We start from the raw sequence: 57671 nt of genomic DNA, 5'->3' as shown, positions 1-57671 counted from the left end.
TACGGGCCCAACGGGACGCCCTGGCAAGCCGTTTCGGCGTGTCGCGAGGGCCGGTGAACTGACGCCGGGGGCGCTTCTCCTATCGTCATCCGAATGCGCCAGTACTCTCCGGACCTGACCCCGCCGTGGAAGAAGCCCAAGCCCGTACCGCAGGTCCCGGCGGACCCGGGCCTGGTGGTCGAGGAGCCGGGGACGGGCTTCTGCGGCGCGGTGATCCGCTGCGAGGCGGGCACAGTCACCCTGGAGGACCGCTTCGGCAAACACCGCGTGTTCCCGCTGGAGCCGGGCGGCTTCCTGCTGGAGGGCAGGGTGGTGACCCTCGTACGCCCCACCGGGTCACCGTCGACGTCATCGTCGTCGGTACGTCCGTCCCGTACCGCTTCCGGTTCGGTGGCGGTTCCCGGGGCCCGGGCACGGGTGGCCCGGGCGGGGCGGATCTATGTCGAGGGCCGTCACGATGCCGAACTGGTCGAGAAGGTGTGGGGAGACGACCTGCGGGTCGAGGGCGTGGTCGTCGAGTATCTGGAGGGCATCGACGACCTACCCGCGATCGTGACCGAGTTCGCCCCGGGCCCGGACGCCCGCCTGGGCATCCTGGTGGACCACCTGGTGCCGGGTACGAAGGAGTTCCGGATCGCGCAGTCGGTGACGAGCGAACACGCGCTGGTGGTCGGGCACCCGTACATCGACGTGTGGGAGGCGGTGAAGCCGGCGTCGCTGGGCATCCCGGGCTGGCCCCGGATCCCGCACGGGCAGGACTGGAAGACGGGGGTGTGCCGGGAGCTGGGGTGGCCGGAGAACACGGGGGCGGTGTGGCGGGCGATTCTGGCGCGGGTGGGCTCGTACAGGGACCTGGAGCCGGAGTTGCTGGGCCGCGTGGAGGAACTGATCGATTTCGTGACGGCACCGGAACCCAGCCCGTCCGGCGCTTGAGGACGAGGCCCGTTCAGGGCCGAAGCGGGGGTCTGGGGGCGCAGCCCCCAGGGATGGGACGGGTAAGGGCGGCGGGGGCGAAACCCTCAGTCCACCAGATCCCGCACCACCGCATCCGCCAGCAACCGCCCCCGCAACGTCAGCACCGCCCGCCCCTCCCCATAGGGCCCCGCCTCCAGCAGCCCGTCCCCCAACGCACGCCCCGCAGCCACCAGCCCCGCCTCTCGCAGCAGCCCCAACGGCACCCCCTCCCGCAACCTCAGCTCCAGCAGAACCCGCTCCACCCGCCGGTCCTCCTCCGACAGCACCTCACGGCCCGCCCCCGGCGACCGCCCCGCCGCCAGCGCCCCCGCATACGCCCCCGGATGCTTCACGTTCCACCACCGCACGCCCCCCACATGGCTGTGGGCCCCTGGCCCCGCGCCCCACCAGTCGGCGCCGCGCCAGTACAGCTCGTTGTGGAGGCACCGGCCGGCCACCGAAGTCGCCCAGTTCGACACCTCGTACCACTCATAACCCGCCGCGCCCAGCACCTCATCGGCGATCAGATACCGATCCGCGTGGACGTCGTCGTCGGTCATCGGAACCTCGCCCCGGCGGATACGCCGAGCCAGCTGCGTACCCTCCTCCACGATCAGGGCGTACGCGCTCACGTGATCCGGCCCGGCCCCGAGCACGGCGTCCAGCGAGGCCCGCCAGTCATCGTCCGACTCCCCGGGGGTGCCGTAGATCAAGTCGAGGTTCACGTGCTCGAACCCCACAGCCCGCGCCTCCGCGACGCACGCCTCGGGCCGCCCGGGCGTGTGCGTACGGTCCAGCACCTTCAGTACGTGCTGCTGCGCGCTCTGCATCCCGAAGGAGATCCGGTTGAATCCGCCCTCCCGCAACGTGGCCAGATATCGCTCGTCCACCGACTCCGGATTCGCCTCCGTCGTCACCTCGGCGTCCGCCGCGAGGCCGAACTCGTCACGGATCGCCCCCAGCATCCGTACGAGATCGTCGGCGGCCAGCAGCGTGGGTGTGCCGCCTCCGACGAACACCGTGCGGACCTCGCGCGGATCGTCGCCCAGCACCTTCCGCGCCAGCCGGACCTCGTCGATCAGGGTGTCCGCGTAGTTGTCGCGGGAGGCGAGGACACCGCCTGTGCCACGCAGCTCGGTCGCCGTGTAGGTGTTGAAGTCGCAGTAACCGCAGCGGGTCGCGCAGTACGGGACATGGAGGTAGAACCCGAGGGGACGGTCCGCGGCCCCGTCGAGCGCGGGGGCGGGGAGGGCGCCGTCGTCGGGGACGGGTTCGCCGTCGGGAAGTGCGGAGGGCATGCCTTCCATTGTCCAGCACCGCCGGGACAACCCGCCCCACCCGGACAACCGGCCCGATGACGCCGCCCCCGTCACTCGGTCTGCAGCACCAGCAGCGCCAGATCGTCCTCCGGCGGCTTCTCCCCGAACTCGTGCACGAGTCGGCGGATACGTTCCGCGATCAGCTGCGCGTTCAGCCCCGCGCAACCCGCGAGGGCGCTCGCCAGGCCGTCGCCGTCGTCGAACTGGCGGGGCCCGCACCGCCGCTCGGTGACTCCGTCGGTGACGCACAGCAGGCTGTCTCCGGGCCACAGCTCGAAGCTGCCGCTCGTGTACGTCTCGTCCTCGACGACCCCGAGCAGCGTCTGCGGTTCGGCGGCCGTAAGGACCTCACCGCCCGCCCGGAGCACCAGGGGCAGCGGATGCCCGGCCGAGGCGAGGGTGCAGCGCACGCCTCCGTCGAAGGGCACGAGTTCGCCGTAGAGAAGGGAGAGGAACCGGGTCTGCGGCCCCTCGCCCGGCCGTACCGAAGCCAGGACGCCAGGGACGGCCGAAGCGACCGAACCCACCCCCATCGCCCCCACCGGAACAGCGGCTCGCCCGTCCGCCGCGACCAGCGCGCGGGCCGCCGCGTCCGCCGTCTCCGTGGCATCGTCGAGGAGCAGCTGGTTGAGGCGGTCGAGGACGTCGGCGACGCGGTAGCCCTCGCGGGCGAGCAGCCGCAGCCAGGGCCGGGCGAGGCCGATCACCACGGCGGCCTCCGGCCCCTTGCCCTGGACGTCGCCGACGGCGAAGCACCAGCGGCCGTCGCCGGCCGGGAAGAGGTCGTAGAAGTCGCCGCTGGGCCCGCCCTTGTCGCAGGGTTCGTAGACGAGGGCGCTGCTGACGCCGGGGATCTCGGCGACGGCACCGGGCAGCAGCCCGCGCTGGAGGATCCGGCTGATGGTGGCCTGGCGGGCGTACTGGCGGGCAGCGCCGACGGCGAGCGCGACGCGGCGGCTGAGATCCTCGACCAGGCCGGTGACCTCGTCGGGGAAGCGGATCATTCCGGCCCGCCCGATGACCAGCGTGCCGAGCGGCCGGCCGCCCGCGACCAGCCGGTAGGCGAGCGCGGCGCCGATGTCCCCGTGCCCTTGCCCGCCGAGCGCCTCGCCGGGCCAGGGCACGGGGACCGGCCCCGTTCTGGTGGTGTCGGGCGGGCGCGGCGGATCCTTCTCCAGGGCGCGGCGCAGCTCCTCGATACGGTCCTCGCTGCCGTGCCAGACCCGGGCGAGCCTCGGTCCGGGCCCGGTGTACCCGCTGCCCCCGCTCCGCCTGCCGTTCCCGCCTCCGCCCCCGTCGCTCCAGCCGCCCCCGCGCCCCATGGACTCGTCCTCCAGCCACACCGCGCACCAGTCGGCGAGGCGCGGCACGAGGAGCTGTCCGGTGAGCGCGGCGACGAGGTCCTCGTCGAGTTGTCCGGCGAGCAGGTCGGAGGCCTCGGCGAGGAAGGAGAGGGCGCCGTGATTGAGCCACTCCTGGTCATGTGGGTGGCGCGGCGGCTCGGGGGCGAAGATCTCGCCGACCCGTGACCCGTGCCCGAGGGCATGTGTGCCGGCGTACGCCTCGATGCCGTCGTCGGCCGTCGTTCCTTCGGCGGGGAGCCGCGCCCAGACGGTCTTGATGCCGGTGCGGTAGGTGACGCCCCAGGCCTCGGACAGTACGGAGACGAGGCGGAGGCCGCGCCCATACTCCGGTATGTCGTACGAGGGTTCGGCGCCCCCGTCCCGGGGCGCGCGGGAGGGATGGTGATCGGACACCTCGACGACGAGCACGACGTCCCTTGTCTCTGCCCCTGCTTCCTCCCCCTCTCCCTCCTCCGGCTCCCCCGACGTCTCCAGGCGGCACGCCAGCTCCACGTCCGTCCCCGCGTGGACGACGGCGTTGGTGACGAGTTCGCTGACGACCACCATGGCGTCGTCGATGAGCCGCTCGGGCAGTGATTCGGCGCCGGGCAGGCCGAGTTGGGCCCATTCGGCGAGGGCCGCGCGTACGAGGCCACGGGCGGCGCCGGGTGCGAGGGGGCCGCCACCGAGCGTGGCGTGCGCGACCGCGCGCCGGTCCGCGCCCTGCCGCTCGGGCGGGCCCGGCGCACGGGACGGCGCCCAGGACACGGTCTCCCGTTGCGTCGGAATGGCCCCCATGGGCAGCTCCCCGAGCAGTTCGTACGAATACACCTCAGCGGACGCGGACAGAGTGACAGACTGGCCACGCCCATAAGCGCCGAGTTACCGAAGTGGGCCGCCATGAGTGAGAACAGTGCTACGCAAGTGCTCGAAGACGGACAGATTCGGGCATCCGATCTGCGTCCGCTGCTCGCCGCGATGACAGCGGCCCGGGACGGCGACTTCGCGAAGGTGCCGGAAACCGGCCATGGCCTGGTCGCCGAACTGAGCTCCGCGTTCAACCAGATCATGGACCGCAATCTGCACTTCAACTCCGAGGTGCAGCGCGTACGACGGGACATGGTCCGGCACGGCCGACTCGACGAGCGCCTCTCCGCGAGCCCCGGTCAGGGTCACTGGACCTCCCGAGTCAACGACGTGAACGGGCTCCTTGACGCCCTGGTGGCCCCGGCGGCGAACGCGACGCGGGTACTGGACGCGGTGGCCGGCGGCGATCTGACCCAGCGGGTCGATCTGCACGACGGGAACCGGGAGTTGCGCGGTGATCTGCGCCGGCTGGGCCGGACCGTGAACAAGATGGTCGACCAGTTGTCGTTGTTCACCGGCGAGGTGACCCGGGTCGCGCGCGAGGTCGGTACGGAGGGACGGCTCGGTGGACGCGCCAAGGTGCAGGGCCTGTCGGGGAGTTGGCGGGATGTGACCGAGGCGGTCAACACGATGGCGTCCCGGCTGACCGCCCAGGTCCGTGACATCGCCCTGGTGACCACGTCGGTGGCCCGGGGCGATCTGACCCGCACGGTCACGGTCGAGGCGACCGGCGAGCTCCTCGAACTGAAGCTGACCGTCAACACGATGGTCGACCAGCTCTCCGCCTTCGCCGACGAGGTGACGCGGGTGGCCCGCGAGGTGGGCACGGAGGGCCAGTTGGGCGGCCGGGCGCAGGTGCGGGGCGTGTCGGGCGTCTGGAAGGACCTGACCGACAACGTCAACTTCATGGCGTCGAACCTGACTTCGCAGGTCCGCAACATCGCCCAGGTGACGACGGCCGTCGCGAACGGCGACCTGAGCCAGAAGATCACGGTCGACGCGCAGGGCGAGATCCTGGAGCTCAAGTCGACGATCAACACCATGGTCGACCAGCTCTCCGCCTTCGCCGACGAGGTCACCCGAGTCGCCCGCGAGGTCGGCACCGAAGGCAACCTCGGTGGCCGGGCCCAGGTGCGAGGCGTGTCCGGCGTCTGGAAGGACCTGACCGACAACGTCAACTTCATGGCGGACAACCTGACTTCGCAGGTCCGCAACATCGCCCTTGTGTCCACGGCCGTGGCTCAGGGCGACCTCGGCAAGAAGATCACGGTGGAGGCGAAGGGCGAGATCCTCGAACTCAAGTCGACCATCAACACGATGGTCGACCAACTCTCCGCCTTCGCCGACGAGGTCACCCGGGTCGCCCGCGAGGTCGGCACCGAAGGCAACCTCGGCGGCCAGGCCCAGGTACGGGGTGTCTCGGGGGTCTGGAAAGACCTCACCGACAACGTCAACTTCATGGCCCTGAACCTGACTTCACAGGTACGGAACATCGCGCAGGTCACGACAGCGGTCGCGAACGGCAATCTGTCGAAGAAGATCACGGTGGACGCCCGCGGCGAGATCCTCGAACTGAAGGACACCGTCAACACGATGGTGGAACAGCTGCGCGCCTTCGCCGACGAGGTGACGCGGGTGGCCCGCGAGGTCGGCACCGACGGCCGACTCGGCGGGCGCGCCCAGGTGTTGGGCGTCTCGGGCGTCTGGCGGGACCTGACCGACAACGTCAACTACATGGCGGACAACCTGACTTCTCAGGTCCGCAACATCGCCCAGGTGGCGACGGCGGTGGCACAGGGCGACCTCTCGAAGAAGATCGACGTGGACGCCCGGGGCGAGATCCTGGAGCTGAAGACCACCATCAACACGATGGTGGACACGCTCTCCTCCTTCTCCTCCGAGGTGACGCGGGTGGCCCGCGAGGTCGGCATCGACGGCCAACTCGGCGGCCAGGCAAGGGTCGAGGGCGTGTACGGCACCTGGAAGCGCCTCACGACCAACGTGAACGAACTCGCCCTGAACCTGACCACCCAGGTCCGTGCGATCGCCGAGGTCGCCTCGGCGGTGGCCCAGGGAGACATGTCCCGTTCCATCTCGGTGGAGACCCGCGGTGAGGTCGCCGAGCTGAAGGACAACATCAACCTGATGGTGGCCAACCTCCGTGAGACGACCCGCGCCAAGGACTGGCTGGAGTCGAACCTCGCCCGCCTGGCCGCCCTGATGCAGGGCCACCGCGACCTGATGGAGGTCGCCGACCTGATCCTGCGCGAGCTGACCCCGCTGGTGAACGCGCAGTACGGGGCGTTCTTCCTGGCCGACCCGGACGAGGAGAGCGCCACCCTGCGCGCGCCGGTGCCCGCCAAGGGGCTGGCGTTCATCGCGGGATACGGGTCGGCGCAGGGGGCGACGGTCGACACGGGCGGGATGCCGGTGCACGGGCTGGTGCGGCAGGCGGCGCGCGAGAAGAAGCGGATCCTGGTGGAGGAGGCCCCGCCGGACTACATCAAGATCAACAGTGGCCTCGGGGAAGCCGCCCCGGCCAGCGTCGTGATCATCCCGATCCTCTTCGAGGACAAACTGCTCGGCGTGATCGAACTCGCCTCGTTCTCCCGCTTCTCCGACGTCCACCTGGCGTTCTTCGACCAGTTCGTGAACACGATCGGCGTCGCGATCAACACGATCATCGCCAACTCCCGTACGGAGTCCCTGCTCGGCGAGTCGCAGCGCCTCGCCATCCAGCTCCAGGAACGCTCGGACGAACTCCAAAAGCAGCAGGCGGAGTTGCAGCGCTCGAACGCCGAACTGGAGGACAAGGCCGCCCTGTTGGCGACCAGCTCCCAGTACAAGTCGGAGTTCCTGGCGAACATGTCCCACGAGCTGCGCACCCCACTGAACTCCCTCCTCATCCTGGCCCGCCTGCTCTCGGACAACCCGGACGGCCATCTCTCCGACCAGGAGGTCCAGTTCGCGACGACGATCCACCGCTCGGGCTCGGACCTCCTCCAGCTCATCAACGACATCCTCGACCTGTCGAAGATCGAGGCCGGCCGGATGGACGTACGACCGAAGAAGCTGCCGCTGATCAAGCTCCTTGACTACGTCCACGCGACCTTCCGCCCGCTCACCCTCGACCGGGGGCTCGCGTTCGAGGTGGCGGTCGGTGCCGACGTACCGCGCGAGATGTACTCCGACGAGCAGCGCCTCCAGCAGATTCTGCGCAACCTTCTCTCCAACGCGATCAAGTTCACCGCGGCCGGCCGGGTCGAGCTGCGCGTCAACCGGATCACCGATCCCGATCACCTCTACACCCGCGAGAACAGCGACGACGTGATCGCCTTCGCCGTCTCCGACACGGGCATCGGTATCGCCGCCGAGAAACTCCCGGTGATCTTCGAGGCTTTCCAGCAGGCGGACGGCACAACGAACCGCAAGTACGGCGGCACGGGCCTCGGTCTGTCCATCAGCCGGGAGATCGCCGGCCTGCTGGGCGGCAGGATCATCGCCGAGAGCGTGCCGGGCAAGGGCTCGACCTTCACCCTGTACGTCCCTGTCGTAAGCCCCGGCCACCCGGCGACGGGTCCGACGTCCGGCGCCGAGTCCGAGGACCTTCAACTGCCGCTGCCCGAGCGGCTGTCCACCGAGCCCTACGCGGCCCACGACATGGACGACTCCTGGCCCGCACCCACCAAGCTGGAGGCGTGGAAGGTGGGCCGGGCCGGGCAAGTACTGCCCGGACGCCGGGTGTTGATCGTCGACGACGACATCCGCAACGTCTTCGCGCTCACCCATGTCCTGGGGCGGGTGGGGATGCCGGTGCTGTACGCGGAGAACGGCCGCGAAGGCATCGAGACGCTGGAACGCAACCCGGACGTCGAACTCGTACTGATGGACATCATGATGCCGGAGATGGACGGCTACGAGACGATCTCCGCCGTCCGCCGCACCCCGCGCTGGGCAGACCTGCCCATCGTCGCCCTCACCGCCAAGGCGATGCCCGGCGACCGGGAGAAGTCGATCGCCCGCGGCGCCAACGACTACGTACCCAAGCCCGTCGACGTCGACCAGCTGCTGACCGTGGTCTGCGCGCTCCTGGACCCCGAGCGCCCCAACGACGAGGCACTGGACGAGACGGCACGCACGACGAGCGGGTCGACGGTACCGGGACCGCGTACACCTGGGGAGCCCGCGATCCCGCCGACGGCCGAGTGAGGCACAGCCACCATGAGCGCTGAGGAAACGACCGACGAGCGCGCGAGCATCCTCCTGGTGGACGACATGGAGGACAACCTGATCGCGCTGGAGGCCGTCCTGCGGTCCCTCAACGAGCCGCTGGTACGGGCGCGTTCGGGCGAGGAGGCGATGAAGGCGCTGCTCCGCCGGCGCTTCGCGGTCGTCCTCCTGGACATCCGGATGCCGGGCATGGACGGCTTCGAGACCGCCGCGAACATCAAACGGCTCGACCAGACCAAGGACGTCCCCATCATCTTCCTGACGGGCACGGACTCCGACGCGGGCTACGCCTTCCGCGGCTACGCGACCGGCGCGGCCGACTACCTGACGAAGCCGTTCGACCCCTGGGTACTACGCGCGAAGGTCACGGTCTTCCTGGACCTGCACAGAAAAAACCAGCAACTGGAACGACTACTGACCCGCGAACACGCGGCCGACAGCGAACTCAGCGCCCGCTTGGCGGACCTGGAACGTCAGCTGTCCGGGGAGACCCCTCCGGACACGACGACGCTGATCGACCAGGTGCGCGCACTACGTCAACTGGTGGACAGGGGCCGCCTGTCCTGACGGAAGGGGCGCGGGGAACTGCGCGACCAGCCACAGCGGCGCTGCAGCCGCCATCACTCCCCCGCCACCCCTCCGCGACCGCGCTACGCCTCCCGCGACCCCGCATACATCTCATCGATCAGGTACTTGTACTCCCGCTCAACAACCGGCCGCTTCAACTTCAGACTCGGCGTGATCTCCCCATGCTCAACATCGAGATCCCGCGGCAGCAACCGGAACTTCTTGATGGTCTGCCACCGCTGAAGCCCACCGTTGAGCTCCTTGACATACCCCTCGATGAGAGCAACCGTCGCCGGCGCGGCCACCACCTCCGCGTACGACTTCCCGTCAAGCCCGTTGTCCTTCGCCCAGCCCAGGATGGACGGTTCGTCGAGCGCGATGAGCGCCGTGCAGAAGTTCCGGTCGGCACCGTGCACGAGGATGTTGGAGACGTACGGGCAGACCCCCTTGAACTGACCCTCGACCTCGGCCGGCGCGATGTACTTGCCGCCGGACGTCTTGATGAGGTCCTTCTTGCGGTCGGTGATCCTCAGATACCCGTCCGGGGACAACTCACCGATGTCGCCGGTGTGGAACCACCCGTCGCTCTCCAACACCTCGGCGGTCTTCTCGGGCAGACCGTGGTACCCCTCCATGATCCCGGGCCCGCGCAGCAGGATCTCCCCGTCATCCGCGATGCGGACTTCCGTGCCGGGCAGCGGCTTGCCGACCGTGCCGGTGCGGTAGGCCTCGCCGGGGTTGACGAAGGAGGCGGCGGAGGACTCGGTGAGGCCGTAGCCCTCCAGGATGTGGATGCCTGCGCCGGAGAAGAAGAAGCCGATGTCAGGTGCGAGGGCGGCCGATCCGGAGACACAGGCGCGCAGGTTGCCGCCGAAGGCCTCGCGGATCTTGGAGAAGACGAGTGCGTCGGCGACCTTGTGCTTCGCGGAGAGACCGAAGGGCGCGGAGGCGGTGCCGGTGCGCCGGAAGTTGTCCTGGGTGACCTTGGCGTACTCGCGGGCGACCTCGGAGGCCCACTGGAAGATCTTGTACTTGGCGCCACCACCGGCCCGCGCCTTGGCCGCGACCCCGTTGTAGACCTTCTCGAAGATGCGCGGCACGGCGGCCATGTACGTCGGCTCGACCACCGGCAGGTTCTCGATGATCTTGTCGACACGGCCGTCGACGGCGGTGACGTGCCCGACCTCGATCTGGCCGGAGGTGAGCACCTTGCCGAAGACGTGTGCGAGCGGGAGCCACAGATACTGCACGTCTTCGGCGCTGATCAGCCCGGTCGCCGCGGTCGCCTTCGCCATGTACGACCAGTTGTCGTGCGGCAGACGGACACCCTTGGGCCGGCCGGTGGTGCCGGAGGTGTAGATAAGGGTCGCGAGCTGGTCTTTCGTAATGGCCCCGACCCGCTCCTTGATCAGGTCCGGGTTCTTCTCCAGGTACGCGGCACCGCGCTGCTCCAGCTCGGCGAGGGTGAGCACCCCGTCGCCACTCTCGACGCCGGCCGGGTCGATGACCACGACATGGGTGAGTTCGGGCAGCTCGGCGCGCTTCTCCTGCGCCTTGGCGAGCTGGGTCGCGTCCTCGGCGATCAGCACCTTGCTGGCGGAGTCGGCGAGGATGAAGGCCGACTCCTCGGCGTTGGTCTGCGGATACACCGTGGTCGTGGCGGCGCCGGCGCACATGATGCCCAGGTCGCCGAGGATCCACTCGACGCGGGTGGCGGAGGCGAGCGCGACGCGCTGCTCCGGCTGTACGCCCAGTTCGATGAGGCCTGCCGCGATGGCGTAGACCCGCTCGGCGGCCTGTGCCCAGGTCAGCGACTTCCAGTCGTCCGGGCCCTCACCAGCGGCCGGGGGCACCGGGTAGCGGTAGGCCTCGGCGTCCGGCGTTGCGGCCACGCGGTCCAGGAAAAGACCGGCGACGGACGGCGGACGGTTCTCGATCAAGGTCTGTGTGTCGCTCACGACATCCTCCGGGGCCCGCGGCAATGCGGCGGCTGGCTCATTTGCGGCTGTTGTTTAACTCGCGAGTAACTACCGAGCAGAGATCAGAGTAAGGCGCGACCGCCCGGCGCGTAAGGGGCGACGGCCTGTCACTTCGTGCGGAGAGCGACTGTTCGCTTCCTGCAGGCCCGACGGTACGCACACGAAGGGGGCCCGCCGCGTTCTCACACGACGAGCCCCCGATCTCCCGATTCCCGCGGGCCGGCGTCGGCTACTTCTTGCCCTTGCCCGACCCGGCGTTCTCATCGCTGGACAAGACGGCGATGAAGGCATCCTGCGGAACCTCCACAGAGCCCACCATCTTCATCCGCTTCTTGCCCTCCTTCTGCTTCTCCAGCAGCTTCCGCTTACGCGAGATGTCACCGCCGTAGCACTTGGCGAGAACGTCCTTGCGGATCGCGCGGATGGTCTCGCGGGCGATGACCCGCGACCCGATGGCCGCCTGGATGGGGATCTCGAAGGCCTGGCGCGGGATCAGCTCGCGCAGCTTGGCGACAAGCCGTACGCCGTACGCGTAAGCCGCGTCCCGGTGGGTGACGGCGGAGAAGGCGTCGACGCGGTCGCCGTGCAGCAGGATGTCGACCTTCACCAGCGAGGCGTCCTGCTCGCCGGTGGGCTCGTAGTCCAGGGAGGCGTAGCCGCGGGTCTTGGACTTCAGGTTGTCGAAGAAGTCGAAGACGATCTCGGCGAGGGGGAGCGTGTAACGGATCTCGACGCGGTCCTCGGAGAGGTAGTCCATGCCGAGAAGGGTGCCCCGGCGGGTCTGGCAGAGCTCCATGATCGAGCCGATGAACTCGCTGGGAGCGAGGATCGTGGCCCGGACGACCGGCTCGAAGACCTTGTCGATCTTGCCCTCGGGGAACTCGCTCGGGTTGGTGACCGTGTGCTCCTTCCCGTCCTCCATGATCACGCGGTAGACCACGTTGGGCGCGGTGGCGATGAGTTCGAGGTTGAACTCGCGCTCCAGGCGCTCACGGATGACGTCGAGGTGCAGCAGGCCGAGGAAGCCGACGCGGAAGCCGAAACCGAGGGCCGCGGAGGTCTCCGGCTCGTAGACCAGGGCGGCGTCATTGAGCTGGAGCTTGTCCAGCGCCTCGCGGAGGTCGGGGTAGTCCGAGCCGTCCAGCGGGTAGAGGCCCGAGAAGACCATCGGCTTGGGGTCCTTGTACCCGCCGAGGGCCTCGGTAGCGCCCTTCTCCTTGCTGGTGATCGTGTCACCGACCTTGGACTGACGGACGTCCTTCACGCCGGTGATGATGTAGCCCACCTCGCCGACGCCGATGCCGTCGGCCGAGGTCATCTCAGGGGACGAGACGCCGATCTCGAGGAGCTCGTGGGTGGCGCCGGTCGACATCATCTTGATGCGCTCGCGCTTGTTGAGCTGGCCGTCGATGACACGGACGTACGTGACCACGCCCCGGTAGGAGTCGTAGACCGAGTCGAAGATCATCGCGCGGGCGGGGGCGTCCTTGACGCCGACCGGGGCCGGGACGTCGCGGACGACGCGGTTCAGGAGCGCGTCCACACCGATGCCGGTCTTCGCCGAGACCTTGAGCACGTCCTCGGGCTGGCAGCCGATGAGGTTGGCGAGTTCCTCAGAGAACTTCTCCGGCTGGGCGGCCGGCAGGTCGATCTTGTTCAGCACCGGGACAATGGTGAGCTCGTTCTCCATCGCCAGGTACAGGTTGGCGAGGGTCTGGGCCTCGATGCCCTGGGCGGCGTCGACCAGGAGAACGGTCCCCTCACAGGCCGCGAGCGACCGCGAGACCTCGTATGTGAAGTCGACGTGTCCCGGGGTGTCGATCATGTTCAGGATATGAGTCCTGCCCTGACCGCCCCCGTCCCCGTCGGTCGGCGCCCACGGCAGACGCACCGCCTGGGACTTGATCGTGATGCCGCGCTCCCGCTCGATGTCCATGCGGTCGAGGTACTGGGCGCGCATCTGCCGCTGGTCGACCACTCCGGTCAGCTGGAGCATCCGGTCGGCGAGCGTGGACTTGCCGTGGTCGATGTGCGCGATGATGCAGAAATTGCGGATCAGCGCCGGGTCGGTACGGCTCGGCTCGGGCACATGGCTAGGGATCGCGGGCACGCAGGGTCCTGATTCTTGAGGCGTCCGCAGTGTCTGCGGTCTCGGGTCGGATCGATACGTAGGCTCCATGGTCCCACGGGCGGGGAGCGGTGACCGGTTTGGGCGGTTTCGCACATGCCGAGCCGGAGACCGCCCTGGACCCGGGCGACCGGATTGGGCTGTCCGGGGGGCGACTGGTAGCCTGGTTCGTTGTGTCTCATGCCCTCTCAGCAGGAGACACAGGTGCAGTAAAACCAAGAAGCAATCAAACGGTGCATGAGGCGTGCCCTCGTGTACCTGAACCTGAAAAGGCTCATTCGTGGCGAACATCAAGTCCCAGATCAAGCGGATCAAGACCAACGAGAAGGCCCGGCTGCGCAACAAGGCCGTCAAGTCCTCCCTGAAGACCGCGATCCGCAAGGCCCGCGAGGCCGCTGCCGCGGGTGACGTCGCGAAGGCCACCGAGGCTCAGCGCGCTGCCGCGCGTCAGCTCGACAAGGCCGTCTCGAAGGGCGTCATCCACAAGAACCAGGCCGCCAACAAGAAGTCGGCGCTTGCTTCCAAGGTCGCCACCCTCAAGGGCTGAACCTCTCTTTCCTTGATCTGATCCAACCGCCGGAAGGACCCAGCGGGCCCTCTCTCCCGCTCCCACCCGGCACCCCGGCTCCACGCACGATCTGCGTTCGCCACGCGGGCGTGAAGCCACCAGCAACACCAGCAGAAGCTTCCCCCGAAGGCCCCGGCACCTGTCCACCCCAGGACAGAGACCGGGGCCTTCGGCATGAACGCCGACGCCGCCTCTACAGCAGGAGCACCGGCCCGCATTTCCAGCCCGTCCGGCGATTGAGGGCTAGGCCCGTTCAGGGCCGGAGCGGGGGTCTGGGGGCGCAGCCCCCCAGGAACAGGATGGGACGTGTAAGGGCGGCGGGGGCGCCCCCCTACCCCCGCCCCCGAGACCGAGCCGCCCGGGCAATCACCACAACAGCCTTCTCCAACGCGTACTCCGGATCATCCCCGCCCCCCTTCACCCCCGCATCAGCCTCAGCCACGGCCCGCAACGCCTCAGCAACTCCATCCGGAGTCCATCCCCGCATCTGCTGCCGCACCCGATCGATCTTCCACGGCGGCATCCCCAGCTCCCGAGCAAGATCCGCCGGCCGCCCACCCCTCGCGGAGGACAACTTCCCGATGGCCCGCACCCCCTGCGCCAACGCACTGGTGATCAACACAGGCGCCACCCCGGTCGACAACGACCACCGCAACGCCTCCAGCGCCTCCGCCGCCCGCCCCTCGACGGCCCGGTCGGCGACCTCGAAGCTCGACGCCTCTGCCCGCCCCGTGTAGTACCGCCCGACCACAGCCCCGTCGATCGTCCCCTCGACATCCGCGACGAGCTGGGTCACCGCGGACGCCAGCTCCCGCAGGTCACTCCCGATCGAGTCGACGAGCGCCTGACACGCCTCAGGTGTGGCGGATCTACCCGTGGCCCGGAACTCCGACCGCACGAACGCCAGCCGATCCGCCGGCTTCGTCATCTTGGGACACGCCACCTCCCGCGCCCCCGCCTTGCGCGCCGCGTCGAGCAGCCCCTTGCCCTTGACTCCGCCCGCGTGCAGCAGCACGAGGGTGATCTCCTCCGCGGGCGCCCCGAAGTACGCCTTCACGTCCTTGATCGTGTCGGCCGACAGATCATGCGCGTTGCGTACGACCACGACTTTCCGCTCCGCGAAGAGCGACGGACTGGTCAGCTCGGCCAGCGTGCCCGGCTGCAACTGGTCCGAGGTCAGGTCTCGTACGTCCGTGTCGGCGTCGGCGGCCCGGGCGGCGGCCACCACCTCCCGCACTGCACGGTCGAGCAGGAGGTCCTCCTGGCCCACGGCAAGCGTGACGGGGGCGAGAGGGTCGTCATGTGCGGTCTTCTTGGCCATCCCCGAAAGCATCCCACGAGCCACTGACAACGCCGCCGCCCACCAGACCCACCGGAGGCTCCAGCAGACGCCCGGGACTATCGCTACGGCTCCTCACGCCATCCCTCCCACTCCCCCACGAACTCGTCCAGCTCCGTCGCATCCAGCCGCCCCGCCTCGTCCCGCAGCACCACGAGCCACTGCGCATCCTCCGCATCGTCCTCACCGGCCAGCGCATCCCGTACGAGCTGGGGCTCCTCACCAAGGCCGAACCGTTCACGCAGCGCCTCGACCACCTCCTCGGCGGCATCACGGTCGGGCAGCACCAGTACATGTCTCACGTCGCTCACGGAGACATTTTCCGCTACGCCGAGCACCCCCGGCTCGCCACCACAGAACAGCTCACGAAGCCCATGGCAAGGCAAGCGGCCGATCCAGCCGCCTCAGTTGCCCCCACCCGGCTTCCGAACACTCGGCACACCCGACAGCTCGACCCCGAACCGCTCCCGGTACACGGAGAGCACCTCGCTGTCCGCCCCCAGTTCTCTCGCCTCCCTTTCCCCACCCGGCGCTGTCACCGTGAGACTTCGGCCGCTGAGCGTGATCCTCCCTCCGTCCTCCGTGACCCTCGAACAGACCAGCGACCGCGTGAAGTGTGACTCCGGGGAGGTGCTGTGCCACCAGGCCCCGGCCACGAAGTCACCCAGCGCTCGGGGCCGCAGTTCCAGCCGGTACCGGCGACTGCCGTCCTGGACCACGTCCAGGTCGGCCGAGTCCGCGTCCGCCCCGCCGCCCCGTGCTCCAGCCGCGTCCGGCCCCGCCTCGACGACCAGGAACGTACCTCCGGGATCCTCCTGCTCGCGCCGCTGCCCGATCGCCAGCGGACAGTGACTGTGCGCCCCGAAGCCCACGTCGACCAGCCAGTCACCGCCGTCCACCGTCCGCACCCGCAGCGCGAGATGGTCGTACGGGATCCCGAGCCGCTCCTCGTCGCCGTACACCCGCGCCGCCAGCAGCGTGACGTCGAAGCCCAGCGCGGTCAGCAACGCCCCGAAGAGACCGTTGAGTTCGTAGCAGAACCCGCCCCGACGGGCGCCCACCACCTTGTCGAACAGCCGGTTCTCCTCCAGGACGATGTCCTCGCCGAGATGGATCGACAGGTTCTCGAAGGGCACCGACACCAGATGCCGCAGTTGCAGCTCGCGCAGCGCGTCGAGGGTGGGCGACACCGGGCGTTCGACGCTCAGCCGACGGAGGTAGGCCTCAGCCTGTGCGGAGTTCATGGCCTCAGTTTCTCGCCACCCGCAGCTCCCGGCCCGCACCGCCGACCGCCAATGCCCCGTCCTCGTCCGTCCGCAGCACCACGGCGCCCCCGTCCCTGAGCGCCGCCACCGTGCTGGGAGCGGGATGCCCGTACGTGTTGTCCGCGCCGCAGGAGATGAGCGCCAGCCTCGGAGCCGCCGCCCGTATGAGGTCCGGGTCCTGATAGGCCGACCCGTGGTGGGCGACCTTCAGGACGTCGACAGCACGTACTTCCGTAGCGGCCGGCGAGCTCAACAGCGCGCGCTGGGCCGGGGGTTCCAGATCCCCGAGGAGCAGCAGGCGCAGCCCCGCCGACCGTACGAGCAGGGTGACACTGGCGTCGTTGGCGCCCTCCGGCTCGGGTGCGGGGGCCGGCTGCGGCCACAGCACCTCCCAGTCGAGGTCACCCGTCCGACGCCGCTCACCGGCGACGGCGCGCGTCACCGGGATACGCCGGGCCGCCGCCTCCCTCAGCACGAACTCGGCCTGGTCCTCGGGCTCCTCGAACCCCGTCGTCTCGATCGCGCCCACCGAGCGCCCGCGCAGTACGCCGGGCAGCCCGGCGACGTGGTCCGCGTGGAAGTGGGTGAGGATCACGAGGGGCACCTTGGTGATGCCGAGTTCGCGCAGACAGTGGTCGACCAGTGCCGGTTCGGGGCCCGCGTCCACGACCACACCGGTGCCCTCGCCCGCCGCGAGGACGGTCGCGTCCCCCTGCCCCACATCGCACATCGCGAACCGCCAACCCGGCGGCGGCCACCCCGTGATCACCCTGGTCAGCGGCGCCGGCCGCACCACCACGAGGAGCAACAGCACCCCGCAGGCCGCGCACCACCATGGATGCCTGAGCAGACGCGCGCCGGCGAACACGACGAGCACCATGCACAGCCCCAGCAGCAGCGCGCCCGTCCAGCTGCCCGGCCAGTCCACTCCCCCGCCGGGCAGCGCCGCTCCCGTACGGGCGATGTCCACGATCCACCCGGCGGGCCAACTCGCGCCCCAGGCCAGCGCTTTCGCCACCGGCATGGCCACCGGCGCCGTGGCCAGTGCCGCGAAGCCCAGCACGGTGGCCGGGGCGACCGCGAACTCCGCGAGCAGGTTGCACGGCACCGCCACCAGGCTCACCCGCGCCGACAGCACCGCCACGACCGGCGCGCACACGGCCTGCGCGGCGCCGGCTGCGGCCAGCGCCTCGGCCAGCCGCGGCGGCACCCCTCGCCTGCGCAACGCCGGGCTCCAGCGGGGCGCGAGGGTGAGAAGTGCACCGGTGGCGAGGACGGAGAGCAGGAAGCCGTAACTCCGCGCCAGCCACGGGTCGTACAGCACCAGGAGCAGAACCGCTGTCGCGAGCGCCGGGATCAGTGACCGGCGACGCCCGGTCGCGAGGGCGAGCAGCGCGACGGAGCCGCAGGCCGCGGCCCGCAGCACACTCGGGTCGGGTCTGCACACAATGACGAATCCCAGGGTGAGCACGCTGCCGAACAGTGCGGTCGTCCGGAGGGAAATGCCCAGGCGGGGTGCGAGGCCACGCCGTTCGACCTGCTGGGCGAGGGCGGGCGGGCCGATGAGCAGGGCGAGGAGAATAGTGAAATTCGCCCCGCTGACGGCCATCAGATGCGTGAGGTCGGTCTCCTTGAACGCCTCGTCCAGTTCGGATGTGACGCGTGAGGTGTCCCCGACGACCAGCCCGGGCAGCAGCGCCCGCGCATCCGCCGGCAGGTCCTCGGTGGCGTCCCGCAGCCCCGCACGCAGCCGTCCCGCGAACCGCTGCGGCGCCGACGGTTCCCGCACCACCTCCGGCGCCGCCCGCTCCCGTACCCGCAGCACGGCCGCGATCCGGTCACCGCTCGTCAGCGCGGGCACGAGCCGTCCGGTCACACGCAACCGCGTGGACGGCAGCAGCCCCAGCCAGGGCGAATGCTCCGGCCCATCCGCCGCCTCCTCGGTCGCCCGGCGGAAGGAGCCCGTCTTCGTCGGCTTCGCGCTCACGTCGACTGTCACGAGCACGGGCGTCCGCGTCGCCACCGTGCTTCCGTCCGGCTCCTCGATCCGCCGGACCTCGGCGTCGAGCAGTACGGCGCTCGGCGCGGCGTGAGCGCCCTGGATCCGGGGCCGGGTGAGCCGTGGATCGGAGGTGACCTCCAACTCGGCCGTCACGCCGGCGTACTGCCGCGCCAGCCCCGGCACAGGCCCCCGCCGCAGATCGGCCCCGTGCAGGCCGGCGGAGACGGCAGCCGCTGCGACACAGAGCAGCACGCCGGCCACGGAAACCCGCGACCAGCCACCCCACCGGGGTTGTCGCACCGGCGAGAGACTGGATCCCTCCGAGGTACGGCCGACCAGCAGGAGCACGCCGGCCACGACCGAACAGACGACCGCGACGCCGGTGACCCAGCCGGGCGGGACATCCAGCGCCAGTGCCGCCGTCGCCCAGGCAGCCAGCGCGGGCGGCACCAACCGCAGGTCCGTCGGCCCTTCCTGCCGGGGATTGGCATCCCCCAGCCGTTTCCCCGAGGCAGCGTGCACGGACCGGCGGGCGCGCGGTGCCCGACGGTCGGCAGTGACCTGGTCGTCGAGCGGGCGAGGCTCCTCGTGCGCGGCCCCGGCCACCGCGTTCCGAGGCGGACCATCGGATTCCGACGTGGGCGGTACCCGACTCATGGCTGCACGAGATTTCGCAGGTCGGCGAAGCGCCGGTCTCCGATGCCGTTCACCTCGCGCAGTTCGTCCACGGACCGGTATCCACCGTGCTGGGTGCGGTAGTCGATGATGTGCTGCGCCAGCACGGGGCCGACCCCGGGCAAGGTGTCGAGCTGTTCCACGGTGGCCGTGTTCAACGGAACAGGCGCCGCCGGTGCAGCCACCGCCCCGCCCACGGAGCCTCCCGTTCCCACGCCGGCCGAGCCGACCGCACCGCCCACGACCGCCCCCGGTGGAGGCACCGCCCCGCCGACCACCACCTGTTCGCCGTCCACCAGGAACCGCGCGCGGTTGAGCCCCTCGGTCTTCGTACCGGGACGCACCCCACCCGCGGCCTGCAATGCGTCGGCGACCCTGGACCCGGCCGGCAGCCGATGAACCCCCGGCTCCCGCACCTTGCCGCTGACGTCCACCACGATCGGTGCGCCAGCCCCTGCCACGACACCCCGGGGACCGGCCGTGCCGCCCGCGGCCCGTGCCGCCCCGAGCGGCGCCGCCCGAACCACCTCCGGCGCCCGAACGGACTGGACGCGCCCCGTCCAGAAGTGCTGTCCGGCAAGCACCGCGGCAGCGACCAGCACCACCGTGAGCGCCACCACGCTCCGCCGCTCCAGACCGCACCGCGCCTGCAACCACACGGGCATCCGCTCCCGCACCGCAAGCCCGGCCCGTTCCTGCCAAGCCCCGGCAGCCGGACCGTCCTCGGCACCGCTGCCCACCGCTTCCGCCGCACGAGGCGCCTCCCCGCCGACGCCCGCACGCCCACCGGGGACATCGACGGGAACATCAAGGCGTGCCGTCGGTGCCCGGTGTTCCTGGCCGATGCCACCGGCAGCGGAGGCCGCGAACCGCGCCCCCTCCCCGCAGTCCACCACACCCGCGTCCCGCTCACCACCCGGCGGCCCGTTCCCCAACTCCCTTCGTTCGAGTGCCCGTTCACCGAAGAGCACCTCTGCCCGTCGGCGGAGCTCGTCGGCCGACGCCTGATGCTGTCGGGCTCGGCTACGGGGACGGCGATGGCCGTGACAGACGCGGCCGTCGGACATCGGGCCGCGGCCGGGGCCGCTGGTCGCAGTGGTGGCGCGTGAACGTGATCGAAGTGCCATGCGCCGAGGATGGAGCAATCCACCACACCCGCGATGATCTTGCTCAATTCCGGTGGATTACCCATTGGTTGTGGATAACTCCATCACCCGAACGAGTGCTGCACACAGGCCTCCCGCGCACAGGTCGAACCCGCCGGAGCCCCGCAGAAGCCCCTCACCGAGGCGAAACAACCACTCCCAGCAACCCAGGTCCCGTATGCGCCCCGATCACCGCCCCCACCTCACTCACATGCAGCTCGGCCAGTCCCGGCACCCGTACTCGCAACCGGTCCGCGAGGGCCGCTGCCCGTTCCGGGGCGGCCAGATGGTGCACGGCGATGTCGACCTGCGCACTGCCGGCCCGGTCGGCGGCGATCTCCTCCAGGCGGGCGATGGCCTTGGACGCCGTTCGTACCTTCTCCAGCAGCTCGATACGTCCGCCGTCCAACTGCAGCAGCGGCTTCACCGCGAGGGCGGAGCCGAAGAGTGCCTGCGCGGCACCTATCCGACCGCCGCGGCGCAGATAGTCGAGGGTGTCGACGTAGAAGTACGCGGACGTGCCCGCGGCCCGCTTCTCCGCGGCCGTGACGGCCTCATCCACCGTGCCGCCCGCTTCCGCCGCCTCGGCCGCGGCCAGTGCGCAGAATCCGAGGGCCATCGCGACCATGCCGGTGTCCACCACCCGTACGGGCACCGGCGCCTCACGAGCCGCCAGGACCGCGGCGTCGTACGTGCCGGAGAACTCGGCGGAGAGGTGCAGCGAGACGATGCCGGTGGCGCCGGACTCGGCGACCTTGCGGTAGGTCTCCGCGAAGAGCTGGGGGCTGGGACGCGAGGTGGTGACGGATCGGCGCTTCTGGAGTGCCTGGGCCAGGGAACGGGCCGAGATCTCGGTGCCCTCTTCGAGGGCCCGGTCACCGAGAACCACGGTCAGCGGCACCGCGATGATGCCGTGGCGCTCCATCGTCCGCGGCGGCAGGTAGGCCGTTGAATCGGTGACGATAGCGACATGGCGGGACATGAGCTGGAGGTTACCTGCCGTAGCGCCTGGGCGGCAGCCCGCCCCTTTCACCTGCGGCGGGACCGGAGTGGGCTCGCCGGATCAAGTCGTGCTCTCGGGACGGGGTTTCTTCTGCCAGGGGTAGGTGGGCTGTTGCACCGGCGGGGTGATGGCGGGCCGGGTCGGTTCGGCGGCCCGGCGCGCGTCCGGGTTGTCCGGCCAGGTCTGCTGAGCCGCGGCCCCGTCGGCTGCCGGGGCCGCGGGCCACGGCGGCGGAGCAGGGGTGGAAGTCGTCGTGGGTGTCGCGGCAGGCGTGGGCTCCGTGGTCGTCCAGTGCCGCAGGGCACCCGCCTCGACGTCTATCTGGGTCCTCAGGGCGTCCAGGTCGTCGCCCGCGAAACGGGTCGCCCGGTCCCGGGCCGCCCAGCGCAGCGAGTCGGCCGCCTGCGTGATCTGGTCGGTGCGCTCGCGCAGGTCGGGCAGTCGCGCGGCGAGCGTCGCCCGGTCGGGCTCGGACTCCAGTCGCTTGAGTTCGGCGTCCAGCTCGTGGCCATGCGCGCTGAGCCGCTCGAAGAGGCCGAGGGACTCCTTGAGGGACTCGTCCTCGGCCACGCCCGCGTGCAGCGCGTCCTGTGTGGCCCGCATCGACGTACGCAGCTTGAGCCTGAGCTGGGCCAGCTCGCCGGCCGGGCCGGGCTGGGCGTACGTCTTGGCGCGCAGCGTGGTGTCCTCGACCGTGCGGCGGGCCTGCGAGATCGTCCGGTCCACACCTCTCTTGGCCGCGCCGACCACCTTCACGGTCGCGTACACGCCCAGCACGACGAACAGCAGGAAGAGCAGGGCAACAACTGCGACAGCGACTTGCACGACGCTCCTCCTCCTACCGGTCGCGGCCTTCGAGCCGCTCTTCAACCGTAAACGCAAAGGGCAGGCCCTGAGTTCCAAAAGAACCCCGAACCTGCCCGTAGGGGACTACCCCGAGCGGCCTGGCGGACCGCCCACGCCTAGATCTGCGACAAATCCTGCGCCAATGCCCGCACCGGCGTCCGGACCTACGCCGTGACGATGTTGACCAGCTTCGGCGCCCGCACGATCACCTTGCGGATCCCCGCGCCGGCCAGCGCCTCCACGACCTTGTCGTCACCCAGCGCCACCTTCTCCAGCTCGTCGTCGGAGATCGAGGGCGAGACCTCCAGGCGCGCCTTGACCTTGCCCTTGATCTGCACGACGCAGGTCACGCTCTCGTCCACGACGTACGCGGGATCCGCGACCGGGAAGTCCTGGTGGACGACCGAGTCGGGGTGGCCCAGCCTGCGCCACAGTTCCTCGGCGATGTGCGGGGCCAGCGGCGCGACCAGCAGCACCAGGGCCTCGGCGACCGTGCGCGCCACCGGACCGCCCGCCTTGGTCAGGTGGTTGTTCAGCTCGGTGACCTTGGCGATGGCGGTGTTGAACCGCAGGCCCTCCAGGTCCTGGCGGACTCCGTCGATCGCCTTGTGCAGGGCACGCAAAGTCGTCTCGTCGGCCTCGGTGTCGACGACGGTGACCTCGCCGCTGTTCTCGTCGACGACGTTGCGCCACAGCCGCTGCAGCAGCCTGTACTGGCCCACCACCGCGCGCGTGTCCCACGGCCGCGACACGTCCAGGGGGCCCATCGCCATCTCGTACAGGCGCAGCGTGTCCGCCCCGTACTCGGCACAGATCTCGTCCGGAGTGACCGCGTTCTTCAGGGACTTGCCCATCTTGCCCAGCAGCCTGGTGACCTTCTCGCCCGCATAGAAGTAGGCGCCGTCGCGCTCCTCCACCTCGGCGGCCGGTACGGCGATGCCACGGCTGTCGCGGTACACGAAGGCCTGGATCATGCCCTGGTTGAACAGCCTGTGGAACGGCTCGACCGAGGAGACGTGCCCCAGGTCGAACAGGACCTTGGACCAGAAGCGCGCGTACAGCAGGTGCAGCACGGCGTGCTCGGCGCCGCCGACGTACAGGTCGACGCCGCCGTGGGGCTGGCCCTCGCGGGGGCCCATCCAGTACTGCTCGATGGCCGGGTCGACCAGCTTCTGGTCGTTGTTCGGGTCCAGGTAGCGCAGTTCGTACCAGCAGGAACCCGCCCAGTTGGGCATGGTGTTGGTCTCGCGGCGGTACTTCTGCGGGCCGCGGCCGTCACCCAGGTCCAGGGTGACGTTGACCCAGTCCGCGTTGCGGGACAGCGGCGTCTCCGGGGAGGTGTCCGCGTCGTCCGCGTCGAAGGTGCGCGGCGAGTAGTCCTCGACCTCGGGCAGTTCCAGGGGCAGCATCGACTCGGGCAGCGAGTGGGCGACGCCGTCCTCGTCGTAGACGATCGGGAAGGGCTCGCCCCAGTAGCGCTGCCGGCTGAACAGCCAGTCGCGCAGCCGGAAGTTGACGGTGCCGCGGCCGATGCCCTTGCGCTCCAGCCACTCGGTGATGCGCGCCTTGGCGTCGGCGACGGCCAGCCCGTCCAGCGAGATGTCGTCGTTGGCCGAGTTGATGATCTTCGCGTCGTAGGCCCCGAAGGCGTTGTCCCACGTCGAGGTGTCGGTGTCGCGCCCGTCGGTCGGCTCGACGATGCAGGGGATCGGCAGCTCGAAGGCGCGCGCGAACTCGAAGTCGCGCTGGTCGCCCGCCGGTACGGCCATGATCGCGCCGGTGCCGTAGCCCATCAGGACGTAGTCGGCGATGAAGACGGGGATCTGCTCGCCGTTGACCGGGTTGGTCGCGTACGAGCCGATGAAGACGCCGGTCTTGTCCTTGGCCTCGGCCTGCCGCTCGACGTCGGACTTCGAGGCGGCCTGGGCGCGGTAGGCGGCGACAGCCTCGGCGGGCGTGGCGTGGCCGCCCGTCCAGACGTCGTGGGTGCCCTCGGGCCAGGCGGCCGGGGTGAACTTCTCGACCAGCGGGTGCTCGGGCGCCAGGACCATGTAGCTGGCGCCGAACAGGGTGTCGGGGCGGGTGGTGAAGACCGTGATGGCGTCGCCGTCCACGGGGAAGTCGACGCGGGCGCCCTCGGAGCGGCCGATCCAGTTGCGCTGCTGCAGCTTGATGGCCTCGGGCCAGTCCAGCGCGTCCAGGTCGTTCAGCAGCCGGTCGGCGTAGGCGGTGATGCGCATGTTCCACTGGCGCAGCTTGGCCTTGAAGACGGGGAAGTTACCGCGCTCGGAGCGGCCGTCCGCGGTGACCTCCTCGTTCGCCAGTACGGTGCCCAGTCCCGGACACCAGTTGACGGGCGCCTCGGAGGCGTACGCCAGGCGGTACTCGCCCAGGACGTCGGCGCGCTCGGTGGCGGTCAGCTGGTTCCACGCGCGCGCGTGGTCACCGGGTACGGCACGCTCGCCGCTCTCGAACTGGGCGATCAGGGCGGCGATCGGGCGGGCTCTGTCCGCCTCCTCGTCGTACCAGGAGTTGAAGATCTGCAGGAAGATCCACTGGGTCCACTTGTAGTAGGCCGGGTCGATCGTGGCGAAGGACCGGCGCTTGTCGTGGCCCAGGCCCAGCCGGCGCAGCTGGACCTTCATGTTCTCGATGTTGGTCTCGGTGGACACCCGCGGGTGCGTGCCGGTCTGCACGGCGTACTGCTCGGCGGGCAGGCCGAAGGCGTCGAAGCCCAGGGTGTGCAGGACGTTGTGGCCGGTCATGCGCTGGAAACGGGCGAACACGTCGGTCGCGATGTAGCCCAGCGGATGGCCGACGTGCAGACCCGCACCGGAGGGGTAAGGGAACATGTCCATGATGAACTTCTTGGGCTTGGCGGCCAGCTCCGGGTCGTCCGCCAGATCCCCGCTCGGGTTCGGGGCGGCGTATGTGCCCTCGGCGTCCCAGAAGTCCTGCCAGCGTGCCTCGATGTCGGCCGCCATGGCGGCCGTGTAGCGGTGCGGCGCCGCCACCTCGGTGGTGGCAGCGGGGTTCGTCTCGCTCATGGTCCTCAAAGCTCCATCGATCGTCTCTGCCAGCGGCTGGAAATGAAAAATCCCCTCACACAGGAGGGGACGCCGCGCCGATGCCGACCACGATTCGTCAGCGGTCGGGACTGATCAGCGCGGCTCGCTAAGCAGAAGGCGTACGGCACGCATGGCGTCAGGGTACCGCAGCCGTCGAGCGCGCCGCGACGGAGTTCCCGGGGGCGCAGGGCACCGCATGCCACGCCCGCAACCAGTCCCGAGAGTCCACACAGGACCCACACATGACTCCCCCACGGCGACCTCAGGCCCCGGCGGGCACGTGAATCGCCACACAGTAAAACCTGAACCAGGTTCAAAAATTACTTCGCGTAACAACCCCTATGGGACATCACAACGGCCTCACAGCCCTTTGGTAACAGCGCAATAACTCAAACCTCGTACTCCTCGGTATGTCTCGACTTAGAGTTCGACGCGGGACCGCCTTCCCGAACCGCTCGGAGTTGCCCCCATGAACCCTCGTAGTAACAGTTCGCTTCCCAGGACGGGCCGTTCGGCCTCCGGGATGGCGACGGCTGCCATGCTGCTGCTCATACCGGTGATCGTGTTGGTCGGAGGTGACTCGGTCCAGGACTTCCTCAACTTCGGCGCCGGCGTGCTGTCACTGGTCGCCCTCTCCTGCTCGGTCATCTGGGGCCTGGTCGCGACCGACCGGGTCTTCCTGAACACCCGTCAGCGGTTGATCGCACAGGCCGTGCACCGGACGACCGCCGTCTCCTCGGTCGCGTTCCTGCTGCTCCACGTCTCGGTCAAGCTGGCACTCGACCACGTCACGCTGATCGCCGCGCTGATCCCCTTCAGCCTCGGCGTCACCGGCACCTCAGGTCTCATCGGCATGGGCTCCATGGCCGGCCTGCTCATGATCTTCACGGCCGTCACCGGCGCACTGCGCAGCCGGTTCGCCTCCCCGGCCCCGGTCGCGGCGCGCTGGCGCGCGATGCACATGCTGGCCTACCCGGCCTGGTGCTTCGCGCTGGTCCACGGCCTGTACGCGGGACGCCAGGCGAAGCCGATCTTCACGATCCTGTACGGCCTGTGCCTGGTCGCGGTCATCGCGGCCCTGGCGCTGCGCTCGGCGCCCCGCCCGTTCAAGCGCAAGGTGGCCGCTCAGATCATGGCGATCCTGGGGTCCCAGGAGCGGCCGGGCCGCGAGGGCCTGGACGCCAGCAGGGCGCGCCTCGGGGAGTCCGCCCTGCCGGGCTACGAGAACCAGTCCGCGGGCAGGCCCGCGCGCGGGGACTCGGGAATCCCCCCGCAGCGCAGCGCGCCCGCCGCGGCGCCGCTCTACGACGCTCCGGCCAGCCGCACCATGACCCCCGAACCCGCGCAGGACGGGTTCGCGGCGGCCTACCGCGCCGTGACGCCCCCGCGCGCGCAGGACGCGTACATGGACCAGACCGCGCGCATGGACCTGTCGATGGACATGCAGGCCACCGAGGCGATCCCGCGAATGGACGGCAGTACGTCGGGCAGCTGGCCGATCCCGTCCCCGCCGCCCGTGGGCGAGGCTCCCGTGTCGGCGTACGACCCGATGAACGACACCGGATACAACATCCCGGCCTATGGCAATCCGGGCACGGCCGCGTACGGCACGAGTGATGTGTACAACACCGGTGAGTCGAATGCCGCCTATGGCACGTACAACGCGAACGACACGTACAACAGCGGTCCCGCCACTGATGCAAACCCCGGTGCTACCTATGACTTCGACGCACCGGGTTCGGGCGAACCTTGGAACGCGCCTTCCGGAGGCTTTAAGTGAACGAGGCTCTGCCCGACGTACCCGAAGTCCGCGTGGTGGGGCTTCCCCAGCTCACGTCGGGTTTCGACCTCGTCGAGAGACTTGACCTGCCCATGCACCTGAAGGTGCACGGTCCGCTCGAACCGATGGGCGGCGAGCAGCTCGCGCAGCTCGCCGAACGTATTTCCCTGAAGGGCCGCGGCGGCGCGGGCTTCCCTTTTCACAAGAAGCTGCGGTCGGTCGCCGAGTCGGCGATCCGCCGCGGTGTGCGGCCGGTCGTCGTCGTCAACGCGAGCGAGGACGAGCCCGCCTGCCGCAAGGACACGGTGCTGGTCAACCGTGCCCCGCACCTGATCCTGGACGGCGCCCTGCTGTGCGCGGAGGCCATGGGCGCCCGCACCCTCGTCATCGGGGTGACACGTGAATCCACGCAGCGCTCCATGGAGGCCGCGCTCGCCGAGCGCGGCCTCAACAACGGCCGCCGATCGGCCCTCCGCGCGCGCGTGCAGCGCAATCCGATCCGGATGGTCACCGGCGCCGCGGCCTCGCTGGTCCGTTCCATCGACGGCGGCCCGGCGATCCCGCCCGGCCGCAAGATCAGCGCCTCGCAGAGCGGCGTAGGCGGCGCGCCCACCCTGCTGTCCAACGCCGAGACCTACGCCCAGCTGGCGATCGCCGCCCGCATCGGCGCCGAGCGCTACTGCAACACCGGCCTGTACGACGAGCCGGGCACCGTCATGCTCACGGTCTCCGGCGCGGTCGCCCGCCCCATGGTGATCGAGGTACCGACGGGTGTGCCGCTGCGGTACGTCCTGCAGCTCGCCGGCGCCCCGCCGGTCCCGCAGGGGGTGCTGACCGGCGGCTACCACGGCAAGTGGATCGACGCGGCGACGGTCAACGAGGCGATCGTCTCGCGCAACTCCCTGGACGCGGTGGGCGGTGCGCTCGGCGCGGGCGCGATCCTGCCGATCAGCCAGGACACCTGCCCGCTCGGCGAGTCGCTGCGCGTGGCCCAGTGGCTGGCCGAGGAGAGCGCGGGCCAGTGCGGCCCCTGCTACCTCGGTCTGCCCGCCGCGGCGCGCGGCATGGAGGACATCCTCAACGGCGGCGGCCCGGCCGCCCTGGAGGCCGTCAAGCAGGTCGCCAAGTCCGTGAAACGGCGCGGTGCGTGCTCGCACCCGGACGGCTCGGCGATGTTCCTGGAATCGACCATCAAGGCGTTCACGGACGACCTCGCCGCCCATGTCCTCGGAAACGGCTGCGGAAGGCCCGTAGAAGGCGTTCTGCCGCTCTTCGAGGGCGGCCAGACGCCCACGGGCATCCCCGGTGGCCAGGCGGAGGAGGAGAGCGGCCCCAGCCGCCAGAAGATCTACGTCGACTGGACCCTGTGCCGGGGTCACGGCCTGTGCGCCGACATCCTCCCCGAGGTCTTCGAACTGGGCGCCGACGGCTTCCCGACCGTCGCACAGGCGAAGGTGCCCCGGTACGCGGAGGCGAAGGCGCTGCGCGCGGTGCGCCGCTGCCCGGCACTGGCGCTGCGCATCGAGGAGGACACCAGGACCTCGGCCCCGGACCGCCTGCCGGTCCTGTCCCAGCGCGGCGGCAGGGGCCGCCGCGCCCTCGGCAGCGGTCGCTGAGACACACGGAGAACACGTACGGCGGGCCACTCGGATCGATCGAGTGGCCCGCCGTATGTTCTCCATACGTGTTCTTCGTGCACAACGCCGAAGGCGGGCCACCCTGATCGGGTGACCCGCCTTCAACTTCTGTGGAGCTAAGGAGAATTGAACTCCTGACCTCCTGCATGCCATGCAGGCGCTCTACCAACTGAGCTATAGCCCCTTGTCGCGTTCCTCCGGGTTTCCCCGGCGGCGACGCCAACATTACCGGTCCCCCCGGTGCAGCACCAAATCGTTTCCGTCCACCCCGGCACGGGTGCCGGGGTCAGGCCGTGACGAACGAGTAGAACCGTTTGAGGGTGCAGTGTTCTTCGAGGAGCCGGCCATAGATCGGCTCGCCCTCCAGCTCACGGTAGGTCTCGATCGGGTCGCCCTTTATGATCAGCGCCCGCGCGCATTCCTCGCACCAGTACTGGTAGTCATGGTTCACCGGCTCCATGTCACGGACGATCGGCGTACCACTGCCGCACCAGTCGCATTTCCTCCTGTGTGCACCCATCGATCAGCTCCAGCTGTGGCCGCAGGCCGTGCACACGTAGGAAATGCCACCGTTGTCACCGAGCACCTGGGCAACATGGCCGGAACCGCAGGAAGGACAGCTGAGACGGGTTCTCCTGCCCCGTATGACCGCCGCTTCAGGGAGGTGACCGACCTCCCTGAGGATGCTTGCAGGCATCGCAACTCCCTCCCGTCGGGCCGCGCCCCCTTCCGGCCGTTTGATTCTGCCACGACTGGACCAATACGGTCAGCGACGCCTTCGTACCAGTCCGGACACGGCACCCACCGCGGCCGTCGCGGCCAGCGCGAACATGCACATAAGAAGAGCTTCCGCAGAGGTATACGCCTCCGGGCCCCCAAGTGACTCAAGCCGGTTCAAGAAGAGTGTGCCGAAGACGGCGACCCCCAGCAGCTGGCCGATCTGGGTGACCGTGGCGAGCAGACCGCTGGCGTCCGCCGCGTCCTCGGGCCGGACGGTGGCCAACGCGCGCGTGAGGGTGGGGCTGAAGGCGAGCGCGAGCCCGGAGCCCACTCCCGCGTACGCGACGTACACCAGGGCGCCCCCGCGGTCACCGCCCTGGAGTACGAGTCCCACAGCGGCCACGGAGAGGGCGGTGAGCGCGAACCCGGCCGGGGTCAGGGCGTGTTGCCAGGAGGCGGGCCAGGCACGCCACGTCAGGCCGACCAGGCCGAAGACGACCGCGGTCGGCGCGAAGGTCAGTCCGGCGCGCAGGGCGCTGTAGCCGAGGCCGCCCTGGACGTGCAGTGTCAGCGCGAACAGGAAACCGGCGTTGACCGCCATCGCCGCCGCGATCCGGACGACAGCGAGCCCCATGCCGGGGTGACGCAGCACACGCGGGGCGATCAGCGGGGCGCCGCCGCGCCGGGCGAGCCGGGTCTCGAACACACAGAACAGCCCGAAGAGGGCCACGGCGGCAGCCAGCGATAGCCACGTCCACACCGGCCAGCCCTCCTCCTGTCCGAGCACCAGCGGCACCGTGAACAGCGAGACCGCCGCGCCGAGCAGCACAAGGCCGGGCAGATCCAGACCCCGCGCGCCCTCCCGTCGTGCCGCCGCGTCGTCGCCCGGCAGCACGCGCCTGCCGACGACCAGAAGTACGGCGCCCACCGGCACGTTGACGAGGAACACAGGCCGCCAGCCCGTGCCGAACAGATCGGCGGCGACCAGGACCCCACCGAGCACCTGCCCGGCGGCGGCGCCGGTGGCGAGGACGGCGGCGTACGCGCCGAGCGCACGCGCCCTGGCCTCGCCGGTGAAGGTGCGCTGGATCAGGCTGAGCACCTGCGGGATCATCAGCGCCGAACCGGCTCCCTGCACCAGCCGGAAGGCGATCAGCTCACCGGTGCCCTGGGCGAGGCCGCAGGCGAGCGAGGCGGTCGTGAAGAGGGCGAGCCCGGCCAGATGGACCCGCCGGTGGCCGAGCAGGTCACCGAGGCGGGCGCCGGTGATCAGGAGCACGGAGTACGCGATGGTGTAGCCGGCGATGACCAGTTGTAAGTCGGCGCCGGAGGCATGGAGTTCGGTACCGATGGTGGGGGCCGCCACGTTCACGATGAACACGTCGAGCAGCGCCATGAACTGAGCCGCGAGAACGACCGCGAGCAACGGCCGGGGGCCGTTGTCAGTGCCAGGCGCTTTACTGATCGCAGGACTTGAAGTGGGTGCGGGAGTGGGACCTGTCCGGGGTGTCGTCGTCATGGCTGCGAGCCTGACGACAATCCGGTACGGGTGCCGAGAGCCCGCTGATGCTGGTACTGACAGCACCTGGCAGGGGACAGGGCTGAGGTCGACGATGGGGGACGTGACGATGGGGACAGCACAGCGCCGACGGCCGCAGCTCGCCGCTTTCCTGCGCACGAGGAGGGCGCGGGTGACACCGGACGACGTCGGCATGCCACCGGGCTTACGCCGCCGCACACCGGGGCTGCGCCGTGAGGAGGTCGCCCAGCTCTCGGGCGTCGGCGTCACCTGGTACACGTGGCTGGAGCAGGGCCGGCCGATCAACGCGTCGGCCCAGGTCCTGGACGCCGTGGCGCGCGCCCTGCGGCTCGGCCCGCCGGAGCGGGAACACTTGTACCACTTGGCCGAGGTGCCGTACACGCCCGCCCTGGAACCGACCGTGGAGACGGTGAGCCCCGAGGTGCGGGTCACCGTCGACGCGCTCGACCCGCACCCGGCGGTGGTCTACAACGGGCGGTACGACATCCTCGCCACCAACCCCGCCTACTACGACCTGTTCTTCGACGACGGGACGCCCTCCGAGAAACCGCCCAACGCGCTGCGGATGCTCCTCACGGTCCCGGAGCGGGACTGCCCGCTGAGGTTCCGGGAGTCGGAGCTGCCGGTGATGGTGGCGACCCTGCGGGCCGCGTACGGGGTGCATGCCGGCGAACCTGTCTGGGAGCAGTTCATACGCGGGCTCTCCGCGGCCAGTCCGCTGTTCGCACGTCTGTGGGCGAGCGGTGACGTGGTGCAGCCGGGGCGGCGTGTGAAGACGTTCCGGCACGCGGCGGTCGGCGAGTTGCGGATGCGGTCGGTGTCCCTGTCCGTCGACGGGATGCCCGAGTGCCGGATCGTGGTCTACATCCCGGACGACGAGGAGACGGCACGCGCCATGGCCGCGCTGCGAGGGCGGTGCGCAAAAAGTCCCGCTCCCTGAAGGGAACGGGACTTTCGTGAATCAATATCTGTGGAGCTAAGGAGAATTGAACTCCTGACCTCCTGCATGCCATGCAGGCGCTCTACCAACTGAGCTATAGCCCCTCGCGTTCGTCCCGCCTGGCGGGCGAACAAGAAGAACTTTAGCCTGCGACCAGCCGGAAAGTGAAATCCGGGTCAGTCGTCGTCGCCGAGGACCGGCTCGGGCAGTGTGCCGGCGTTGTGCTCCAGGAGACGCCAGCCACGGGCGCCCTCGCCGAGGACGGACCAGCAGCAGTTGGAGAGACCGCCGAGGCTCTCCCAGTGGTGGGACTCCAGGCCGAGCAGGCGCCCTATGGTGGTCCGGATGGTGCCGCCGTGGCTGACCACCACGAGGGTGCCCTCCTCGGGGACCTTGTCGGCGTGCCGCAGCACCACGGGGGCGGCGCGGTCGGCGACCTCGGTCTCCAGTTCACCGCCGCCGCGGCGGATCGGCTCACCGCGCTTCCACGCGGCGTACTCGTCTCCGTGGCGGGCGATGATCTCCTCGTGCGTCAGCCCCTGCCAGACGCCCGCGTAGGTCTCGCGCAGGCCCTCGTCGTGCGTCACCGTGAGGCCGGTGAGCTCGGCGAGTTCGCCCGCGGTGTCCGCCGCGCGCCGGAGGTCCGAGGCGACGATCGCGTCGGGCTTCAGGGAGGCGAGCAGCCGGGCGGCACGGCGGGCCTGCCCGATGCCGGTCTCGGTGAGCTCGACGTCCGTGGTGCCCTGGAAGCGCCGCTCCACGTTCCACGACGTCTGACCATGGCGCCACAGGATGACGCGACGGCCCGGGCCCGGCTTGCGGCGGGACCCGGCGGACGCGGGGGCGGTCACCGCAGACCTCCGAAGTCGGCGGTGTCCTCCTCGGCGCGCAGCTTGGCGTGTTCGGCGGCCTTGCCGCGGGTGGCCTTGGCGTCGGCGGGCAGTTCCAGCTCGGGGCAGTCCTTCCAGAGCCGCTCCAGGGCGTAGAAGACGCGCTCCTCGCTGTGCTGGACGTGGACGACGATGTCGACGTAGTCCAGGAGCACCCAGCGGGCCTCGCGGTCGCCCTCGCGGCGGACCGGCTTGGTGCCGAGTTCCTTGCTGAGCCGCTCCTCGATCTCGTCGACGATCGACTTGACCTGGCGGTCGTTGGGTGCGGAGGCCAGCAGGAAGGCGTCCGTGATCGACAGCACGTCGCTGACGTCGTAGGCGATGATGTCGTGCGCGAGCTTGTCGGCAGCCGCCTGCGCGGCGGCGGAGATGAGCTCGATGGAACGGTCAGTGGCGGTCACTACAAGGCTTTCGGTCGGCGGTCGGGAACCCGTACGGGTTACCCAAGGGTCTCACGGACCGCCGACGCCACCCCACGTCATTACCGGATCGCACCCCGGGAACCCGCTCCGGGCCCCCTGAGGGTGCGCTCCGTCCTCCGTCGCTCCGTCACGAACCGGCTTTGTAGTCCTGGCCGAGGACCACGGAGACGTCCGCGTTCGAGGTGGCCGTGCCCTTCTTCACCGAGGTCGCGGGCAGACCGAGTGTCTTGGCCGCCTCGGTGGCGTTCTCCTTGTCGGCGGCGTCGGTATACGTGACCTGGGAGGTGGCGCGGGCGGCGCCGGCCGTACCGGCCTCCAGGAAGGTGAAGCCGCCATTGAGGAGGGCGACGCGAGCCTGCTCGGTGGCGCCCTTGTCGCCCGTGGCGTTCTGGACGGAGACACGGACCGCGGCGTCCTTGTCGGGGCTCTTGGCGGTGCCGCCGAGCACCGTCTTGACGACCGCGGAGCTGGCCTGGGCGCTCAGGGTGCCGTCACCCTGGACGGGCAGCAGCGCGGTCTTGTAGTCGCCGCCCTTGGCGAGGTCGGCGAGCCTGGCGAGGAAGCTGCCGAGGTCCTTGTCGGTCAGCGAGGGGTCGAGGATCTGCGCCAGCGTCTGCACGGTCACCGTCGCGGCCTGGGTGTCGGAGGAAAGCTTGCGCAGCACGCCCTGCATGACCTGCCCGAACCGCTCCAGCTGGGCGTTCTGGGCCTCGCCGGCGGCGAGGTAGGTGGCGTAGGCGACGGCCATCTTGCCGCTGAGGGTCTGGCCCTCACCCTTCTTCACCAGGGGCGCCGTGCCCTTCTTCGTGGCGTCCGGGTCGGGTACGTCGGCGTTCGTGTCGATGTCGATGTTGCCGACCAGCTCGACGAGGTTCTGCAGGTAGGGGGTGTCGAGCCGCCAGGTGCCCTCGATGTCGGTGCCGAGGACGGTGTCGAGCGCGTCGCGCGTCCCGGAGGAGCCGTCACCGTCGACCGACTTGGCGAGCGTGGTCGTGGAGCCGTTGTCGTCGGTCAGGGCGAGGGAGTTGGGCAGCAGGACGGTGGCGCCCTGCTTCGTGGTGGTGTTGTCGACGAGCAGCACCGTCGAGGTGCCGCCCTTCTTGGTGTTGTGCAGGTGGACGACGACCACGTCCCGCTGCTGGGCCGCCGCGCTGGTCGCACCGCCCGCCTTCGTGTCCGAGGAGGACGCGCCGGGCAGCTTTCCCGCGTACCAGAGATAGCCGACCCCGCCCACCGCCACCAGGGCGAGGACGACGACCAGCGCGATGGCGCGGCCGCGGGCGCGGCGCTTGGCCTCCTCGCGCCGTTCGGTGCGGTTCTCGGTGAAGTTCAGCCAGTCGATGACGTCCTCGGAGTCGCCGGTGGGCTCCTCGACGAAGGCGAACTGCTGGGTGCTGTAGTCGCGTTCACCCTGAGGCTGCGGACCCCCCGGAGCTCGCGGACCGTCGTCCTCGACCGGCCTGCCCTGCTGCGGCACGTGGGCGGTCTGTTCGGCCTGCGCGGTCCGTGGCGTCGGTACCGAGGGCGCCGTCTGCTCGGCGACCCGGGGCTGCTGGCCACTGCTCGCCGCCTGCCCGTAGGGGTCGTACCCGGTGGCCGGGGCCCCGGGGCCGTACGGGTCGTACGAGGGGACGGGCTGCTGCTGCCCGGTCGTGTACGGGTCGTAGCCGTACCCCTCGTACCCCTGGGTCTGGGGCGCCTGCTGCGCGTACGGGTCGTACGGCTGCTGCCCCGGCTGTACCTGTTGCTGGTACTGCTGTGGCGGCGCCACCTGCTGATATATGGGCCGGCCGTAGTCGTCGTAGCCGACGATCTCGTACTGCTGGTCGCCGTCGTACCCCGAGTCGTATCGGTCGTTCACCGGTGCTCCTCTCGGCTCACTCGCCGCGGTACAGCTCGCGCTTGTCGATGTAGCGCACCACACCGTCCGGCACCAGATACCAGACCGGGTCGCCCTTGGCGACCCTCGCACGGCAGTCTGTGGACGAGATGGCCAGGGCGGGAACCTCGACGAGCGAGACACCGCCCTCCGGAAGTCCCGGGTCGGTCAGGGTGTGGCCGGGCCGGGTGACTCCGATGAAGTGCGCGAGGGAGAACAGTTCGTCGGCATCGCGCCAGGTGAGGATCTGGCCGAGCGCGTCGGCCCCCGTGATGAAGAACAGGTCCGTGTCCTGGTTGAGCGCGCGCAGGTCGCGCAGGGTGTCCGTCGTGTATGTCGGGCCACCGCGGTCGAGGTCGATGCGGCTGACCGAGAACTGCGGGTTCTCGGCGGTCGCGATGACCGTCATCAGGTAACGGTCCTCGGCCGGCGACACACTGCGGTTGGTCTTCTGCCACGGCTGCCCGGTCGGTACGAACACCACCTCGTCGAGGTGGAACTGCGCGGCGACCTCACTGGCCGCCACGAGGTGCCCGTGGTGGATCGGATCGAATGTGCCGCCCATGACGCCGAGGCGCCGCTTGCCCGGGCTCGACGGGCCGTTGCCGGCCCCGCGCCGGAGCACCGGACGGTTCTCCGCCTCGCGCGCCGGACGGTCGCCGGCGTTGTTCGCCGGACCGGTAGGCATGTCCTGCTCTCCCATGCGGCAGACCCTACCGGCCCGGCCTGAGGGCACCGGCCGCAGCCTCCGGCCCCTCCTGGACCGGAATCAGCGGTCGCGGTTGAAGCGGGTGGTGATCCACAGCAGGAGCAGCAGGATGAAGAGGGCGCCGCCACCTGTGAGGTAGGGGCTGAGGCTCTCGTGGTTGCCCCCGTGCTCCTCGCCCTCGGCTGCGAGGGTGACCAACTGGGCTGCGGTGCTGTGGAAGCTCATCTTCGGCAGGACCTATCCGGTGAGGGCGGAATAAAGACGTCGGCTCATCGTAAGCGTGCCCGCCGACGGGGATCACGCCGACTCCGCCGACGGGTCCGGGGATGGCCGTGGAGGGGAACTTCCGGCCCGTCTCAGTCGTCCTTCTGCTTGTACCCCCGCAGCAGGAACCACGCGGTCAGGATGCAGCCGAAGAACATCACGATCAGCACGACCCGGAGCAGATCGCCGGATCCCTGCTTCTCGGCGGCTCTCGCGGCCTCGTTGATCCAGTCGGTTACGGGGGTGTGGTCCATCGGATCGCTCCTTAGGGTGTGCTGCCCCGCCACGGTATCTCCGCCTAGGCTGGGCCCCGCTTCGGGGGGCACACAGGGCAATCAGACGCATGGGGGAACACATGTCCGACGACAGCCACGAGAGCAACGGGCACGGGCCGGAGGGGCCCGAGGGTCACGAGCACGTGCCCAGCAGGCAGCGCACCCGCTTCCCGGGGATCTCCTCGCGGGCGTACGAGCACCCGGCCGACCGCTCCGCACTGGTCGCCCTGCGCAGGCTCAGCGGGTTCGACACCGTCTTCAAGGCGCTCAGCGGACTGCTTCCCGAGCGCAGTCTGCGGCTGCTGTTCCTGTCCGACTCCGTGCGCGTCTCGGACCAGCAGTTCGTGCACCTCGACGCCATGCTGCGGGACGCCTGCCACATCCTGGACCTGGAGAAGGTCCCGCCGATGTACGTCAACCAGGACCCGCAGCCCAACGCGATGTGCATCGGCCTGGACGAGCCGATCATCGTCGTCACCACCGGTCTCGTCGAGCTGCTCGACGAGGAGGAAATGCGGGCGGTCATCGGGCACGAGGTCGGACACGCCCTCTCCGGACACTCCGTCTACCGGACGATACTGCTCTTCCTGACCAACCTGGCCCTCCGCGTCGCCTGGATTCCGCTCGGCAACATCGCGATCATGGCGATCGTCACGGGACTGCGCGAGTGGTTCCGCAAGTCGGAGCTGTCCGCCGACCGCGCGGGGCTGCTCGTCGGTCAGGACCTCAAGGCCTCCATGCGCGGCCTGATGAAGATCGCCGGCGGCAACCACCTGCATGAGATGAACGTGGACGCGTTCCTCGCCCAGGCCGAGGAGTACGAGGCGGGGGGCGACCTGCGTGACTCCGTACTGAAGATCCTCAACGTCCTCCCCCGCACCCATCCCTTCACCACCGTGCGCGCCGCCGAGCTGAAGAAGTGGGCGGAGTCCCGCGACTTCCAGCGGATCATGGACGGCCACTACCCGCGCCGTACCGAGGACAAGGACACCTCGGTCTCCGACTCCTTCCGCCAGTCGGCGGCGAGCTACGCGACCAATGTCAAGAACTCCAAGGACCCGCTGATGAAGCTGGTCACCGACATCGCCGGCGGAGCGGGCGACCTCGGCGGCCGGGTCCGGCGCGGATTCGGGGGATACGGCAACTCCGCGCCCGGCGAAGCGCCGCCAAAGGACCAGCCGTCCCGCGACGACGACTGATCGCACGGCAACGAGGACCGAGGACCGGGAAGCAGGTCACACCTTCGGCTGCGCCCCCGCCGCCATCGAGCCGCACAGCGCCGTCGCGCCGCCCGTCGCGTACGGATCCGTACCGGCGGGTCCACCCTCCTTGGCGGTCTGACCGGCCAGCAGCGGGCGGAAGTGGTTCGAGGAGTCCTCGGCGCAGGACAGCGGCCCGGCCTGGACGTAGGAGACGACCAGCCGGGCCTGGTGCATCCGCAGGTCGTCACGGTCGAAGCTGAAGTGCAGTTCGCGCCGGACGGTGAACAGGGACGCCTTCGCCTGCTCGTCGGCCCCGGTCGGCCGCAGCGCGTACACGAACGTGTGGTCCGCGACGACCTCAAGGGTCGTCGAGTCGGTCTCGGTGACCCGCAGGGTTCCCCGCACCCGGATCCTGTCGTCGGCCAGCTGAGCGTGGGAGGGGTCGAAGCGGACCAGCCATCCGGTGGGCGCGTGCCTGCCGTCGGCGGCCGGGCGGTCGAAACTCTGGTCGAACTGGTCGAGCTGGTCCGGGTCGAGCATCACCCGCACGGCACGGACCTCGCTGCCGGCGAGCACCTCCGGATAGAGCGAGGACTCCACCAGGTAGTCCTTGGCGGCGGTCAGGGCGCTGACGACCTGACCGTCCGAGAAGTGCGCGGTGCGCCGCGTGGCGGGCAGCGCGATGCCCTCGGCGCCTGTGCCGAACTGCGCCGCCGGACTATGCGCGAACAGTTGTTCGGGATCGGTTGCGCCGGGCACGGCACCCTGCGGCGCGAGCGGGATGACGGTCATCCGCAGCGGCTCGGGGGACAGCTCGGCGACCGGGCTCTGGTACGGGTTCCGTACGCCCATGTAGATCGCGGTGCCGAAGGCCACGGCGATCAGCACGACCAGGATCAGCACCTGCCGGGACAGCCCCCGGTGCAGGGGCTGGCGACGGCGTACAGCGGGTGCGTGGTCGTCCAGGCGCTCCTGTGCGGAGAACTCCTGAAGCCGGGCAGCGCGGACGAACGACTCGTCGAAGACGACGGATCGGTACTCGTCCTCGCCGCCACCAGGGGCAGCCTCGGGTGTCCCCTCAGGTGGGTCTCCTGGTCCGCCCATACATTCAGAGTAGGTCTCCGGAAGCCTCGGTAAACGCCCTGCCGCATGACAAGTTCTGACAGGTTCTCACCAGGATGGAACAGGGCACGGGCGGGTTCGGGTCAGGGAGTGCGCGGGATCGCCGAGACGGCTGGCTGGGAGTAGTCGGCCGAGGCCGAAGGACTCGTTCCGGTACTCGCTCCGATGCTCGGTCCACTGCCCTGTTCAAGACCGGTCGAGGCGGGCGGCGGCACCTGTTCCTGACGGCTGGAGGACGACCCCCGGTAGACCGCCGTGAACGCCAGCGCGACCATGCCGATCCCCATCACGAGGGCGAGCATCCAGGCGACGGGACGGTGCCAGCGGGAGACCTGTTTGCCGTGCGTCCCTGGAGCGCCGTAGCGGCCCTCCAGGATCTCGGCGTCGTCCAGGTCGTCGAGATCCGGATCATGGCCGAAATAGGCGGGGTCGTCGGGCCCGAAGCCGTCTTCGTAGCGCTCGTCGTCCCCTCTGAGGCCCCTGGCGTGCGCCCGGCGCGCCTCGGCCTCGGAGGCCTCCGCTCTCGCCTGCGCGGCGGCCAGGAGGCGTTCGACGGCGGTCGGCTCGTGCACCACGGCCGCCTGTACGAAGGCCTCGTCGAAGACCACGGAGGCGAACTCTTCGTCCGACACCCCGCGGTCGTGGTCGTCGTCGGGCTCCCAGCCGTCAGGGAAGAACGGCGTGCCCCCCACGTCCTCCGGCACGTGTCCAGAGTAGACCGGGGGTGTCAATTTGGGCAGACAGTAGGGAAATTCAGCTACTGGATGAGATGCGTTTCATGCACCGCCGGCCGCCGTCGCGCGCCCCGGCGGCCGGACCCGTGATCACTCCCGTCAGCGGCGAATGTGCCCGTCACCTGTGACGATGTACTTCGTGCTGGTCAGCTCAGGCAGCCCCATCGGCCCGCGCGCGTGGAGCTTCTGCGTCGAGATGCCGATCTCCGCGCCGAAACCGAACTGACCCCCGTCGGTGAAGCGCGTCGAGGCGTTGACGGCGACCGTCGTCGAGTCGACCAGCTGGGTGAAGCGGCGGGCGGCCTGCTGCGAGGTCGTCACGATCGCCTCCGTGTGCCCGGAGGTCCACAGCCGGATGTGCTCGACGGCCCGGTCCAGCGAGTCGACGACGGCGGCGGCGATGTCGTACGACAGGTACTCGGTCTCCCAGTCCTCCGGGGTCGCCTCGACCACCGTGGCCTTCGAGTCCTTCGCGTACGCCAGCACGCGCTCGTCGGCGTGCACGGTGACCCCGGCCTCGGCCAGCGCGTCGAGGGCGCGCGGCAGGAACTCGGGGGCGATGTCCTGGTGGACGAGGAGCGTCTCGGCGGAGTTGCAGACGCTGGGGCGCTGCGCCTTGGAGTTGAGGAGGATGTCGATCGCCATGTCGAGATCGGCCTGCGCGTCCACGTACACATGGCAGTTGCCCGTGCCGGTCTCGATGACGGGAACGGTCGACTCCTGGACGACGGTCCGGATCAGGGAGGCGCCGCCGCGCGGGATGAGTACGTCGACCAGACCACGGGCGCGCATCAGTTCCCGTACGGACTCGCGGCCCTCGCCGGGTACGAGCTGCACGGCGTCGGCAGGCAGGCCGGCCCCGCCGACGGCGTCGCGCAGCACCCGTACCAGGGCGGTGTTCGACTCGAACGCGGAGGACGAGCCGCGCAGCAGGACCGCGTTGCCGGACTTGAGGCAGAGGGCGGCGGCGTCGACCGTCACGTTCGGGCGGGCCTCGTAGATGATGCCGACGACGCCCAGCGGGACGCGGACCTGGCGCAGGTCGATGCCGTTGGGGAGGGTGGAGCCGCGGACGACCTCGCCGACCGGGTCGGGCAGCGCCACCACGTCCCGTACGTCGGAGGCGATCGCGCGCACCCGCTCCGGGGTGAGCTTCAGCCGGTCGATGACCGTCTCGCTGGTGCCGGCCTCGCGCGCGCGGGCGATGTCCCTGGCGTTGGCCTCGACGATTTCGCTGGTACGGACCTCCAGCGCGTCCGCGATGGCGAGCAGCGCGTCGTCCTTCTCGGCCCGCGGAAGGGGGGCGAGGTCGGCGGCGGCGGCCTTGGCGCGGTAGGCGGCCTGTGTGACCGGGGACATCGAGTCGTACGGCGAAAGCGTGGTCATGAGGGAAGCGTAGTGCGCCGGACAGAACCGTCCACCGGCTATCCCAAACCCCGAGACAAGCCCCTGAGACCCGCAAAAGGGTGACCCCGGTGAGGGCCGGAAGCAGAAGGGGTGGAACTAGAACTAGAAGGGGTGGACGCCGACCGGGGTCGCCGGCAGCGGGCCGAAGCCCTCAGCGATGCGGTAGTGGTAGGTCTCGCGGTCGATGACCTCCAGCCCGACGATCTCCCAGGGCGGCAGCTGCGCGGTCTGGCGGTGCTCGCCCCACAGACGCAGGGCGACGGCCGCGGCGTCGTGCAGGTCGCGGGCCTCTTCCCAGTAGCGGATCTCCGCGTGGTCGTTGGCGTATCTGCTGGTCAGCAGGAAGGGATGGTCGTGGGCGAGCTGTTCCAGGCCGCGCCGGACCTCCTTCAGCGGGGCCTCGGCGCCGGAGACGCTGAGCGTGACATGCCACAAGCGCGGCACGTCCTTCGGCTCCTCGTACGCCTCCTCGTAGCGGGCACCCGCCGCGACGCTGGTCAGGGCGCGCTCCTCGCCCACCTTGCGGGAGGCGGTTCCACCGCGGGACGCCGCCGCCCCAGGGCGCACTCGTCTCACGGCGGCCTCCTTTACCCGATGGTCGTGCGGAATCTCCCTGAAACAGAGAGAAGCAGGTGCGCACGCTTCATGGGGCACTTTTGCGGAACGTCCACCTCACGGCGGGCCAATTTGCGGGGCGTTCCCCCTGTTTTCGGCCTTTGCGGGACTGAAGGTAAGGAGAGGGTCAACGGGCCCTAAGGATTCAGGATGACGAGGTCGTCCCTGTGCACGACCTCGCGCTCGTACGCGGGACCCAGTTCGCGGGCCAGTTCGCGGGTCGAGCGGCCGATCAGCTGGGGGATCTCCTTGGCGTCGAAGTTGACGAGCCCGCGTGCGACGGCGTGGCCCGCGCTGTCGCGCAGTTCGACCGGGTCGCCCGCGACGAACTCGCCCTCGACGGCGGCGATACCGGCCGGCAGCAGCGACGTACGCCGGTCCACCACCGCGCGCACGGCGCCGTCGTCGAGGGTGAGCGAGCCCTGCGGGGTGGAGGCGTGCTGGAGCCAGAGGAGGCGGTCGGCGGAGCGCCTGCCGGTGGCGTGGAAGTAGGTGCCCGTGTCCCGGCCGGCGAGGGCGTCGGCAGCGTGGATCGCGCTGGTCAGGACCACGGGGATGCCGGCGGCGGCGGCGATCCGCGCGGCCTCGACCTTGGTGACCATGCCGCCGGTGCCGACGCCGGCCTTGCCCGCGCTGCCGATGTCGACGTGGGCGAGGTCGGCGGGGCTACGCACCTCGGCGATGCGTGCCGTGCCGGGCTTGCTGGGGTCGCCGTCGTACACGCCGTCGATGTCGGACAGCAGGACGAGGAGGTCTGCACGTACGAGGTGGGCGACGAGGGCCGCGAGGCGGTCGTTGTCGCCGAAGCGGATCTCGTCCGTGGCGACGGTGTCGTTCTCGTTGACGACCGGGAGCGCGCCCATCGCGAGGAGCTTGTCGAGGGTGCGTGAGGCGTTGCGGTGGTGGGCGCGCCGGCTGGTGTCGTCGGAGGTCAGGAGCACCTGGCCGACACGGATGCCGTGGCGGGCGCAGGAGGCGGTGTAGCGGGCGACGAGGAGCCCCTGCCCGACGCTGGCGGCGGCCTGCTGGCGGGCCAGGTCCTTGGGGCGCCGACGCAGGCCGAGGGGGGCGAGACCTGCGGCGATGGCACCGGAGGAGACGAGAACGATCTCCTTCTCGCCGCCGCTGCGGCTCTTGGCGAGGACGTCGACGAGCGCGTCGACCCGGTCGGCGTCGAGGCCGCCGGTCGCGGTGGTCAGCGACGAGGAACCCACTTTGACGACAATCCTGTGGGCCTCTGCGACGGCCTGCCTTGCCCCTGCCACCTGCGTTCTGTCCCCTCGGGTCGTCCTGCTGCGCTGCCGGGCAATTTACGCGAACAGGGGTGGGGGGTGTGCATTGGTCCAGTGGGCGGACGGGGATCTCACCGACATTCCGTACCGTCGGGGCCCGGTGCGCGACGGCACCACCCGACACCGACCCCGGCACTCTGGCAACATCCCCTCGGCACTCAGCACTCTTGTCAGTTTTTCAGGGGGACTTGTGAATCTCGCGCCTCGCGCGTCAAACCACAACCACAACCACAACCACGGTCACAGCCGCAGATCCGACCGTTTCGCCGCGATCCTGGCCTCGCTCTCGCTCGCCGCCGGGCTCCAACTCGGCCTGGCCGGCGACGCGTCCGCCGCCGTCACCGCAGGCCCGGTCTTCAACAACCCGACCGGAACGGTCGCCGAGCAGCGGGCCGTCCGCACCCGACTCCTCGACTACATAGGCCAGTCGGAGTCGGGCTCGTCCGTCCGGGCCTCGGTCTACCACCTGTGGGACGAGGGCCTCGCCCAGGCTCTCGCCGACGCCCACACCCGCGGCGTCGACGTGCAGCTGATGCTGGACTCGAGCGACGTCAGCGGCGCCGACGACCCCTCGTACGGCATCCTGAGCTCGGCGCTCGGCACCGACCTCGCCCAGAGCTCGTTCGTCGGACTGTGCCCGGTCGACAGGTCCTGCCTGGGGCAGCCCGCCCAGGGCGCCTCCATCAACCACAACAAGTTCTGGCTGTTCTCGCAGCTCGACGGCGCGTCCGACGTCGTCGTACAGACCTCGTCGAACATGACGCCGTCCAGCTACAGCCGCTTCTGGAACGACGCGTACGTCCTGCCGGACAACACGGCGATCTACACCGCGTACCGCGACTACTTCACGGAGCTGACCGGCAGGGACTGGGCGAACTGGCGGTACACCTCCACCACCAGCAGCCCGTACAAGGCGTACTTCTTCCCGCGCCCCGCCGACGATCCCTCTCCGGGTGACACCATCACCGCCGTTCTCGACAACGTCACCTGCACCTACACCGAGAGCGGCACGACGAAGCACACCAAGGTGCGGGTCGGGATGTTCAAGCTCACGCGGCTGGCCGTGGCCCAGAAGCTGGTCGCGCTGCAGAAGGCCGGCTGCGCGGTCGACATCGTCTACTCACAGACGGACAGCGGCAGTTCGAGCGGCACCTGGGAGACCCTGCATGCTTCGGGCGGCCCGGCCCTGCGCTGTTACAACTGGGACGACGACGGCAACACGAAGACCGCCGCGCGCATCATCCACTCCAAGTACCTGCTGATCGAGGGCAAGTACGACGGCACGGCGAGCCAGAAGGTCCTGTGGACCGGCAGCCACAACTACTCCGGCCCGGCCCTCACCAAGAACGACGAGGCGCTTCTGAAGGTCGACAGCAACGCGGACCACGACGCCTACGTCACCGCCTTCAACGCGGCCAAAGCAGCGGCGGTCCCCGGCACGGCCGACAGCACCAACGCCTGCAAGGGCATCAGCGGCACGACTGAGGACTAGGACGCAGGGGCTCGTCCCGAGGAGCGATCCTCAGGACGGGCCCCGCTACTCCGGACGCTCAGGTCCGCGCGGCCGCCGCCTGCCGCTTCTGCCCGGCGTTGCGCGCCTCGGCCTTCACCGCGAGGTCCGCCGTCGCGGTGTTGAACTGCTCGATGGACAGCGGCTCGTCGGGCCCGAGCAGATACCGCTTGAGCTCCGCGCGCTCACCGGCCAGCGGATCGGCGGCCGGGTCACGCACCGCGTCCAGCAACTGCCCGAGCTCTTCGGCACTGTTGGTGAGGATCACGGCGGCGCGTACGGCGGTGTTCTGCCGCTTGAACTCCTCCGCGCCCAGCGCCGCCGAGTCCGTCACGGCGTACGGCTTGCCGCTCGCGATGAAGTCGGAGACCACGCTGGAGATGTCGGAGACCATCGCGTCGGACACGTTGAAGCAGTCGTACAGCCGTGGCTCGGCGCCCGTGACGACCCGGTGCTCCCCGGCGCTGAACGAATGCCAGTACGCGTCGTTCCACTCGGTGCGCAGCTTCGCGATCTCCTCGTGCCGCTCCGCGTCGACGACCCCGTCCCGGGTCGCCTCCGCCTCGTCGCCCTTCTCCCCGGCGGGCCCGGCCAGTTCGGCGAGCCGTGCCTCGATGCGTGCGAGGTCGGCCTTGGCGCGCGTCTGCTCGCCGACGTCGCCCAGGAAGCGCGGGTCGGCGGCCCGCTCGACCGCGGCCTTCTCGACCAGCGCGGTGATCCGCTCGTGGGCGGCCTTGGCCTCGTCGCTGCGAGTGCCGGTGAAGGGGTGCGGCTTGTACAGCACACGGACGGGCGGGTCGGCCGACACCAGCTCGCGCACGATGTTCTCGCCGGCGAGGAGGAGGGAGGTGTTGCCGGGGTCGTCGTCCCAGCCTTCCCAGGTGGGGGCGTAGAGAACCGTCGGGATCCCACTGCTGTCCGGCGCCCCCTGCGGCCCTTGGATGGGCGCCAGTTGGGGCCGCCCGACCTCGACGATGTCCTCGTCCCGGACCCCCACGTCGGCGATCGCGTACCGGTCGCGCCCGGCCCGCCCGGCGACCCACACCTCGTCGTAGGCCTTGCTGAACGGGTTCACGCTGGCGATCTTGTCGCTGTCGCCGTGCCCGATGAAGACGTGCTTCATGGTCGGTACGCGCAACAGGTGGATGTTCTTGCCGACGTTCGCCGCGTAGAGCGCGACCCGGACCGTGCGCAGGTCCAGGTTCATCAGATGGATGCCGCCGGGCACACAGATGACGGGGACGGTCGTGGGCGCGAGGTTCTGCAGGATGACGCGTTCCCGAAGGACGATCAGCGGCCGGCTGTCCAGCTGCTCCATCGTCTCCAGCCACATGTTGACCTGGTACGCCGAGTCCTTGGAGCCGGAGAAGTACAGCACCGTCTGCGGCCGGTACTCCCGCAGCCACGCGTCCGTCGCCGCGAGCACCGTCTCCGCGTCCGGCGGAATGCGACGCCCCCTGATGTAGGGCGCGAGGGCGACCACGTACAGGAACGCCAGTCCGAGGGTTACACCGACGCCGACCATGCCGTACGCCGTCGAGTCCGTCATGGTGGTGACCAGGATGCCGGTCACCGCGGCCAGGTCGAGGTGGAGCATCTTCTCGGTGGAGCGGTCCAGCAGGAAGCGCGGCGGGGCATCCGGGATGGCGATGCGCGAGGCCAGGTCGACATTGCGGGTGGCGACCGGCATCCGGCGGCGGTTGCGGATCAGTGTGATCAGAGCGCCGTGGGGGGCCTGGAAGCCGTAGAACGCGATGAAGCAGGCGATCGCCGCGTAGAAGATCATGCTCCTGGAGAGGTCCAGGCGTGCCAGCAGCAACAGCACCAGCAGTTCCCGAACCAGGAACCTGATGGAGACACCCGCCCGCACCTTGCTGAGGCGGTTGACCAGATAGCTGCCCCGGTGGTGCAGATAGTGGTCCGCCAGGTAGGTCACTGCGGCGGCGACGGCGAAGGCGGGCGCGCTCGGGAGGAGCGCGGCCAGCATGAGACAGGGGAAGCCCAGCATCATGAGGACCGCCGCGGCCAGTTCGGCCGGGCTGCCCACCCGGGCGACGCGAATAGCAGTGGAAATCAAGGAGAACCTGTATCTGGGAAATACCCGGGAACAATCCGGGAATTATCTGGGGGTCTGTCCGGTGGTTTTTGTGGATTCCGTGTGGACTTTATGTCGAGAGTCGCAAATTCGCCGTCAAGCTTCACGCCGTGTGGTCGTGCCACGCCGTCATGCTAGGTCGTCGTTCTGACGGTCGAGGACACCGGCGAGCGCCTGTTCGAAGCCGGAAGCCCGGCCGGCCGCGGCCGTCGGGTCCTGCTGGCGGACATCGATGACATGCCCGGTCAACTCGGACAGCAGCACGTCCAGCGAGGTACGGGCCACCGCCTCGGAGGACAGCAGCGAACCCGCGGGCTCCTGACCGAAGGCCTTCGTACGCATCGGCGTGGCCGTGCGCTCGGGGTTGACGCAGTTGACGCGGACGCCGTCGCCGGCCCATTCGTCCGAGAGGGCCTGGGTGAGGTTCACCATCGCGGCCTTGGTGGAGGAGTAGAGGCTGTACTCGGCTCGGCCGCGCGTATAGCTGCTGGAGGTGTAGAGGAGCAGCTGGCCCTTGGTCTCGGCGAGGTACTTGTAGGCCGACCGGGCGATCTGTACGGGGGCCAGGTAGTTGACCTTCAGCGCTTCCTCGATGGTCGCGTTGTCGGTCTCGGCGAGCTTGCCGATCCGCAGTACGCCGGCCGTGTTGACGACGTAGTCGATGCGCCCCGTCTCGGAGTACGCCCTGGACAGCGCGTCATCGACCTCCTCCGGGTTCTCGACGTGCGTACCGGTGGTCGAGCGCCCGAGGGCGTACACCTTGGCGCCGTACCCCTCGGCCAGCTCGGCGATGTCCTTGCCGATGCCGTAGGACCCGCCGAAGACGACGAGGGTCCTGCCGGTGAGCAACTCACGATAGGCCTCCTCGCTCATCTGTTCGGGGGTGGCGGCGGAGGCGAGCTGGAAGAGCTTGTCGGCGATGAACACGTCGACGGGCTGGGTGACCTTCATGTTGTACTCGTCGCCCGCGACGACGTGGATCGGCACATCCGGCAGATACCGGAGTACGACCGAACAGTCGTCCGTGGCCTGGAAGTTGGGGTCGCCGGCCGCGACCTCGTAGGCCCGTCGGATGGTCGACAGCTTGAACGCCTGGGGCGTTTGACCGCGCCGCAGCCGCGAGCGGTCGGGGATCTCGGTGATGAACTCACCGTCGTCGCCGTGCGTGCGCGTGACGATGATCGTATCGGCGGAGGGGATGGCGACGTCGACCGCCTGATACCGCTCAAGGGCGACCACGCAGTCGTCGATGACCCGCTGGGACAGCAGCGGCCGTACGGCGTCGTGGAACAGGACGTTCCGGTCCTCGCCCTCGGCCAGCCCCTCCCCCAGCGCCTCGATGGCCCGCTCGGTGGTGTCGTTGCGCGTGGCGCCACCCTCGATGACGCGGGTGACCTTCCTGAAACCGGCCTTGGCGACGATCTTCTCGACGTCGGCCACATAGCCGGGTGCCATCAGCACGATGACGTCGTCGATCGAATCCGCGTGCTCGAATGTGCTCAGGGTGTGCTCGATGACCGCCTTACCCGCGATCTTCAGCAACTGCTTCGGAATCGACAGACCCACCCGCTGACCGGTGCCGCCGGCGAGGACGACGGCGGTGGTACGGGGCTTGGCTTTGCGCTGGGACACGGGCGACCTACCTCGGGGCAACGGAGAACCCTGAAATCGTCCCACCTGCGGTTACCGCAGTGCAAGGTGAGCGCCCTCCGCGGCATATGTGTGCGCAACCTGTCATTCACCTTGCACCCGAGGTCGGAGAAGGAGCGCCCGAAGACATCGGAAGAGAGTTGAGCCCGTCCGCCGGAATTCCTGTGAGTAATGGCACAGAAATTGCGCCGGTGATTCTGTGATCGGCCGACCGTAAGCCCTTTCGCCGGTCAGACCTTCCGCACTCCCGGTTTTCCGGACTCCACATGAAGCTTCGCGAGCGTTCGGGAGGCGGAGGTGGGCTTGGTAACGGTGTCCGCGACCCGGACCTGGGCGTCGATACCTGTGCGCCGGATGTCGAAGAGATGGTAACCGCGGTGGTTGTCGATGACCTTCCAGTGCGGGTTGTCACCCATACGCGCGTCCCACTCCTTGTGGAAGGCGACCGGGTCCTGGTCCCCGTTGCTGGATATGGACGTACCGACGAACTCGGAACCGACGACCGCCGATCCGGGATCCGCGAAGTCCCGCTTGAGGTCGCTGATCATGGTGAGGTGGCGGTCGCCGCTGAGAACCACAGGGTTGCTGACGTTCGCGAACTCGGCGAGCAGAGCGTTGCGTTCGACCTGGTAGCCGTCCCAGGCGTCGTAGTACCAGAGTTTGCCGTCACCGATCTTGAGGTCGGTCTCGGCCATCATGATCTGCGAGGCGATGAGGTTCCACCGGGCCTCGGACCCGCGCAGGCTGTCCAGCAGCCACTGCTTCTGGGCGGCACCGAGCATGGTCATCGCCGGGTCCTGGGCGCCGGCCTGGCTGGTGGCCTGGTCGCTGCGGTACTGCCGGGTGTCGAGCACGTTGAGCCGCACGAGCCGCCCGAAGTCGAGCCGCCGGTGCATCCGTATGTGGGGACCGATGGGCACGGCCGTGGCGCGTACGGGCATGTGCTCGTAGTAGGCCTGGTAGCCGGCGGTGAGCCGGGCGGCGAACGCTTCCGGCGTCTGCTTGTCGGGATCCTGCGGGACGCCCCCGGCGAAGTCGTTGTCGATCTCGTGGTCGTCGAAGGTGACGACGAAGGGCGCGGCGGCGTGCATCGCCTTGAGGTGCGGGTCGCTGCGGTACTGGGCGTACCGGTTGCGGTACTGGACGAGGCTGTACGGCTCGCCGCTGCCCTCGTGCTTGCGTACGCCGGTGGTCGCGGGCGTGGACTCGTATATGTAGTCGCCGACGAAGACGACGAGGTCCGGATCCTGGGCGAGCATGTCGGCGTACGGCGTGAAGTAGCCGTGCTGCCAGTTCTGGCAGGAGGCGAGCGCGAGCCGCAGCTGGTTGCCGGAGACGAACTGCCGGGGAGCGGTACGGGTACGCCCCACGGGCGAGAGCTGCCCACTGGTCCGGAACCGGTACCAGTAGTGCCGGTCGGGGCTCAGCCCCCGTACATCGGCGTGCACGCTGTGCCCGTACTCGGGCCGGGCCCAGGCGTACCCGCGCCGGACCTTCCGCCGGAACCGGGAGTCCTCGGAGATCTGCCATTCGACGACAACAGCCCGATCAGGCATCCCACCGCCGTTGAGCGGATCGGGAGCGAGCCGGGTCCACAGCACGACACCGTCGGGCAACGGGTCCCCTGAGGCGACCCCGAGGCTGAACACCCCGGCGGGCAGCGGGGTCTGCGCGGCCCGGGCGGTCCCCGCCAGCAGAAGCTGCCCGGACGCGGCGGCCCCGACGGCGGCAGCGCCGGCGGTCAGAAACCGGCGTCTGCCGGGTGAAACAACTCCACTCATCGTCGAACTCCGTTGCCTGGGTGGCCTCTTGGACCTACGGAAGCTCCCACGACAGCCCGACCGACCCGCTGAACGGCAACTAACGAGTACATGACAAATGCAGGTACACCCCCAGCCCGTCCGGGGGTCCCCCTTCTGGGGGAGTTCGAGAACGAGCGCGTTCAGCGCGAAGGGGGGGTCTGGGGCGCAGCCCCCAGGTTCAGGATGGGACGGGCAGGGGCGGCGGGGGCGAAAAACCCAACCCGCCCCGCCCGCACCCCCTAGAACGGCTCGAAGTCGTCGAACTCCTGCTGCGCCTCGTCCCGCTCCGCCTGCTGATCGCGCCGCCGCTGCGCAGCAGGCCGCGGCACGTCAAGCCGGTGGTCCTCCCCACGCCGCCCCAGCATCTCCGCCCCCGCCATGACCGTGGGCTCCCAGTCGAACACCACGGCGTTGTCCTCGGGACCGATGGCCACGCCGTCGCCCGACCGGGCCCCCGCCTTCATCAACTTGTCCTCGACACCCAGCCTGTTGAGCCGGTCGGCGAGGTAGCCGACCGCCTCGTCGTTGCTGAAGTCGGTCTGCCGCACCCAGCGCTCGGGCTTCTCGCCCCGCACCCGGAAGAGTCCGTCCTCCTCCTGGACGACGGTGAAGCCCGCGTCGTCGACGGCCTTCGGCCGGATGACGATCCGGGTCGCCTCTTCCTTCGGCTTCGCGGCCCGAGCCTGCCCGACCATCTCGGCGAGCCCGAACGACAACTCCTTCAGCCCGATATGGGCGACGGCGGAGACCTCGTACACCTGGTACCCACGAGCCTCAAGCTCGGGCCGAACCATTTCAGCGAGATCCAGACCGTCCGGCACGTCGACCTTGTTCAGCACCACGATCCGCGGCCGGTCCCCCAGCCCCCCGTACTGCTTCAGCTCCTCCTCGATGATGTCGAGGTCGGAGACGGGATCACGCTCGGACTCCAGCGTCGCCGTGTCCAGCACATGCACGAGCACACTGCACCGCTCCACGTGCCGCAGGAACTCCAGTCCGAGCCCCTTGCCCTGGCTGGCACCGGGAATGAGCCCGGGCACATCGGCGATGGTGTAGACGGTGGACCCGGCTGTCACCACACCCAGATTCGGCACAAGCGTCGTGAACGGATAGTCGGCGATCTTCGGCTTGGCGGCGCTGAGCACCGAGATCAGCGACGACTTACCGGCACTCGGATACCCCACGAGCGCCACGTCGGCGACCGTCTTCAGCTCCAGGACGATGTCCTGCAAACCCCCGGGCACACCGAGCAGCGCGAACCCGGGCGCCTTGCGCCGGGCCGAGGACAGCGCGGCGTTGCCGAGCCCACCGCGCCCGCCGTCCGCGGCGACGTACGAGGTCCCGTGCCCGACCATGTCGGCGAGCACGTTGCCCTCCTTGTCGAGAACGACCGTCCCGTCCGGCACGGGCAGAACCAGGTCCTGACCGTCCTTGCCGGACCGGTTGCCGCCCTCGCCGGGCTTGCCGCTGGTGGCCTTGCGGTGCGGGGAGTGGTGGTAGTCGAGCAGCGTGGTGACGGACTGGTCGACGGTGAGGATCACGTCACCGCCGCGCCCGCCGTTGCCGCCGTCGGGCCCGCCCAGCGGCTTGAACTTCTCACGGTGGACGGAGGCACAGCCGTGACCTCCGCTACCCGCGGCGACATGCAGCTCGACGCGGTCCACGAAGGTGGTCATGGGATGTGCCTCCAGTTACGAACGAAAAACTCTGTCTACGTGTCTCCATGCCCTGCTCGGAAAACACGTCTCTTACGAGAAACACGCGAAAGGCGGACCCGCTTCCCGAACGGGAAGTGAGGTCCGCCTCGCGAAAGAACCGATCAGGCGACCGGAACGATGTTCACGACCTTGCGACCACGGTGGGTACCGAACTCCACGGCACCGGCGGCCAGCGCGAACAGCGTGTCGTCCTTGCCACGGCCGACGCTCGCGCCGGGGTGGAAGTGGGTGCCACGCTGGCGGACCAGGATCTCACCGGCGTTGACGACCTGACCGCCGAAGCGCTTCACGCCGAGCCGCTGAGCATTTGAGTCGCGACCGTTCCGGGTGGACGATGCGCCCTTCTTGTGTGCCATCTCTCCTCAGTCCCTTACTTCGCAGCCGCGGGGATCTCAGTGACCTTGATCGCCGTGTACTGCTGGCGGTGGCCCTGACGACGGCGGTAGCCGGTCTTGTTCTTGTAGCGAAGGATGTCGATCTTGACGCCCTTGTGGTGGTCCACGATCTCGGCCTGGACCTTGATGCCGGCCAGGACCCACGGGTCGCTGGTCACAGCGTCGCCGTCGACAACGAGCAGGGTCGAGAGCTCGACCGTGTCGCCAACCTTGGCAGTGGAAATCTTGTCAACCTCAACGATGTCGCCGACAGCAACCTTGTGCTGGCGACCACCGCTGCGCACGATGGCGTACACGCAGATCTCACTCTCTCGCTCGGGAACGACACCCCCGCAGTCCAGCCGCCCGGCAAAAGCGAGTGGCCTCTCCCGCCGCACCCAAATGGCCGGTGCTCAGGAGGACGAGGTTTACGGGGATGTGGCGCGTCACGGAAAAAAACTATGGACACGCCGACGCTCAAGATTACGGGCCCGACCTGAACGGGTCAAACCGAGCCCCTGTCCCCCACTCACGAGGCTCGCAAACGCTCCTGACGAAAACGGCGGCCCGCCCGGAGAAACCCGGACGGACCGCCGCGCTACCGCATCGCCGCGCAGACAACCGCGGAGGGGATCAGCCTTCCGTGGCCGCCGAGACGGACTCCTGCGCCGACGGCTCGGCCGCAGCAGTCGTCTTCTTCGACGCCGTCTTCTTCGCCGTGGCCTTCTTGGCGGCCGTCGTCGTCTTCTTGGCAGCCGTCTTCTTGACCGCAGCCGTCTTCTTCGCGGGGGCCTTCTTGGCCGTGGTCGCCTTCTTGACGGCGGTCTTGCGCGCCGTCTTCTTGGCGGGAACCGCTTCCTCGGCGGCGACCTCATCGGCGGGCGCCGAAGCCTCGGTGACCGTCGGGACGACCACGACGGCCGCCTCCTCGGACGAGGTGGGCGCGGTGGCCTTGCGCACGGCACGTCGCCGCGGCCGGGCCGGAGCCGCGCTCTCGGTCACCACGGCCGCCGCGGTGTCCACGGAGGCCTCGACCGGAGCCGGAGCCGCCACGGGCTCCACCACCGCCTCGACGACGACCGGCACCACGGTCTCGGCCACAGCCTCGTCCGCCGCCTGCGGCGAACCGGCCGGAGCCGACACCTTGCGGGTGGCCCGACGACGCGTACGCCCCTTGGGAGCCGCATCGTCCTGCACCGCGACCGGCGCCTCGGCAACCGGCGCCTCGACGACCGGATCCTCGACAGCCACGGGCTCGGCGTGAGCAACAGCCTCCGGAACAGCGACCGGCGCCGCATCCGGAACCACGGAGGCCTCGGTGACCACGGACTCGGCCGTACGAGTATCAGCACCACGCCCGTAAGCCCCACGGGACTCGGACCTGGGCGCTCCGGCCGGAGCCGAAGCCCGCCTGCTGGCGCGCCGCCTCGAACGGCCACCCCGGCCGGCCGCGGCCTCCGCCTCGGCGGCGCTGTTGTACAGCTCCTCGTCGGGCTCGAAGACCGGCGCCGACAGCGCGACGGGCGCCGCGACCTCGGCGGCGACCTCGGCCGGCGTCTCCTCGGCGGACTCCGCCGCTTCCTCGGCCCCGTCCACGTACACGTCGTGCTCGTGGGCCTCGTGGGCCTCGTGGGTGTGGTCGAGCTCGTGCTCGGCACCGCCACGGCCGCGCTTCTTGCGCTTGCCGCCGCCTCCACTGGAGGTCGGCTGCTCCATGTGCACGATGACACCGCGGCCGTTGCAGTGGACGCAGGTCTCGGAGAACGACTCCAGGAGGCCCTGCCCGACCCGCTTGCGGGTCATCTGCACGAGCCCCAGCGACGTGACCTCGGCCACCTGGTGCTTCGTACGGTCGCGGCCCAGGCACTCCAGCAGACGCCGCAGCACCAGATCCCTGTTCGACTCCAGGACCATGTCGATGAAGTCGATGACGACGATGCCGCCCAGGTCGCGCAGCCGCAGCTGGCGCACGATCTCCTCGGCCGCCTCCAGGTTGTTCCTGGTGACCGTCTCCTCCAGGTTGCCGCCCTGGCCGGTGAACTTGCCGGTGTTGACGTCGACGACGATCATCGCCTCGGTCTTGTCGATCACCAGCGAGCCGCCGCTGGGCAGCCACACCTTGCGGTCGAGCGCCTTGGCGAGCTGCTCGTCGATGCGGTACGTCGCGAAGACGTCGACCTCGGAGGTCCACTTCGACAGCCGGTCCGTCAGGTCCGGGGCCACGTGGGCCACGTACCCGTGGATGGTCTGCCAGGCCTCGTCACCGCTGACGATGACCTTGGTGAAGTCCTCGTTGAAGATGTCGCGCACGACGCGGACGGTCATGTCCGGCTCGCCGTACAGCAGAGTCGGCGCATTCGAGCTGCCGCCGCTCTTCGACTTCTTCTCGATGTCCTCCCACTGCGCCTGGAGCCGCTCGACGTCACGGCGCAGCTCGTCCTCGCTCGCGCCCTCGGCGGCGGTGCGCACGATGACGCCCGCGTCCTCAGGGACGATCTTCTTGAGGATGGTCTTCAGACGCGCGCGCTCGGTGTCGGGCAGCTTGCGGCTGATACCGGTCATCGACCCCTCGGGGACATAGACCAGGTAACGGCCGGGCAGCGAGACCTGACTCGTCAGACGCGCGCCCTTGTGCCCGATCGGATCCTTCGTGACCTGCACGAGCACCGACTGACCGGACTTCAGCGCACTCTCGATGCGCCGCGGCCCGTGGGCCATCCCCAGCGCCTCGAAGTTGACCTCACCGGCGTAGAGCACGGCGTTGCGGCCCTTGCCGATGTCGATGAACGCTGCCTCCATGGAGGGCAGCACGTTCTGGACCTTGCCCAGGTAGACGTTGCCGACGTACGAGGTCGACTGCTCCTTGTTGACGTAGTGCTCGACGAGCACGTTGTCCTCAAGGACACCGATCTGGGTGCGGTCGCCGTACTGGCGTACGACCATCACACGCTCGACGGCCTCGCGGCGGGCCAGGAACTCTGCCTCGGTGATGATCGGAACGCGCCGGCGCCCCTGCTCACGGCCTTCCCGGCGGCGCTGCTTCTTGGCCTCGAGGCGCGTCGAACCCTTGATCGACTGCACTTCGTCGCTCGGGTACTCCTCGCGCTTGGCGCGCGGCTCGCGGACCTTGACGACCGTGCGCTCGGGGTCGCTGTCACCCAGCACCGGCTCGCTCTCGCCGGAGGAGTCACCGGCACGACGCCGGCGACGGCGACGGCGACGGCTGCTGGCGGAACCGGAACCGCCCTGCTCGTCGCGCTCGTCCTCCTCGGCGTCCTCGTCCACCTGGTCGGCGGTGTCCACGGCGTCCGCAGCATCCTCAACGGACCGCGCGGCCTGCTCGCCGGCGTACTCGTCGTCACCGGACTCGATGTCGGAGTCGGCGGACTCGCCCCGGCGCCTACGACGGCCACCGCGGCGGCGGCGCCGGCGCGAACCGGGGCCCTCCTCGCCGTCGTCGTCCGCGTCACCACTGTCCTCGGCGGACTCGTAGGCGTCGTCGACGCCCTCGGTCTCCTCCGGCTCCTCGACCACGACGGGCGCGGCGGCCACGGGCTCCTCGTCGCCACCCCGGCGACGGCGGCGGCGGCGCGGTGCCTGCTCCTCCACGACGGTCTCGACGACGACCGGAGCGGCCTCGACGGCCTCTTCCTCGGTCTCAACGACGTCATCGACCGCCTCGGCGGCAGCCGCGGCAGCGGCCCGCTCGGGCGTCTGGAACATCGGCTCGGCGAAGACGGGCGCCTGGAACACGGCGACCGCGGGACGCGCGGGACGCCGCCCACCCTCGCTGTCACCGTTCTTCACGGCGGGCGCCGGGGCGGAGAACCCGACGGCGGCCTTACGGGCGACCCGACGACGCCCGCGACGCGACGAGGCGTCCTCGGGGACAGGCTCGGGCTCGGGCTCCACCTCGGCCTGGGCAACCTCCGCGACAGCCGCGGGCGCCTCTTCGACGGGGGCGGGAGCCACCGGGGCGGCTGCCTCGGCCTCGGCTGCGGGCGCGGAGACCCGGCGCGTGGCCCGACGGCGGGCACGCGGAGCAGGCGCGGCCTCCTCCATAACGCTCTCCTCGCCCTTCTCGCCGCTCTCCTCGGCAGTCGGGGCGGATACGGCGGTCACGGCCGGTTCGTCAACGACTGCCTCGGCAGCCTTGGCGGGCGCACCGGCAGGCGCGGACGCGCGCCGGGTGGCCCGACGACGCGTACGAGGAGCGGGCGCCTCGGCGGCCACTGCTTCGTCGACGTGGTGATCGATCTCGTCGGCCTCTGCGGGCGGTACGGCCGGCGCTGTGGTCTCGGCCACAGCTGCGGCTTCGGCCCCGGCGACAGGCGGTCCCGCGGGGCGGGACGCTGCGCGGCGCCGACGGCGCGGCGGCAGGGTGTCGCTGGGGGTGTCGTGTGCGGAACCCTCGGTGGGGTCCGAAACAGGTTCGGTCGGTTCGAGCATGCGGGCGGTTCTCCCGTCAGGCTCCCGGGCGCCGCACCTGGTCCGGCTTGGATGCCGGTGACGTCCGCGGCTCGCGCAGTGCGCGGTGCCGCCGTCCGGGGCTCGGGCGCCGCACGGGAGCTCTCTGTGTCCTGTCTCGCCGGTTCCGTACGCCATGTTGCGTACGGCCTGGCGAAAGTCTTGTGGTGGGTGCGCTGCCCGACCCAGGTGGCTCCCGAGTACGAGGGCGGCGCTACGACGTGCGTCCCTTCGCGGGACCTTCCTTACGCCGGCGCCTGCGGCGCGGCGGCAGTCGGAGCGGCCATGGAGAGGGCCACCGCTGCCTCGCGGTCGGGCGCGAGCGGGTCGGTCACCGTGCCGGTCTCTTCATCGAACAGCCCCTGCGCCAGCCTGGTCACCCCTGCGGGGACCGGCGGCGCCAGGTCGGCCACGGCGCGAAGACCGGACAGAACGTCGTCGGGTCGAACGGCAGGCGTCACGTGCCGAACAACCAGCCGCAGTATCGCACAGGGCTGGTCCGTCGGCCCAGTAAGGGGCGCGGCGCCAGCCGCTCCAGTGGAGCCGACGCTTGCGGCGGGCTGTGGACTGTGCGTCTCAACACTTGTTCCAGCGCCTGCTTCAAATGCCTCAAGGCCCGCAACCGCACCCCGGGCATCGAAGGTTCTCATGCCGTTCTTGGCGAGGCGCTGGACCTCGACGGTCTCGGCGGCGTTGAAGATGTCGACGGCGCGGCGCGCGTCCTCGGGCGCCACACCCTCCAGACGCAGCTCCCATACGGAAGCCGTGAGCCGGTCGGCGAGCCCGGAGGTCCGGGCCTCGACCGCGTCGACGATGTCGAGCCCGGTGGGCAGCGACTCGTCGAGCAGCTCACGCAGTTTGTCGGGATCGCGCGCTTCGGTGAGCGCGATCTCCAGGTACTCCGCCTCACTGCCCGTGCCGGTGGCTGCGGCATTGGCGTACGACACCTTCGGATGCGGCGTGAACCCCGCCGAGTAGGCCATCGGCACCTCGGCACGGCGCAGCGCACGCTCGAAAGCGCGCTGGAAGTCACGGTGGCTGGTGAACCGGAGGCGGCCACGCTTGGTGTAGCGCAGTCGGATGCGCTGCACCGCAGGTGCGGGCGGCGGGCCTTCGGGCTGTCGCTTGCCCAGTGTCGTTCAGTCCTTCGTGAGTGCGGTCGTACTGCTACCAAGAGTACGTCCGTCGGCGCTTCCTGGTTCCCGCCGGGGCACCGGGACCACTTGCGGACGCTCCTCCTTCGACTCCCCGAACAGCATCCGCCGGAAGTCGGCGCGCGCCTGTCGTGCCGAGTCGCGTGCGGCGGCCAGCGCCTGCCGGGTGACCCGG

General features: G+C 69.8%; 44 protein-coding genes and 2 tRNA genes (2 of these 46 only partly in view). 10 read left to right on the top strand and 36 right to left on the bottom strand.

What is annotated here, in order from left to right:
• Both OG734_RS32775 and OG734_RS32770 read left to right on the top strand, forming a co-directional pair.
• Positions 1–62: the 3' portion of an MBL fold metallo-hydrolase gene (locus OG734_RS32775; RefSeq protein WP_330291037.1), read on the top strand. The gene continues 694 nt to the left of window position 1, outside the view; the window shows 62 of its 756 coding nt (coding positions 695–756); its start codon lies beyond the left edge, outside the window; it ends in the stop codon at positions 60–62.
• Positions 63–93: 31 nt separating this feature from the next.
• Positions 94–933, top strand: a complete 840-nt coding sequence (locus OG734_RS32770; protein WP_330291036.1) for a DUF3097 domain-containing protein — start codon at positions 94–96, stop codon at positions 931–933.
• A gap of 86 nt (positions 934–1019) precedes the next feature.
• Here the strand turns inward: OG734_RS32770 and hemW are convergent, their stop codons facing one another.
• Both hemW and OG734_RS32760 read right to left on the bottom strand, forming a co-directional pair.
• Positions 1020–2252, bottom strand: a complete 1233-nt coding sequence (gene hemW / locus OG734_RS32765; RefSeq protein WP_330291035.1) for a radical SAM family heme chaperone HemW — start codon at positions 2250–2252, stop codon at positions 1020–1022.
• 71 nt (positions 2253–2323) lie between these two features.
• The gene (locus tag OG734_RS32760; RefSeq protein WP_330291034.1) at positions 2324–4414 is read right to left on the bottom strand and encodes an ATP-binding SpoIIE family protein phosphatase; all 2091 of its coding nucleotides are present in this window, start codon (positions 4412–4414) and stop codon (positions 2324–2326) included.
• 102 nt (positions 4415–4516) lie between these two features.
• On the opposite strand from OG734_RS32760, the gene OG734_RS32755 reads away from it, so the two are divergent.
• Together OG734_RS32755 and OG734_RS32750 are read left to right on the top strand one after the other, a co-directional pair.
• Positions 4517–8692, top strand: a complete 4176-nt coding sequence (locus OG734_RS32755; RefSeq protein ID WP_330291033.1) for a HAMP domain-containing protein — start codon at positions 4517–4519, stop codon at positions 8690–8692.
• A gap of 12 nt (positions 8693–8704) precedes the next feature.
• The gene (locus OG734_RS32750; RefSeq protein WP_330291032.1) at positions 8705–9280 is read left to right on the top strand and encodes a response regulator; all 576 of its coding nucleotides are present in this window, start codon (positions 8705–8707) and stop codon (positions 9278–9280) included.
• A gap of 83 nt (positions 9281–9363) precedes the next feature.
• Here the strand turns inward: OG734_RS32750 and OG734_RS32745 are convergent, their stop codons facing one another.
• Positions 9364–11238 (bottom strand): AMP-dependent synthetase/ligase, encoded by a 1875-nt coding sequence (locus tag OG734_RS32745; RefSeq protein WP_330291031.1) that lies wholly within the window; start codon positions 11236–11238, stop codon positions 9364–9366.
• A 250-nt stretch (positions 11239–11488) separates the two neighbouring features.
• On the bottom strand, positions 11489–13369 hold the full coding sequence (gene lepA / locus OG734_RS32740) for a translation elongation factor 4 (protein ID WP_330291030.1): 1881 nt from the start codon (positions 13367–13369) through the stop codon (positions 11489–11491).
• Between the two features lie 298 nt (positions 13370–13667).
• Between lepA and rpsT the strand changes: the two genes are divergently transcribed.
• Positions 13668–13934, top strand: coding sequence for a 30S ribosomal protein S20 (gene rpsT, locus OG734_RS32735; RefSeq protein ID WP_006377997.1), 267 nt, complete (start codon positions 13668–13670; stop codon positions 13932–13934).
• A gap of 352 nt (positions 13935–14286) precedes the next feature.
• On the opposite strand, the gene holA is transcribed toward rpsT, so the two are convergent.
• From holA to leuS, 8 genes are all read right to left on the bottom strand, one after another.
• Positions 14287–15276, bottom strand: a complete 990-nt coding sequence (gene holA, locus OG734_RS32730) for a DNA polymerase III subunit delta (RefSeq protein WP_330291029.1) — start codon at positions 15274–15276, stop codon at positions 14287–14289.
• An 83-nt stretch (positions 15277–15359) separates the two neighbouring features.
• Entirely contained in the window at positions 15360–15605 is a 246-nt protein-coding gene (locus tag OG734_RS32725; protein WP_330291028.1) for a hypothetical protein, read from the bottom strand.
• Positions 15606–15698: 93 nt separating this feature from the next.
• A complete protein-coding gene (locus OG734_RS32720) occupies positions 15699–16538 on the bottom strand; it encodes an arylamine N-acetyltransferase family protein (protein WP_330291027.1) in 840 nt (279 codons plus the stop codon).
• A 4-nt stretch (positions 16539–16542) separates the two neighbouring features.
• On the bottom strand, positions 16543–19083 hold the full coding sequence (locus OG734_RS32715) for a ComEC/Rec2 family competence protein (RefSeq protein WP_330293876.1): 2541 nt from the start codon (positions 19081–19083) through the stop codon (positions 16543–16545).
• 131 nt (positions 19084–19214) lie between these two features.
• Entirely contained in the window at positions 19215–20363 is a 1149-nt protein-coding gene (locus tag OG734_RS32710) for a ComEA family DNA-binding protein (RefSeq protein ID WP_330291026.1), read from the bottom strand.
• Positions 20364–20517: 154 nt separating this feature from the next.
• Entirely contained in the window at positions 20518–21363 is an 846-nt protein-coding gene (locus tag OG734_RS32705) for a DegV family protein (RefSeq protein WP_330291025.1), read from the bottom strand.
• Positions 21364–21444: 81 nt separating this feature from the next.
• Entirely contained in the window at positions 21445–22209 is a 765-nt protein-coding gene (locus tag OG734_RS32700) for a hypothetical protein (RefSeq protein WP_330291024.1), read from the bottom strand.
• 185 nt (positions 22210–22394) lie between these two features.
• Positions 22395–25277, bottom strand: a complete 2883-nt coding sequence (gene leuS, locus OG734_RS32695; RefSeq protein ID WP_330291023.1) for a leucine--tRNA ligase — start codon at positions 25275–25277, stop codon at positions 22395–22397.
• 490 nt (positions 25278–25767) lie between these two features.
• On the opposite strand from leuS, the gene OG734_RS32690 reads away from it, so the two are divergent.
• Both OG734_RS32690 and OG734_RS32685 read left to right on the top strand, forming a co-directional pair.
• Positions 25768–27078, top strand: coding sequence for a cytochrome b/b6 domain-containing protein (locus OG734_RS32690; RefSeq protein WP_330291022.1), 1311 nt, complete (start codon positions 25768–25770; stop codon positions 27076–27078).
• Positions 27075–28694: an NADH-ubiquinone oxidoreductase-F iron-sulfur binding region domain-containing protein gene (locus tag OG734_RS32685; RefSeq protein WP_330291021.1), complete on the top strand. Its 1620-nt coding sequence runs from the start codon at positions 27075–27077 to the stop codon at positions 28692–28694. Before OG734_RS32690 ends, OG734_RS32685 begins: the two co-directional genes overlap by 4 nt.
• A 132-nt stretch (positions 28695–28826) precedes the next feature.
• Here the strand turns inward: OG734_RS32685 and OG734_RS32680 are convergent.
• From OG734_RS32680 to OG734_RS32670, 3 genes are all read right to left on the bottom strand, one after another.
• A tRNA-Ala gene (locus OG734_RS32680) sits at positions 28827–28899 on the bottom strand.
• Positions 28900–29001: 102 nt separating this feature from the next.
• The gene (locus OG734_RS32675; RefSeq protein WP_044472114.1) at positions 29002–29235 is read right to left on the bottom strand and encodes a hypothetical protein; all 234 of its coding nucleotides are present in this window, start codon (positions 29233–29235) and stop codon (positions 29002–29004) included.
• A 246-nt stretch (positions 29236–29481) separates the two neighbouring features.
• Entirely contained in the window at positions 29482–30954 is a 1473-nt protein-coding gene (locus OG734_RS32670; protein WP_443064959.1) for an MFS transporter, read from the bottom strand.
• 109 nt (positions 30955–31063) lie between these two features.
• On the opposite strand from OG734_RS32670, the gene OG734_RS32665 reads away from it, so the two are divergent.
• Complete coding sequence (locus OG734_RS32665) at positions 31064–31915, top strand: helix-turn-helix transcriptional regulator (protein ID WP_330293874.1); 852 nt, start codon at positions 31064–31066, stop codon at positions 31913–31915.
• Between the two features lie 31 nt (positions 31916–31946).
• On the opposite strand, the gene OG734_RS32660 is transcribed toward OG734_RS32665, so the two are convergent.
• From OG734_RS32660 to OG734_RS32630, 7 genes are all read right to left on the bottom strand, one after another.
• A tRNA-Ala gene (locus OG734_RS32660) sits at positions 31947–32019 on the bottom strand.
• A 72-nt stretch (positions 32020–32091) separates the two neighbouring features.
• Positions 32092–32766, bottom strand: a complete 675-nt coding sequence (locus OG734_RS32655; protein ID WP_330291020.1) for a histidine phosphatase family protein — start codon at positions 32764–32766, stop codon at positions 32092–32094.
• Entirely contained in the window at positions 32763–33206 is a 444-nt protein-coding gene (rsfS, locus tag OG734_RS32650) for a ribosome silencing factor (protein WP_327694856.1), read from the bottom strand. Before rsfS ends, OG734_RS32655 begins: the two co-directional genes overlap by 4 nt.
• Positions 33207–33354: 148 nt before the next feature.
• Entirely contained in the window at positions 33355–35088 is a 1734-nt protein-coding gene (locus OG734_RS32645) for an LCP family protein (RefSeq protein WP_330291019.1), read from the bottom strand.
• Positions 35089–35104: 16 nt separating this feature from the next.
• Positions 35105–35809: a nicotinate-nucleotide adenylyltransferase gene (gene nadD / locus OG734_RS32640; RefSeq protein ID WP_330291018.1), complete on the bottom strand. Its 705-nt coding sequence runs from the start codon at positions 35807–35809 to the stop codon at positions 35105–35107.
• A 66-nt stretch (positions 35810–35875) separates the two neighbouring features.
• A complete protein-coding gene (locus OG734_RS32635) occupies positions 35876–36040 on the bottom strand; it encodes a hypothetical protein (protein WP_003990192.1) in 165 nt (54 codons plus the stop codon).
• A 131-nt stretch (positions 36041–36171) separates the two neighbouring features.
• Positions 36172–36333 carry a hypothetical protein gene (locus OG734_RS32630; protein ID WP_330291017.1) on the bottom strand — a complete coding sequence of 54 codons (162 nt, stop codon included), beginning with the start codon at positions 36331–36333 and terminating at the stop codon, positions 36172–36174.
• 101 nt (positions 36334–36434) lie between these two features.
• Here OG734_RS32630 and OG734_RS32625 point away from each other — a divergent pair, with 101 nt between their 5' ends.
• On the top strand, positions 36435–37553 hold the full coding sequence (locus OG734_RS32625; RefSeq protein ID WP_330291016.1) for a M48 family metallopeptidase: 1119 nt from the start codon (positions 36435–36437) through the stop codon (positions 37551–37553).
• 36 nt (positions 37554–37589) lie between these two features.
• Here OG734_RS32625 and OG734_RS32620 read toward each other — a convergent pair whose 3' ends face one another.
• From OG734_RS32620 to proB, 5 genes are all read right to left on the bottom strand, one after another.
• Positions 37590–38660 (bottom strand): SCO2583 family membrane protein, encoded by a 1071-nt coding sequence (locus OG734_RS32620; RefSeq protein ID WP_330291015.1) that lies wholly within the window; start codon positions 38658–38660, stop codon positions 37590–37592.
• A gap of 101 nt (positions 38661–38761) precedes the next feature.
• A complete protein-coding gene (locus tag OG734_RS32615) occupies positions 38762–39382 on the bottom strand; it encodes an SCO2584 family spore wall biosynthesis protein (RefSeq protein ID WP_330291014.1) in 621 nt (206 codons plus the stop codon).
• Positions 39383–39511: 129 nt separating this feature from the next.
• Positions 39512–40798 carry a glutamate-5-semialdehyde dehydrogenase gene (locus OG734_RS32610; RefSeq protein WP_330291013.1) on the bottom strand — a complete coding sequence of 429 codons (1287 nt, stop codon included), beginning with the start codon at positions 40796–40798 and terminating at the stop codon, positions 39512–39514.
• Between the two features lie 123 nt (positions 40799–40921).
• Positions 40922–41386: a hypothetical protein gene (locus OG734_RS32605; RefSeq protein WP_330293873.1), complete on the bottom strand. Its 465-nt coding sequence runs from the start codon at positions 41384–41386 to the stop codon at positions 40922–40924.
• A gap of 185 nt (positions 41387–41571) precedes the next feature.
• Positions 41572–42699 carry a glutamate 5-kinase gene (gene proB / locus OG734_RS32600; protein WP_330291012.1) on the bottom strand — a complete coding sequence of 376 codons (1128 nt, stop codon included), beginning with the start codon at positions 42697–42699 and terminating at the stop codon, positions 41572–41574.
• A 217-nt stretch (positions 42700–42916) separates the two neighbouring features.
• Here proB and OG734_RS32595 point away from each other — a divergent pair, with 217 nt between their 5' ends.
• A complete protein-coding gene (locus OG734_RS32595) occupies positions 42917–44218 on the top strand; it encodes a phospholipase D-like domain-containing protein (protein ID WP_330291011.1) in 1302 nt (433 codons plus the stop codon).
• 58 nt (positions 44219–44276) lie between these two features.
• Here the strand turns inward: OG734_RS32595 and OG734_RS32590 are convergent, their stop codons facing one another.
• From OG734_RS32590 to OG734_RS32550, 9 genes are all read right to left on the bottom strand, one after another.
• Positions 44277–46283, bottom strand: coding sequence for a hypothetical protein (locus OG734_RS32590; protein ID WP_330293872.1), 2007 nt, complete (start codon positions 46281–46283; stop codon positions 44277–44279).
• Between the two features lie 177 nt (positions 46284–46460).
• Positions 46461–47963: a bifunctional cytidylyltransferase/SDR family oxidoreductase gene (locus tag OG734_RS32585; protein ID WP_330291010.1), complete on the bottom strand. Its 1503-nt coding sequence runs from the start codon at positions 47961–47963 to the stop codon at positions 46461–46463.
• A 248-nt stretch (positions 47964–48211) separates the two neighbouring features.
• Entirely contained in the window at positions 48212–49762 is a 1551-nt protein-coding gene (locus tag OG734_RS32580; protein ID WP_330291009.1) for an alkaline phosphatase D family protein, read from the bottom strand.
• A 260-nt stretch (positions 49763–50022) separates the two neighbouring features.
• Entirely contained in the window at positions 50023–51459 is a 1437-nt protein-coding gene (gene obgE / locus OG734_RS32575) for a GTPase ObgE (protein WP_330291008.1), read from the bottom strand.
• A 143-nt stretch (positions 51460–51602) separates the two neighbouring features.
• On the bottom strand, positions 51603–51857 hold the full coding sequence (gene rpmA, locus OG734_RS32570; protein ID WP_006374707.1) for a 50S ribosomal protein L27: 255 nt from the start codon (positions 51855–51857) through the stop codon (positions 51603–51605).
• Positions 51858–51871: 14 nt separating this feature from the next.
• Positions 51872–52192, bottom strand: a complete 321-nt coding sequence (gene rplU / locus OG734_RS32565) for a 50S ribosomal protein L21 (RefSeq protein WP_006374708.1) — start codon at positions 52190–52192, stop codon at positions 51872–51874.
• A gap of 316 nt (positions 52193–52508) precedes the next feature.
• Positions 52509–56324, bottom strand: a complete 3816-nt coding sequence (locus OG734_RS32560) for an Rne/Rng family ribonuclease (RefSeq protein WP_330291007.1) — start codon at positions 56322–56324, stop codon at positions 52509–52511.
• A gap of 263 nt (positions 56325–56587) precedes the next feature.
• A complete protein-coding gene (locus OG734_RS32555; protein WP_330291006.1) occupies positions 56588–57433 on the bottom strand; it encodes a TIGR03936 family radical SAM-associated protein in 846 nt (281 codons plus the stop codon).
• A gap of 48 nt (positions 57434–57481) precedes the next feature.
• Positions 57482–57671, bottom strand: partial view of a hypothetical protein gene (locus OG734_RS32550; RefSeq protein WP_330291005.1) — the 3' portion only. It continues 1025 nt past the right edge of the window; only the last 190 of its 1215 coding nucleotides appear in the window; the start codon falls outside the window, past its right edge; it ends in the stop codon at positions 57482–57484.

Origin of the sequence: Streptomyces sp. NBC_00576, assembly GCF_036345175.1 — a bacterium.
GTDB lineage: Bacteria > Actinomycetota > Actinomycetes > Streptomycetales > Streptomycetaceae > Streptomyces.
This window is presented reverse-complemented; position numbering and strand designations above follow the sequence as displayed.

Coding starts and splice junctions, on each gene's coding strand:
- OG734_RS32665 (WP_330293874.1), top strand. CDS start 31,064: ATGGGGACAGCACAGCGCCGACGGCCGCAGCTCGCCGCTTTCCTGCGC.
- OG734_RS32770 (WP_330291036.1), top strand. CDS start 94: ATGCGCCAGTACTCTCCGGACCTGACCCCGCCGTGGAAGAAGCCCAAG.
- OG734_RS32580 (WP_330291009.1), bottom strand. CDS start 49,762: ATGAGTGGAGTTGTTTCACCCGGCAGACGCCGGTTTCTGACCGCCGGC.
- OG734_RS32635 (WP_003990192.1), bottom strand. CDS start 36,040: ATGAGCTTCCACAGCACCGCAGCCCAGTTGGTCACCCTCGCAGCCGAG.
- OG734_RS32560 (WP_330291007.1), bottom strand. CDS start 56,324: ATGCTCGAACCGACCGAACCTGTTTCGGACCCCACCGAGGGTTCCGCA.
- obgE (WP_330291008.1), bottom strand. CDS start 51,459: ATGACCACCTTCGTGGACCGCGTCGAGCTGCATGTCGCCGCGGGTAGC.
- OG734_RS32720 (WP_330291027.1), bottom strand. CDS start 16,538: ATGAACTCCGCACAGGCTGAGGCCTACCTCCGTCGGCTGAGCGTCGAA.
- OG734_RS32705 (WP_330291025.1), bottom strand. CDS start 21,363: ATGTCCCGCCATGTCGCTATCGTCACCGATTCAACGGCCTACCTGCCG.
- rpmA (WP_006374707.1), bottom strand. CDS start 51,857: ATGGCACACAAGAAGGGCGCATCGTCCACCCGGAACGGTCGCGACTCA.
- hemW (WP_330291035.1), bottom strand. CDS start 2,252: ATGCCCTCCGCACTTCCCGACGGCGAACCCGTCCCCGACGACGGCGCC.
- holA (WP_330291029.1), bottom strand. CDS start 15,276: ATGGCCAAGAAGACCGCACATGACGACCCTCTCGCCCCCGTCACGCTT.
- leuS (WP_330291023.1), bottom strand. CDS start 25,277: ATGAGCGAGACGAACCCCGCTGCCACCACCGAGGTGGCGGCGCCGCAC.
- OG734_RS32755 (WP_330291033.1), top strand. CDS start 4,517: ATGAGTGAGAACAGTGCTACGCAAGTGCTCGAAGACGGACAGATTCGG.
- OG734_RS32630 (WP_330291017.1), bottom strand. CDS start 36,333: ATGGACCACACCCCCGTAACCGACTGGATCAACGAGGCCGCGAGAGCC.
- OG734_RS32750 (WP_330291032.1), top strand. CDS start 8,705: ATGAGCGCTGAGGAAACGACCGACGAGCGCGCGAGCATCCTCCTGGTG.
- nadD (WP_330291018.1), bottom strand. CDS start 35,809: ATGGGAGAGCAGGACATGCCTACCGGTCCGGCGAACAACGCCGGCGAC.
- OG734_RS32625 (WP_330291016.1), top strand. CDS start 36,435: ATGTCCGACGACAGCCACGAGAGCAACGGGCACGGGCCGGAGGGGCCC.
- OG734_RS32620 (WP_330291015.1), bottom strand. CDS start 38,660: ATGGGCGGACCAGGAGACCCACCTGAGGGGACACCCGAGGCTGCCCCT.
- OG734_RS32670 (WP_443064959.1), bottom strand. CDS start 30,954: ATGACGACGACACCCCGGACAGGTCCCACTCCCGCACCCACTTCAAGT.
- OG734_RS32760 (WP_330291034.1), bottom strand. CDS start 4,414: ATGGGGGCCATTCCGACGCAACGGGAGACCGTGTCCTGGGCGCCGTCC.
- OG734_RS32610 (WP_330291013.1), bottom strand. CDS start 40,798: ATGACCACGCTTTCGCCGTACGACTCGATGTCCCCGGTCACACAGGCC.
- OG734_RS32675 (WP_044472114.1), bottom strand. CDS start 29,235: ATGGGTGCACACAGGAGGAAATGCGACTGGTGCGGCAGTGGTACGCCG.
- OG734_RS32690 (WP_330291022.1), top strand. CDS start 25,768: ATGAACCCTCGTAGTAACAGTTCGCTTCCCAGGACGGGCCGTTCGGCC.
- OG734_RS32710 (WP_330291026.1), bottom strand. CDS start 20,363: ATGGCACTTCGATCACGTTCACGCGCCACCACTGCGACCAGCGGCCCC.